37 protein-coding genes, 1 rRNA gene and 1 pseudogene are annotated in these 46,665 nt (G+C 41.0%); 13 read left to right on the forward strand and 26 right to left on the reverse strand.

What is annotated here, in order from left to right:
- A 16S ribosomal RNA gene (locus tag G4P69_RS24195) occupies nt 1–125 on the reverse strand; the annotation flags it as partial.
- A gap of 322 nt (nt 126–447) precedes the next feature.
- Here G4P69_RS24195 and nadC point away from each other — a divergent pair.
- The 4 genes from nadC (at nt 448) to G4P69_RS24215 (ending at nt 5,004) form a co-directional block, all read left to right on the forward strand.
- The gene (gene nadC, locus G4P69_RS24200; RefSeq protein ID WP_208351760.1) at nt 448–1,314 is read left to right on the forward strand and encodes a carboxylating nicotinate-nucleotide diphosphorylase; all 867 of its coding nucleotides are present in this window, start codon (nt 448–450) and stop codon (nt 1,312–1,314) included.
- Nucleotides 1,311–1,808, forward strand: a complete 498-nt coding sequence (locus G4P69_RS24205; protein WP_310833743.1) for an NUDIX domain-containing protein — start codon at nt 1,311–1,313, stop codon at nt 1,806–1,808. Before nadC ends, G4P69_RS24205 begins: the two co-directional genes overlap by 4 nt.
- A gap of 413 nt (nt 1,809–2,221) precedes the next feature.
- Entirely contained in the window at nt 2,222–3,985 is a 1,764-nt protein-coding gene (gene argS / locus G4P69_RS24210; RefSeq protein WP_208351763.1) for an arginine--tRNA ligase, read from the forward strand.
- A gap of 212 nt (nt 3,986–4,197) precedes the next feature.
- Complete coding sequence (locus G4P69_RS24215) at nt 4,198–5,004, forward strand: TerC family protein (protein WP_208345643.1); 807 nt, start codon at nt 4,198–4,200, stop codon at nt 5,002–5,004.
- Nucleotides 5,005–5,052: 48 nt separating this feature from the next.
- On the opposite strand, the gene ndk is transcribed toward G4P69_RS24215, so the two are convergent.
- A complete protein-coding gene (gene ndk / locus G4P69_RS24220; RefSeq protein ID WP_208345644.1) occupies nt 5,053–5,502 on the reverse strand; it encodes a nucleoside-diphosphate kinase in 450 nt (149 codons plus the stop codon).
- A 166-nt stretch (nt 5,503–5,668) separates the two neighbouring features.
- Between ndk and speA the strand changes: the two genes are divergently transcribed.
- Entirely contained in the window at nt 5,669–7,684 is a 2,016-nt protein-coding gene (gene speA / locus G4P69_RS24225; RefSeq protein ID WP_208351768.1) for a biosynthetic arginine decarboxylase, read from the forward strand.
- Nucleotides 7,685–7,746: 62 nt separating this feature from the next.
- On the opposite strand, the gene G4P69_RS24230 is transcribed toward speA, so the two are convergent.
- From G4P69_RS24230 to G4P69_RS24245, 4 genes are all read right to left on the reverse strand, one after another.
- Entirely contained in the window at nt 7,747–8,913 is a 1,167-nt protein-coding gene (locus G4P69_RS24230; protein ID WP_208351771.1) for a sugar phosphate nucleotidyltransferase, read from the reverse strand.
- 445 nt (nt 8,914–9,358) lie between these two features.
- Nucleotides 9,359–10,177, reverse strand: coding sequence for a segregation/condensation protein A (locus tag G4P69_RS24235; protein ID WP_208351774.1), 819 nt, complete (start codon nt 10,175–10,177; stop codon nt 9,359–9,361).
- Between the two features lie 609 nt (nt 10,178–10,786).
- A complete protein-coding gene (locus G4P69_RS24240) occupies nt 10,787–11,134 on the reverse strand; it encodes a LapA family protein (protein ID WP_208351776.1) in 348 nt (115 codons plus the stop codon).
- Nucleotides 11,135–11,331: 197 nt separating this feature from the next.
- On the reverse strand, nt 11,332–12,390 hold the full coding sequence (locus tag G4P69_RS24245; RefSeq protein WP_208351786.1) for an AI-2E family transporter: 1,059 nt from the start codon (nt 12,388–12,390) through the stop codon (nt 11,332–11,334).
- Between the two features lie 125 nt (nt 12,391–12,515).
- Between G4P69_RS24245 and pdxH the strand changes: the two genes are divergently transcribed.
- Both pdxH and G4P69_RS24255 read left to right on the forward strand, forming a co-directional pair.
- Complete coding sequence (gene pdxH / locus G4P69_RS24250) at nt 12,516–13,160, forward strand: pyridoxamine 5'-phosphate oxidase (RefSeq protein WP_208351788.1); 645 nt, start codon at nt 12,516–12,518, stop codon at nt 13,158–13,160.
- Between the two features lie 269 nt (nt 13,161–13,429).
- Nucleotides 13,430–14,551, forward strand: a complete 1,122-nt coding sequence (locus G4P69_RS24255) for a fatty acid desaturase family protein (protein ID WP_208351790.1) — start codon at nt 13,430–13,432, stop codon at nt 14,549–14,551.
- 73 nt (nt 14,552–14,624) lie between these two features.
- On the opposite strand, the gene G4P69_RS24260 is transcribed toward G4P69_RS24255, so the two are convergent.
- The 5 genes from G4P69_RS24260 to lepB form a co-directional block, all read right to left on the reverse strand.
- Nucleotides 14,625–15,464, reverse strand: coding sequence for a DUF3153 domain-containing protein (locus G4P69_RS24260; protein WP_208351792.1), 840 nt, complete (start codon nt 15,462–15,464; stop codon nt 14,625–14,627).
- 24 nt (nt 15,465–15,488) lie between these two features.
- Nucleotides 15,489–16,010, reverse strand: a complete 522-nt coding sequence (locus G4P69_RS24265) for an outer membrane protein assembly factor BamD (RefSeq protein WP_208351794.1) — start codon at nt 16,008–16,010, stop codon at nt 15,489–15,491.
- Nucleotides 16,011–16,166: 156 nt separating this feature from the next.
- Nucleotides 16,167–17,900 (reverse strand): R3H domain-containing nucleic acid-binding protein, encoded by a 1,734-nt coding sequence (locus G4P69_RS24270; protein ID WP_208351870.1) that lies wholly within the window; start codon nt 17,898–17,900, stop codon nt 16,167–16,169.
- 109 nt (nt 17,901–18,009) lie between these two features.
- The gene (ldpA, locus tag G4P69_RS24275; protein ID WP_208351796.1) at nt 18,010–19,167 is read right to left on the reverse strand and encodes a circadian clock protein LdpA; all 1,158 of its coding nucleotides are present in this window, start codon (nt 19,165–19,167) and stop codon (nt 18,010–18,012) included.
- A 459-nt stretch (nt 19,168–19,626) separates the two neighbouring features.
- Nucleotides 19,627–20,271, reverse strand: coding sequence for a signal peptidase I (gene lepB / locus G4P69_RS24280; protein WP_208351799.1), 645 nt, complete (start codon nt 20,269–20,271; stop codon nt 19,627–19,629).
- 345 nt (nt 20,272–20,616) lie between these two features.
- Here lepB and G4P69_RS24285 point away from each other — a divergent pair, with 345 nt between their 5' ends.
- Nucleotides 20,617–21,969 carry a dihydroorotase gene (locus tag G4P69_RS24285; protein WP_208351811.1) on the forward strand — a complete coding sequence of 451 codons (1,353 nt, stop codon included), beginning with the start codon at nt 20,617–20,619 and terminating at the stop codon, nt 21,967–21,969.
- Nucleotides 21,970–23,277: 1,308 nt separating this feature from the next.
- Here G4P69_RS24285 and tsaE read toward each other — a convergent pair.
- Together tsaE and G4P69_RS24295 are read right to left on the reverse strand one after the other, a co-directional pair.
- Nucleotides 23,278–23,784, reverse strand: a complete 507-nt coding sequence (gene tsaE, locus G4P69_RS24290) for a tRNA (adenosine(37)-N6)-threonylcarbamoyltransferase complex ATPase subunit type 1 TsaE (RefSeq protein WP_208351828.1) — start codon at nt 23,782–23,784, stop codon at nt 23,278–23,280.
- A 62-nt stretch (nt 23,785–23,846) separates the two neighbouring features.
- On the reverse strand, nt 23,847–25,214 hold the full coding sequence (locus G4P69_RS24295; RefSeq protein ID WP_208344345.1) for a gluconeogenesis factor YvcK family protein: 1,368 nt from the start codon (nt 25,212–25,214) through the stop codon (nt 23,847–23,849).
- Between the two features lie 161 nt (nt 25,215–25,375).
- Between G4P69_RS24295 and ruvC the strand changes: the two genes are divergently transcribed.
- From ruvC to G4P69_RS24310, 3 genes are all read left to right on the forward strand, one after another.
- Nucleotides 25,376–25,867 (forward strand): crossover junction endodeoxyribonuclease RuvC, encoded by a 492-nt coding sequence (gene ruvC / locus G4P69_RS24300; RefSeq protein ID WP_208344344.1) that lies wholly within the window; start codon nt 25,376–25,378, stop codon nt 25,865–25,867.
- 78 nt (nt 25,868–25,945) lie between these two features.
- The gene (locus G4P69_RS24305) at nt 25,946–26,173 is read left to right on the forward strand and encodes a hypothetical protein (RefSeq protein WP_208344343.1); all 228 of its coding nucleotides are present in this window, start codon (nt 25,946–25,948) and stop codon (nt 26,171–26,173) included.
- On the forward strand, nt 26,167–26,595 hold the full coding sequence (locus G4P69_RS24310; RefSeq protein ID WP_208344342.1) for a type II toxin-antitoxin system VapC family toxin: 429 nt from the start codon (nt 26,167–26,169) through the stop codon (nt 26,593–26,595). The genes G4P69_RS24305 and G4P69_RS24310 overlap by 7 nt, the downstream gene beginning before the upstream one ends.
- 189 nt (nt 26,596–26,784) lie before the next feature.
- On the opposite strand, the gene folE is transcribed toward G4P69_RS24310, so the two are convergent.
- The 5 genes from folE to G4P69_RS24335 form a co-directional block, all read right to left on the reverse strand.
- The gene (gene folE, locus G4P69_RS24315; RefSeq protein ID WP_208344341.1) at nt 26,785–27,501 is read right to left on the reverse strand and encodes a GTP cyclohydrolase I FolE; all 717 of its coding nucleotides are present in this window, start codon (nt 27,499–27,501) and stop codon (nt 26,785–26,787) included.
- 241 nt (nt 27,502–27,742) lie between these two features.
- Nucleotides 27,743–28,468, reverse strand: a complete 726-nt coding sequence (locus G4P69_RS24320) for an SDR family oxidoreductase (protein ID WP_208344340.1) — start codon at nt 28,466–28,468, stop codon at nt 27,743–27,745.
- 453 nt (nt 28,469–28,921) lie between these two features.
- Nucleotides 28,922–29,899, reverse strand: coding sequence for an acetyl-CoA carboxylase carboxyltransferase subunit alpha (locus G4P69_RS24325; RefSeq protein ID WP_208344339.1), 978 nt, complete (start codon nt 29,897–29,899; stop codon nt 28,922–28,924).
- A 69-nt stretch (nt 29,900–29,968) separates the two neighbouring features.
- Complete coding sequence (locus G4P69_RS24330; protein WP_208344338.1) at nt 29,969–30,988, reverse strand: long-chain acyl-[acyl-carrier-protein] reductase; 1,020 nt, start codon at nt 30,986–30,988, stop codon at nt 29,969–29,971.
- A gap of 121 nt (nt 30,989–31,109) precedes the next feature.
- Nucleotides 31,110–31,805 (reverse strand): aldehyde oxygenase (deformylating), encoded by a 696-nt coding sequence (locus G4P69_RS24335; protein WP_208344337.1) that lies wholly within the window; start codon nt 31,803–31,805, stop codon nt 31,110–31,112.
- 227 nt (nt 31,806–32,032) lie between these two features.
- Between G4P69_RS24335 and G4P69_RS39455 the strand changes: the two are divergent.
- Nucleotides 32,033–32,221, forward strand: a pseudogene (locus G4P69_RS39455) (carbohydrate ABC transporter permease); the annotation flags it as partial.
- Here G4P69_RS39455 and G4P69_RS24340 read toward each other — a convergent pair.
- The 8 genes from G4P69_RS24340 to G4P69_RS24375 form a co-directional block, all read right to left on the reverse strand.
- Nucleotides 32,219–33,652 carry an MFS transporter gene (locus G4P69_RS24340; RefSeq protein ID WP_208344336.1) on the reverse strand — a complete coding sequence of 478 codons (1,434 nt, stop codon included), beginning with the start codon at nt 33,650–33,652 and terminating at the stop codon, nt 32,219–32,221. The pseudogene G4P69_RS39455 and the gene G4P69_RS24340 sit on opposite strands and share 3 nt — an antisense overlap.
- An 858-nt stretch (nt 33,653–34,510) precedes the next feature.
- Nucleotides 34,511–37,450, reverse strand: a complete 2,940-nt coding sequence (locus G4P69_RS24345) for an ABC transporter substrate-binding protein (protein ID WP_208344335.1) — start codon at nt 37,448–37,450, stop codon at nt 34,511–34,513.
- A 73-nt stretch (nt 37,451–37,523) separates the two neighbouring features.
- Entirely contained in the window at nt 37,524–40,481 is a 2,958-nt protein-coding gene (locus tag G4P69_RS24350) for an ABC transporter substrate-binding protein (protein ID WP_208351831.1), read from the reverse strand.
- An 11-nt stretch (nt 40,482–40,492) separates the two neighbouring features.
- Nucleotides 40,493–41,800 (reverse strand): ATP-binding protein, encoded by a 1,308-nt coding sequence (locus tag G4P69_RS24355; protein WP_208345886.1) that lies wholly within the window; start codon nt 41,798–41,800, stop codon nt 40,493–40,495.
- A 395-nt stretch (nt 41,801–42,195) separates the two neighbouring features.
- A complete protein-coding gene (locus G4P69_RS24360; protein ID WP_208351832.1) occupies nt 42,196–43,227 on the reverse strand; it encodes a hypothetical protein in 1,032 nt (343 codons plus the stop codon).
- A 157-nt stretch (nt 43,228–43,384) separates the two neighbouring features.
- Entirely contained in the window at nt 43,385–43,990 is a 606-nt protein-coding gene (locus G4P69_RS24365; protein WP_208351842.1) for a vWA domain-containing protein, read from the reverse strand.
- Nucleotides 43,991–44,251: 261 nt separating this feature from the next.
- Nucleotides 44,252–44,857 (reverse strand): vWA domain-containing protein, encoded by a 606-nt coding sequence (locus G4P69_RS24370; protein WP_208351848.1) that lies wholly within the window; start codon nt 44,855–44,857, stop codon nt 44,252–44,254.
- 273 nt (nt 44,858–45,130) lie between these two features.
- The gene (locus tag G4P69_RS24375; protein WP_208345649.1) at nt 45,131–45,664 is read right to left on the reverse strand and encodes a hypothetical protein; all 534 of its coding nucleotides are present in this window, start codon (nt 45,662–45,664) and stop codon (nt 45,131–45,133) included.
- A 427-nt stretch (nt 45,665–46,091) separates the two neighbouring features.
- Here G4P69_RS24375 and G4P69_RS24380 point away from each other — a divergent pair.
- On the forward strand, nt 46,092–46,665 hold a 574-nt coding region (locus G4P69_RS24380), incomplete at its 3' end, for an esterase/lipase family protein (protein ID WP_208351853.1).

The following is a 46,665-nucleotide window of genomic DNA, read 5'->3' on the forward strand; positions in this document are numbered from 1 at the left end:
ATCTAAAGACAGATTCTCACGCGTTACTCACCCGTCCGCCACTAACCCCGAAGGGTCCGTTCGACTTGCATGTGTTAAGCATACCGCCAGCGTTCATCCTGAGCCAGGATCAAACTCTCCGTTTTGACTCTGGTGTAGAAGTTAATCTTCTACTCTCATTGGCTGACCTTTTAAACCCTCAGCCTAGGTTTTCATTTTCTTGACGAAGGCTATTGATTCTTTAGAGGCTTTCAAACTATAATATTGTCTAGGTTCGGCGTCCCTCCGACGTCGCGTTTTTTCGCGGCTCGTCTTTGGCACTTTTTTATAGTAGCGAGTCTATTCTCATCTGTCAACCTTTTTCTCAAAAATTTTTCGATTTTTTTTAACCGTGTCCCTAAAAGCCTTACTAATCAAAGGTTAGGGCCTATAATTTTTTTTTGAAAGCGAAAAGGAAATTATCAACTTGTGAGCGATTTTGGTGTTTTGCCACCAAATATGGTGTTGGAGCCGATGTTACGTACTTGGCTTCTAGAAGATATAGGTCGAGGCGATCGCACAACCCAAGCCCTGCTAGCCCAAGACAAAACCGAAGGTCAAGCCAAATGGATAGCTAAAGCACCTGGGGTCATTGCTGGATTACCTATAGCAGCAAGGGTTTTTCGACTATTGAATGAAAAAGTAAGCCTTGTACCTATTGTCCCGGAAGGTTCATGGGCAGCACAAAACGAGGTAATAGCGGAAATTTCTGGTTCTCTAGACGCACTGCTAACGGGAGAACGAGTAGCACTTAATATAGCAATGCGTCTTAGCGGGATTGCCACTTTAACTAGAAAGTATGTAGAGCAAATAGGGGATTTACCGGCTAAATTAGTCGATACGCGTAAAACTACACCAGGACTAAGACTATTGGAAAAGTATGCTACTCAAGTAGGAGGCGCAATCAACCACCGCATGGGACTAGATGATGCGGTCATGATTAAAGATAATCATATTGCTGCGTCTGGAGGTATTGGAGAAGCGATCGCGCGAGTTCGTTCACGAATTCCTTATACCCTAACAGTAGAAGTAGAAACCGAAACCTTAGAGCAGGTGCAAGAGGCGCTACATCACCAAGCTGACATTATTATGTTGGATAACATGCCTCTTGAACTTATGCGAGATGCAGTGCAAATAATCCGCCAACACAATAGTCGCGTCAAAATCGAAGCTTCTGGCAACATTAACTTGGAAACAATCCGTACTGTGGCGGAGACAGGAGTGGATTACATTTCAACCAGCGCGCCGATTACTCAGTCAAAATGGTTGGATTTGAGTATGAGAATTAAATCGTGAGCGATGCTAAGCTGAGGAAAAATTTAGAGCATGAGACGGCTACTTCAAACAAACATCAGTTTATTATTGGAGTTTTTGCTGTCATTTTCGACTCTGCGAAAAGAGTATTACTTTGCCATCGGACTGATATTGACCTATGGAATCTACCAAGTGGAGCGCTAGAACAAGGTGAAACTCCTTGGGCAGCTGCAGTGAGAGAAGTTGAAGAAGAAGTTGGTCTTGTTGTAGAAATCGAACGTTTACTTGGTGTGTACTCACGTCCAGATCAGAATGAAGTAGCATTTGGATTTCTCTGTCGTGTTGTAGAGCAAACTTATAAGTATAGTGATGAAGCTGACGATATACAGTACTTTGAGATCGAAAAAATTCCGAGCAATACTAATCACGAACAGGTAGAAGCACTGCAGGACGCCATAAAAGAGGATTTGCAAGCTAGTTTGAAATTACAGGCTGGACCTTCTCCTAGAGAAATATACTTTAGGGACCGATGTTAGGTTACTAGATATAATTGACACTTGTTTAAGTCTGGTGCAAGCGCGTTGCCTGTTAACAGCGTTACACCAATTCTCTGAAATAAAGTTAGCCAGCGATTTAAATCGCTGGCTGATAGCTAAAGTCCTCTCAAGAGGACTGAGCAAGGATTTCAGTCCATTTCAATGGACTTAAGCTATTAGCCCGGAACTTAAGTTCTGGGCGGTATATCGGGCTAATCGAGGATGGTACAAGATCTCAAGTAGGGAAGATGGCGTACATCCCTTACAAGATTCTTGTTCCGTAGCAAGATTTAAGCGAATTGGGATTAAATAGGGACAAAGGGCGACCATCCTTATAGTTTTGCATTGGTTGGAATATCCCCTGCCAACATGCTATACGGTTTTAAAATATTACTGGATTATACCTAAAACTAATGAAAGCTACGCAAGAACAGCTAAAAATTAAATTTGAAAAAGCTTTAGTCGCAGCTTTTGGCAATGACTACGCTGGAGTAGACCCCCTTTTGGTTCTCGCTAGTAACCCTAAATTTGGTGATTATCAGTCAAATGTATCTTTATCTTTAACCAAGAAGTTAGGACAGCAGCCAAGAGCGATCGCGCAACAAATTGTTGATAATCTAGATGTATCGGATCTCTGTAAACCACCAGAAATAGCTGGTCCTGGGTTTATTAATCTAAAGCTAAAAACGGAATATCTAGAAGCACAACTGCAAGCAATCCTTGACGATCCAAGGCTAGGAGTTGCACCAAGTAAGAATCCTAAAGGGGTTATTGTCGATTATCCCAGCCCAAACATAGCAAAAGAAATGCATGTGGGGCATTTGCGTCCAGCAGTGATTGGAGATTGTCTATCCAGAATTTTAGAATTTGCAGGTCACGATGTCTTGCGAATTAGTCACGTAGGAGACTGGGGAACTCCCTTCGGAATGCTGATTGCTTTTCTGGAAGAAGCTTATCCAGAAGCTTTGACAACCACCGAAAATTTAGATTTAGGAGATTTGTCTTCGTTCTACCGTCAAGCTAAAAAACGCTTCGATGCAGATGAAGAGTTTAAAAAAGCAGCTACACAAGCAGTGGTAAAGTTACAGGCAGGAGATGAAAAAACGCTACTTGCTTGGAAAATAGTCTGCCAGCTATCGAGCAGAGCTTATCAAGTTATTTACGACTTGATGGGAATTTCTCCTGATATTATTGAGCGGGGCGAGTCGTTCTATAACGCTTTGCTACCAGAAGTAACACAAGAGTTAGAGAAACTAGGGCTGTTAGTAGAAAATCAAGGGGCGAAGTGCGTCTTTCTAGAAGGCTTTACAAATCGGGAAGGACAACCCCTACCTGTAATTGTTCAAAAATCTGATGGTGGCTACAACTACGCTACAACCGATTTGGCAGCAATTCGTTACCGAGTTCATGTAGATAAAGCCCAAAGGGTGATTTATCCTGTTGATGCAGGACAAAGCAATCATTTTGCCCAAGTTTTCCAAGTGGGAAGAAGGGCTGGTTGGATTACAGATGACGTAGAATTTATTCACGCGCCCTTTGGTTTGGTATTGGGTGAAGATGGTCAAAAATTAAAAACTCGTTCCGGTGAAGCTGTGCGATTGCAGGATTTATTAGATGGTGCGATCGCCTACGCGCGTAAAGATTTAGAAAAGCGATTAGAAGAAGATAATCGCCAAGAAACAGAAGAGTTCATTAACCATGCTGCTCAAGTAGTTGGGATCAGCGCGATAAAATACGCTGACTTAAGCCAAAACAGAACCAGCAACTACATCTTTAGCTACGACAAGATGTTAGCGCTTAAAGGCAACACTGCACCCTATATGCTTTATGCCTACGTTAGGACTCAAGGAATTAGTCGCGAAGGTAACATAGCTTTCGAGAAGCTAGGAGCAAATATCAAAATTGTCCTACAGGAAGAAACAGAATTAACTTTGGCAAAATCTTTGCTGCAGCTAGATGAAGTGATTCATGAGGTAGAGCAAGATTTATTGCCTAATCGTTTGTGTGAGTATTTGTATCAGTTGAGTGATAAATTTAACAAATTCTACGAAAATTGCCCTGTGCTTAAGTCTGAGGAACCTATCCGAACCTCAAGGTTAGCATTGTGTAACTTAACAGCCAAAACTCTGAAGTTAGGACTTTCTTTGCTAGGAATTCAAGTTTTGGAGAGGATGTAAGTAGGATAGCTATCTTTAATCCACATTTTTCACCCTGTGGTATCGCTATTGGTTAATCTGTCATTGTTTATTGTGGGGGATGTCGATATGATTGAACGCACCCCACAGCTACAGAATCCCTCATATCAGGTTAAGATTTATTAAAGGTTATGATTTGTATAGCTGTTTCTCATAAATACCATTATTTAACTTTCTCTGGTTAAGAATACGGAATGATAGACCAAATTTCTGATTATCTTCACTTTCATATTGGTGTTGAAGCGCCTATAGTTTTGCTCGTCCTGATCCTCTTAGAAGCAATACTCTCTGCTGATAATGCGATCGCCCTCGCTGCGATCGCACAAGGGCTAGGAGACAAAAAACTTGAGCGCCAAGCACTTAACATTGGACTAGTCGTGGCTTACGTTTTACGCATTGGGCTACTCCTTACTGCTACCTGGATACAACAGTATTGGCAGTTTGAGCTATTAGGTGCAGCGTATCTACTATGGCTGGTATTCCAACATTTTACTTCAACAGAAAGTGAAGATCATCACCACCATGGCCCTCGTTATGAGTCTCTACTACAAGTTATACCTGTAATTGCTTTAACAGATTTAGCCTTTTCTCTAGATAGCGTCACTACAGCGATCGCAGTTTCTAACGAAACCTGGTTAGTGATCACAGGAACAACCTTTGGTGTTATTACTTTGCGCTTTATGGCTGGTTTGTTTATCCAATGGCTGGATGAATTTTCCCGTTTAGAAGATGCGGGTTATATTACGGTAGCAATAGTGGGTTTACGGTTACTGTTAAAGGTAGTAAATGATACTTTAGTTCCACCACAGTGGATAACCATGAGTGTAATCGCCTTGATCCTAGTGTGGGGATTTTCTAAACGCAATCCAGAATATGATCAGGATGCACAAAAAGCAGAAGTTTCTGGCTCACATCAACTAAAGCAATCTCAAAAAACTGAACTGCAAGATTTAGAACAACACCTACAAAAAACCGAAGTTGTAGAAAAAAGTAGAGATTAGCAGTTGTTGGTGGTGATTTACGAAAATCCCCACCAGCAACTTGCTAAATTATTCGTGCAACCAAGGCTTAATCCGTGGTTCCCAACTAATTAATTCTTCATTGGTAAACCACAGAGCAATTTCTCGTTGCGCTGTTTCAATTGCATCGGATCCGTGGATCAGATTGCGACCAATATTGACGCCGAAATCTCCTCGAATCGTCCCCGGTTCTGCGGTTAGCGGATTAGTTGCTCCGATAAGTTTTCTAGCAGATGCGACAACTCCATCACCCTCCCAAACCATTGCGGCTACTGGACCAGAAGTGATAAAATCAACAAGTCCAGCAAAAAAAGGTCTTTCGCGGTGAACATCATAATGTTGTTCGGCTAACTCCCGACTGACCTTAATAAGTTTTAAACCAACAAGGGTAAAACCCTTAGTTTCAAAACGACTGATAATTTGACCAACCAGTGCACGTTGTACGCCGTCAGGCTTAATTGCTATGAATGTGCGTTCCAAAGCTATCTCCTAAAACAAGTGTAAATTTACTCGAAGTCAAAAGTTATTACTTATTCCTTTTGACAATCTGAGATTATCTCAGATTCTCTAACAACAGACCATGTGCATTGAAAAAGTAATGCGCTACATTGTAAATTCGTGGGTGAAACATAGAGGTCACAAATAAATGGGTGTTGAATTAACTGCTACATCAGACGAGATGGTACAACCTCCTGGCAACGTAGATAAAGCTGAGATGAGTCATCGCAAAGCAAAAAAGCTACTGCCACCGAGTACTATATCAAACACACCCCGAACATGGAAAATAGAAGATAGTGAAGAACTCTATCGTATACAAGGATGGGGACAGCCTTATTTTTCCATTAGTGCTGCTGGTCATATCACTGTTTCTCCCAAAGGGGAGCGTGGTGGTTCGTTGGATCTATTTGAACTAGTGAACGCTCTCAAACAGCGTAACTTAGGATTACCTTTGTTGATCAGGTTTTCTGATATTTTAGAAGATCGGATTGAGAGGTTGAATGCGTGTTTCGCCAAGGCGATCGCTCGCTACAACTATCCAGGGGTGTATCGTGGAGTATTTCCCGTAAAATGCAACCAACAGCGTCATTTAGTACAAGATCTTGTGCGGTTTGGTAAACCACTTCAATTTGGTTTAGAAGCCGGTTCCAAGCCAGAACTGATGATCGCTTTAGCGGTACTAGATACTCCTGGAGCATTGTTGATTTGCAATGGCTACAAAGACCGAGAATACATTGAAACGGCGATGTTAGCTCAACGCCTAGGACAAACACCAATTATCGTCTTAGAGCAAATAGAAGAAGTCGATGTGGTGATTGAGGTAAACCGTCAATTAGGCATTAAGCCAATTGTTGGAGTAAGAGCTAAACTCAGCACCCAAGGTATGGGGCGTTGGGGAACATCGAGCGGCGATCGCGCTAAATTCGGGCTCACGATTCCAGAAATTATCCAAGCGGTTGATAAATTACGTGCTGCCAACTTACTCGACTCGTTGCAGTTACTACACTTCCATATTGGTTCACAAATTTCTGCAATTAACGTAATTAAAGACGCCATCCAAGAAGCCAGCCGCATTTACGTGGAATTGGCGACGCTAGGAGCAGATATGAAATATCTGGATGTTGGTGGCGGTTTAGGCGTGGATTACGATGGTTCACAAACAAACTTCTACGCCTCAAAAAACTACAACATGCAAAACTATGCCAACGATATCGTGGCAGAGTTGAAAGACACTTGTGCAGAACGTAATATTCCTGTACCAACGTTAATAAGCGAAAGCGGACGGGCGATCGCGTCTCACCAGTCAGTGCTAATTTTCGACGTTCTGAGTGCTAGCGAGATCCCAACGGAACCGCCACAATCTCCACAAGAGGGAGAATCCCCTATAATCACTTATCTGTGGGAAACTTACCAGTCAATTAACCAAGAAAACTACCAAGAGTTTTACCACGACGCAACACAATTCAAAGAAGAAGCGATCAGCCGTTTCAACTTAGGAATTTTAAGTCTCACAGAACGTGCTAAAGCTGAGAGACTATACTGGGCTTGCTGCCAAAAGATTCTCAATATAACTAGGCAACAAGAATATGTACCGGATGAGTTAGAAGACCTTGAAAAAATCATGGCTTCTATATATTATGCTAATCTTTCGGTGTTCCAATCGGCACCTGATTGTTGGGCAATTGACCAACTGTTTCCTATAATGCCTATACACCGTTTGAGTGAAGAACCAACACAGCGAGCCATCTTAGCAGATCTTACTTGTGATAGCGACGGCAAAATAGACCGCTTTATTGACCTACGGGACGTGAAGTCAGTTTTAGAACTACATACTTTCAACCCTAACGAACCATACTACTTGGGAATGTTCCTCAACGGAGCATACCAAGAAATCATGGGCAACCTACACAACTTGTTTGGTGATACCAACGCAATTCATATTCAATTGACACCAAAAGGATACCAAATTCAACACGTTGTCAAGGGGGATACCATGAGCGAAGTAGTGAGCTATGTACAGTATGACTCAGAAGATATGGTAGAAAATATCCGCCAGCGCTGTGAACAAGCTTTACAAGAAAACCGCATTAGCCTAGCTGAATCTCAACGACTGTTGCAAACCTACGAACAGAGTCTAAGAAGATATACTTATTTATCTTCTTAGAGACATTGGAGGGGAAATAAAAATTAAAAATGATAAATTTTTAATTTTTATTTCCCCACATTTTAACTTGCCTTAGTTCCCAACAATTCAGCGATCGCTTGTCGTTCAACTGGATTATGGGATGGCGGATCATGACGCGCATCAGTAATTAACCAATTCAAAGCAGCAGCTTGTAAATCTATTGTTGCCCCTGTCTTATCTACACAGTAACGCCCAAACACCAGCTTATCAACCAAGCTCACCCCTGGACCAAGTCGCGACCACTCAAAAATTACGCTGTTGTCTACTGTCGCACCACTACATATCCAACAGTTTGGCCCAATCATGGCTGGTCCGACTATTTTAGCTCCATCTTCTATTCTGGTCATGCCGCCAATGTAAACTGGGCCTGTGATATCAACTTTGTCCCAATTAACTGCGACATTTAGACCAGTATAAATCCCTGGCGCGACTTGCTGACCAGGAATACGTACATTTTTGATTTCTCCTGACAGGACGCCACGGATTGCACGCCAGTAGTCTGGAACTTTACCAATATCTACCCACTCGAACTCCATAGAAATGGCGTAGAAAGGCGCACCAATTTCTACTAGTTTGGGGAATAATTGACTACCAATATCATACTCTACTCCCGAAGGGATGTAGTCTAATACCTCGGGTTCAAAAATGTAAATCCCTGTATTGATATTAGTACTCAGAGCGTCTTCAACCTTAGGTTTTTCTTGGAAAGCTTTAATGCGATTATTCTCGTCTGTAACGACTACACCATAACTTGAAACTTCTTCTTTTGGAACAGATTTCGTGACGATAGTAGCAATAGATCCCTTAGATTTATGCCACTTTACTGCTGCTGTTAAATCCAAATCAATTAAGGCGTCGCCACACAATACGACAAAGGTATCGTCAAAAAATGGTAAAAAATCTTGAATTCGGCGCATTCCACCTGCTGAACCAATAGCCTCACCAACGAGGGTACCTTCAACAATACGACCTTCAAAAGAATAAGCGATCTGTACGCCAAATCGTTGACCGTCTCGAAAATAACTTTCAATTTCTTCTGCCAGATGGCTAACGTTGACCATAATCTGGTCAAATCCATGCTGACGTAATAGCTCTAGTAAAAATTCCATCACCGGCTTTTGCAGGATGGGCATCATTGGTTTAGGCATTGTGTAAGTAATGGGACGTACACGAGTACCCTTACCTGCTGCGAGAATCATCGCTTTCATACTTGTTTATTCCTCAACCACCAGCCAGTATAGTTTTCAGTGAGTAATACTTCATCATCGGTTTATTTTTGCTCTGAGGCATCCCTACAACCACGGATCAAAGGAATTTTTTGATTTGATGCAAACATAGGTTTAAGAAGATGACACACAATTGTTCATCCTTTCAATTTACTCGGATTTTGGGATCAGAGCAAACGCAGTTTTGTGATGAAAAATCTTTTTTTCTCAATAAAGCTTAAAATAATGTCATTTTTTAGATGGTTATTAACAAGCTTTTGAGTGGTTTTGTAGGCTTAAGAAATAAGGATTTAAAGAACGAATTTGTTTATTTTCATCACACCAATCTTTACTTTTGTCAAGAATAATTGTGATAATTTTAGTAATTTTAAGAGTATTTGCTGAAATTAAAATCTACCAATCATCTTTCCTGAGATGTTATCGTTGCCTATTTTACAGTTGTGTCCATAGATATCTTAGTATTTACTGAGTCTGTAAGTAAGCGAATTTTAATTTCTTGGTAAAACTCTTCTTGAAAAAGCTCTACCTTGGATTGAGATGAAAGCAGTAGTAGAGCCCAAAAAACACTAACAAGATGGTTTTGTTCCTCCTTATGTCCATTTTCATTGGGTTGTTTAGTTTGAGTCCACAACTCTAATAGTTGTTCCATATTTAACCAATTTTGTTGTAGACAAAGTTCTGTTGCTTTGCAATGTAACACTTGCTCTAGTTCACAAGCTACTTGTGTCAAATTTTCCTGGTGAGCTAATTCCAGAGCCGCCCGTATACTTTGAATACTAGGCTGACGTTTAGGTCGGGCAGGTTTGTTTTCTTTCTGTACGAGTTTCAATTGTTGAGCCATCAGCTGCAATTGCTCAATCAACTCTTGGAGAGTCACACGGCGTTTAGGTGGCGGCATTGCTGCTGGGCGACGGCGCAAGTGCTGCTCCAATGGCAACCGGGCGTGGTGTTGTACACCATCGTCATTCGCTAATGACTCATCATCAAGAGGTTGTTGTTCCTCTACTGGTGAGCCCAATTGCATTAAAGTATTTGCTTTATACAGAACAAGCATTGATGCTGATAGAAAAGCTTGCCCCGATTGAGATAGGTCAGCTTCGTACCCCCCCGTGGTTGTTTCTGGTTCCATGAATTCCAGGTAGCGGTCAATTACGGAAATCACCTGAACATCCCAAGGGTCTATTTCCCCTCGTTCTGCTTGGTGAATGAGCAGTGTAATTGTTTCCAATAGTTCGGAAGCATCCATCAATAGAACTGATTTTAAGTGTTGGAGGTAGCGCTTTGGAGGGTTCTTGTCGTTTGAACGTGAGTGGTTTGTTCAAGGTTTACCATGGCAGCGAGGTTTAACGCACGAGTCACTGGTAAAATCCAGAGAATTTGGTTAGGTTAGCGCCACTTGTGCGGCTGAGCTTAATTAGGAGAAGGAAATACCTTAAAACTCCTGAAAAGCAACAGATTGAACAGAAATATACCAACTAAATTTTAATACAAAAAATTAGAAATTACAAAATTTAACAAAAAGCAGGACTAACCTTTCAGTTATCAACAAAAAGGTTGATATTGCTTAGACGACCTCTTGTGTTTGTCGGGCTCTTTAAAAGGTCAGGGTCTTTAGTCTTTATGGGGGAGTATCCCTCGACAGGAGTTTTCCCAGGCAAGGGACATAGGATAATTAGCGTAACCTAGGGGGATAATCAATCTCAAGCCATAAAACATAGAGTTATTAGGCACGCTGCCTGATAGACACAGCGTGCCGGATAACAGCAGACCTAAAAGAGCGTAAAATACTGATTAGAGTGTAGGAAGTGTAGGGAATATCCCCACATTTCTACAAACTCACTCTTTTGGTTCACCTTTACTGAGCTACTGGTTGTGCATTATCGTTTGACGGGGGTAGTGCTAGCTGTAATGATTGAATTTCTGCTTGATAGTGTGAAACCTTGGACTCTAAATCTTTAATTTGAGCATTTTGTCGGCGAGTCTTTTGAGTATACACTAGCAGTCGTTGCAATCTTGTCCAGATACTAAATAACCAAGCAAAAACTGCACCTATTCCGAAGGTCAAAAGCAACAGAACTGCCATCGGTGCTTCAACCTGTAACCCTGGAACTAGGTAAATCGTGACTAATTTTGTGTTTTCAATTGTAAATAAACCGAAACCTAGACACAATATGAAGATTATAACAAAATTAAATTGTCTCATCTGACACCTAAGACTAATAAGGGATTGATTACGGCTAATGCTTCCCTGCAATTCGGAATTGATAGCATTTTGAAATGCAACTATTGCGCATATCCATATTATATGGTATAAGAGTATTGCTTATAATGCAAGTAAGTTGTAAATTTTACAGAAAAATAAACTTGTAAATCCTGGCTTAGAAAGTGGCTGGTTTTCAATCAGATATCTGCTCTTAGATTCTCTGGCATACCGTTTTTGATAGCATCGAAAGTACCTTTAATAGTTCCAGCAATAGGAACAGCAACCACTGTTCCTAGCAACCCTGCGATCTCAAATCCTACCAAAATCGAGACAAAGACCCAAATAGGATTAAGCCCGATAAAATCACCAAGCAGTTTGGGAGCTAGGAGATTATCTTTTATTTGCTGCATGATAATTGCTGCAAATGCAACTTGAATTGACAACCACCAACTCTGTAGTAAGACCAAAATAGTCACTATACCAATACCTAAAGTGGCTCCAATAAAGGGAATTAGTTCAGATAAGCCAATAAGTATGGCGAACAATAGCGCGAACGGCACCTTGAGAACAAAAAATATAGGAGTAAGGCTTACGGTCATGAACAACCCTAACAAGAGTTGGCTCAGAAAGAAGTTTTGGAAGTTTATTCGCAAGTAGGTGGTAAAGGGAACTCGAATATCGGGTGGTAATTGGTGAACTAAGCCAGACCAGACGCGATCGCCATATATAAGCATGTAAAATGCCAGTACAACAACTAGCACAAGGTTAAGTAGTCCCGATAACAGTGTTCCTGCAAACCCCACAGCACTAGAAGCTATTTGCTGCACCACACTTTGGATGTTAGCATTAATTTGAGCACTGACAATCTTGAGATCTATGAACAAATGTCGTTGCTTCGCTAGCTGTTCAAAACGCTCTAGGTTAGCTTGACTGGCAGTTAACCAATCAGGAATTTTATTTAAAAGTTGAATTGTTTGATCAATGACCAAAGGTACTAAAGTGACACCTAGAATAACTACCAAGGTTAAGGTTATTAGCAGAACAATAATCACTGCCTGACCACGAGTCATAGGCGCACGTTCAAAGAACTTAACCGGGTAGCTTAGTAAAAAAGATAGAATAGCCCCAATACCTAATATAGTAATTGGATGCTGAAAATAGCTAAAGAGTACAGACAGTAGCCAAATATTGAGAGCGATAATTGGACCGCTCAGACCGTAGATTAATAAACGTTGAAGGGAGGCTGAACGGCGCATTTGAGGAAATGTTTCCTAGAAACTCCTTGAAAGAATTAAAGATAATCGTCTAGCTCTGATAATTATCATAAATCCCTCTTATAGGGGTATACATTAAATTACGTAATAAATGTAACTAGACAATAATGGACAAAACTATAGCAGATCTTCGTCGAGATTACACCTTGCATGGGTTAAGTGAAATTGAAGTTGACCCTAATCCTTATATACAATTCCAGCGATGGTTTGACCAAGCACTAGCAGCTCAGCTTGTCGAACCTAATGCCATGACCTTAGCAACCACTAGCTCTAAGGGTAAACCAAGTGCAAGAATGGTGCTACTCAAAGATTTCGATGAACGAGGTTTTGTCTTTTACACCAACTATAACAGTCAAAAAGGACAACAACTGGCAGAAAATCCTCAAGCATCGCTCGTTTTTTGGTGGGCGGAATTAGAACGCCAAGTTCGTATTTATGGATCTGTGGAGAAGGTTTCAGAAAATCAGTCAGATGAGTATTTTTATAGCCGTCCCATCACTAGTCGTCTAGGAACTTGGGTTTCTAATCAAAGCGAGGTGATAGAAAGCCGAGAAATCCTCGAGAAGAAGTTGCTAGAACTCGAAACAGTATATCAAGATCAGGATATTAAGCGGCCATCACACTGGGGAGGTTTCCGAGTGATCCCTACAGAAATAGAATTTTGGCAAGGACGCCCTAGCCGCCTCCATGATCGATTGCTCTATACGCTAGCCGATGATGGTAGTTGGAAAATTAAGCGCTTATCTCCTTGAGGAGGAGGTAACAGGGGGGCAGGGGGAGTAGAGTAAAGAGGATGAACTTGGTTACCTAGACAAATTTATAGCTAGGTACGTAATGTAGGAGCTATGCAAAATGGCTTTTGTCGGCTACGCTCATAAAGTTGGGTAAAGCGATCGCTATTGCGAGCCAAAGCGATAATCGCTTGTTCTAAGCTGTATCTATATTGACGCAGCGTCAGGCACTACATGCGGGTATGCGCTTTTCCAGATCAATTTATACCTTGTTTAAGTGAGAATTTTTCATGATCCAGACCGAGACGAAAGTCACTTTTGCCAAAAACGTTGGTTTTAGGAAGGAGTTAAATAAACGAGTAGATGCTTATTTCGAGTCTCAGAATATTGCTAAACGCGATAATCTAGCGATGTATATCAAAACTCTAATTATTTTTGGATGGGTGATTTCCGCTTCGCTCTTTACTCTCTTCGGTTCACCACTAATGTGGACAAAAGTAATTGGCTGTATTCTTATTGGATTCGGAATTGCTGGTATTGGCTTCAGTGTAGGTCATGATGCCAATCATGGTGGTTATTCTAGTAGGAAATGGGTCAATTCCGTTTTGGGTTTAACATACGATATAATTGGCGTTTCAAGTTATCTGTGGAGATTTCGTCATAATTACTTACATCATACGTATACCAATATATTAGGACATGATGTTGAAATTGACGGTGACGGGTTAGTACGCATGTCTCCATTTAAAGAATATCGATGGTATCATCGATTTCAACATATATTCATTTGGCTTGTTTATACCGTCATTCCTTTTTATTGGTCTGTTTCTGATATCCATCTCATACTTGTCAAGCGCAAATACCATGAACATGCTATCCCTACACCTAAACCACTAGGAATGCTAATCTTGCTAGGAAGTAAATTCATCTGGCTTGGACTATTTCTTGGAATACCGATTTCTGTGGGATATACACCGCTACAGTCCCTAATCGGATTTAGCATTATTTACATGTCGTATGGATTACTCATTTGTACAATTTTTATGCTCGCTCACGTTATGGATACGGCAGAGTTTATTCAACCGAATCCTGTGTCAAACCAAATTGACGATGAATGGGCAATTTTTCAAATCAGAACAACAGTAGACTTTGCACCAAAAAATGCTTTTTTAAACTGGTATTTAGGTGGTCTTAACTATCAAGTTGTGCATCATCTTTTTCCACAAGTGTGTCATATTCATTACTCGAAAATAGCTCCGATACTATCGGAGGTTTGTGAAGAATTCGGCGTTAAATATAACGTATATGAAACTTTCACCGAAGCACTTGTTGCAAACTTCCGTTGGTTAAAAATTATGGGGAATAAACGTGATGTCAACTTGAGTGAAGCCACTGGCTTATCTTCTAACTAATGAATTGATTCTTCATCATTAATTAGTTGATGTAGATTGGGAAAAGGTTTGTATTGAGCCTTTTCCCTAAAAATTACAACTTATGAGCAAACTGAATTCTAGGATCTGGCATGAAACTATATCGTAGATAAAGTCCTGCAGACACAAACAAAATAATTAACAAAGTACCAATACCTAAAGGACTTGGAAGCCAGAAAACAACTTCTATATGATTGAGTTCACCAGGTTTAATTTGCCAAACTAGCTGATGATTTTGATTAGTTTGTGGTTGAATAGCATTTTCAGTGTTTTGAATGCTTTTTGCTCCCCAAGAAGTCTTCAAGCTAAATTTGAAGTCTAAAATTGACCTTGGATTGATTAGAATATTGCCTTTACTTGAGATTAATGCAAGGGAGCGCAAATCCAAATCGTAAATTAAGCGATTCCGCACTAATAGTAAGAAATTATTCTGATACAAGTGTAAGTTTGATTCGATTTTTGGTAAATCTGAATCACTTTCGGTAGCAACAGGTGTAGATTTTTGATTACTTTCTGGATGGAAGAAGCGATTGAACTTCGTTTCCAATTCTCGACTGTTACTAAAGGGAATTGTAACAATAATCTCTTCTCTAGACACGCGGCGCGTTTTGCCTTCTAATTTACGAACACGGCTCTCTACGCTATCTAACCATTGATATACAGAATCACCACTGAAACTAGTTAGCCGTTCTCCTAATTTAATATGCTGTACCAATTCGCCGCGATTTGCGTTGTCAAAGTTTACACCTACATCATAGTTTACGCAACCTGACAATATTAACGACGCTAATACAACAAGCCAGATAATAGGATTTTGCAACCCAAATCGACGCCGAACAACTTTTATATTTGCGTGTTTTACCGCTAAAACAATGTTTGATTTTTGATTAACCATATCTCGGGTATCCTCTCTAGTCCGCTAAAAACTATACCAAACCAAGCCAGCTACAGTTAAGCCAATCACAATTAAAGCCAACCAAATAAAGCGATTATCTCTGGTATTGATAGATTTGAGATCAATTATTTCTGGCTCAGGAGAGTCTTTTTGGCGAGAAGATTTGGTAACATCAGCAGCGAGACGAATTTTGCTCTCATTATCAGGTATTGCCTTTAAATCAGGAATTTCAGTCAACCATTCCTTTGGGCGTTGTAATCTGGGAGCTTTAAGAATGTAGTGCAAGCGCTTTGCTTCCTTGCTTGTTTCTAGGTGAGGATGGCGTTTAAGTTGCTCACATAAAGCGATCGCATCTTCTGAACGCCCAGCCGCTTCATAAGCTGTAACAAGCCAAATTTGCACCTCACCACCAAGACGAGAATTACGAGCTATCAGAGCAGTTGCCTTTTCGAGTTGTTCAATTGCTTCGCGATATAGCCCGCTTTCAAAGGCAACTCTTCCAGCTTGATATCGGGTTTTAGCAATTTCTAAACTTTCTGAATTCACGGAAAACTAGGGAGTAGGGAGTAGGGAGCAGGGAGCAGGGAGCAGGGGAGCAGGGGAGCAGGGGGAGCAGGGAGCAGGGGAGCAGGGGGAGCAGGGGAAGAATTGAATAAAGTCAAGTCCCCAATACCCCATGCCCCATGCCCCATGCCCCATGCCCTACGCAGGATAGATCCGCAAACGCCGATTTGGTTCTTCTCCAAAACTGTGAGATTTGAGACGGTAGTGTTCTACTAACTCGTGTTGCATTTTGCGCACAGAGGCAGAACGGGGTAATAATTCGACTGGTTGTCCTTTGGGAATTACAATTTGCTCTACAGCAAGTCTTGCTTCTTCTAAGGCATCAATTTCATCGTCGCTACCGTTGTGGAGAAATAATTGGAGTTCGCGATCATCAGCAGTCTCTGGATCTTCGATGTTTAGCAACCGTCGTAAGCCTCGGGTAATTTGAGGAATGGTGCTAGATTTAATCATGTGAATTGGCACTTGACGGGCTTTCGCCATTTGTCGAAGTTTGGCATGGTTTTTGACGTGCGATCGCAGTGCTAAAATTGCGTCAGCACTATCGAGGTCTTTTGTTAATTCCACTGGTAAATTAAGCACCTCGATAACCTGCTCTAATTGACCACGGCTAACGCCGTATGGATAGATATGCAGTGGTAAATCTTCACCGTTTGGTCCAGCCTGTCTAATTGCAGTAAAATCAAAACCTTCAGAAAGATTTAACGATTCATCGAGCAGGCGGTCAAATTCACTTTGGCCAGAAACTCTTTCCCTGTCTGAAGATAATGGTGGGAGTGGTACCATTTGCCCAGATGAACGCCAGCCGTTGGATTGCCGTGCTGGCATTAAAGATTCCTCGCTACTAGGAGCCTGAGCGCGACCGTTGACTACAGTTAATTGGCGTGTAATTGCCAGCTTGCCGTTTTCATCAACGGTTCTTACTTGTGGGCTTGGCTGACGTCCCCGTAAAAGAGTGTCTACTGTATCGGCAACGCTTTCGTGAACAACCCAGCGCTGTCGCTCTAACATTTCTACGGCAATTTCAAAAGTAGGAGGAGCTTTGCGTTCTAAAACAGTCTTTTGACTACCCCTACGCCTAGCTTCGTCATCCCCCAGTGTCACAGCCTGGATACCACCAACTAAATCGGAGAGGGTGGGGTTTTTGATGAGGTTTTCAATTTGGTTTCCGTGAGCAGTACCTACTAACTGAACACCACGTTCAGCAATTGTACGGGCTGCCATTGCTTCCAGTTCTGTGCCAATTTCATCAATCACAATGACTTCTGGCATGTGATTTTCTACCGCCTCGATCATCACTTGATGCTGAAGTTCGGGATGAGCCACTTGCATCCGTCGCGCACGACCTATGGCAGGGTGAGCAACATCACCATCTCCTGCAATTTCATTGGAGGTATCAATAATCACTACTCGTTTTTGCAGATCATCCGCCAAAACACGAGCGATTTCTCGTAAGGCGGTAGTTTTACCTACACCTGGGCGTCCCAGCATGAGAATCGATTTTCCAGTTTCCACCAAGTCGCGGATCATTCCGATTGTTCCGAATATCGCTCGACCTACACGGCAAGTTAAGCCTATAATCTTGCCTGTGCGGTTACGGATGGCGCTGATCCTATGTAAGGTTTGCTCAATTCCTGCGCGATTATCTCCGCCAAAAATTCCTACTTGCTGGATACAATCATCAATTTGCTCCTGAGTAACAGGTGTTTCACTGAGATACTCAGCGCGATGGGGAAAACGAGCTTCTGGGCGACGACCCAGATCCAAGACCACTTCTACTAAACTATCTCGTTGAGGATGCTGCTCTAGTATCTGCCGCAGGTCTTGGGGCAAAATATCTAATAACTTTTGGAGATCGTCTGTAATCGTCATGCTTTCTTTGGTGACGTTTTGAGAGATAGTGACCGCACTTCCGTACTCTTGTAAGAGTCTTGAGAAAGTGTCCACAACATGATGATAGGGAGAGAACATGCTCTTGCACCTACTGCTGCTGTGTCTTTAGCTGGGAAACGAGAGAATGAGCAAGCTTGACAGCTTGCCAAAGTAATTCGGGTTTGTCTTCTAGGCGGGTAGTCGCCTTGTCACTAGTGTTATTCACCTCCCTTGCTTCTAACTGATCGATAATTGGAGACAGTAGTACACGGGCATAACTACCGTACGCTACACCAGAGATAAATGAAGAGGAGGAAGTATAGGGAGATAGAGTGCTTGAGGAATTAGCTCCCCGTGCCTCACCTGCTTCCCCTGCTCCTTTGAGGAGTCCCATTGCCTTTAACTTAGCAACGGTATACCTATTAGTACCTCCTGCTAACTGTACATATCCCGGTAATCTGGCATCCAAAACTTTTTGCCCTAATTTGACGGCGGCTAAAGTGGTTCCATCACCAATATCACCACTCATAGGACGCCCATCTGTTTGCCAAATTAAGGCATTATTCAGTGGGGCGATCGCATCATAAAGGGAATGAAGGTAATCTATTAATCCTTCATCATCAGGACAACTGATTGCTACTAATTTAAGGGATTTTACCCATGGCAAGATTGCTTGCCACAGGCGGTTAAATTCTGCCAAACGCCCAACCTTAGTATGAATTTCTACAGCATCCACCCCTCTTGATAGTACCAATGGTGCAATCGCTCCCGGCGTTGATACATATGATTTTGTATAAATTCTCTCATAAGGGCAGACTGGTAAACAACGACCACAGCCATAACATTTTTGTGATATGACTCCTGAAAAATTATCTGCTGGGTGGTTGAAAACAATAGCCTGCGCAGGACAGATCCTCTCGCATGGTCTAGAACAGTCAGTAGGGCATTGAGTAGAATTAAATTCCGCTTTGCGAAAATGAGGATCTTCACCATCATTAAGGCTAACCATTAACAGTGGAGGTTTTCCTGCCGTGCCAAAGCCCCGGAGATTGGCATCCCTTGCTAAATCGGTGGCAACCTGTAGCGCTTCTTGTGCGGCTGCAATCACAGATGGATCCGCAGCTACATCTATACAGTCAGCACCAGCCAGTGTATAGGCTAGAGTTAAACTTCTGACCGTAGGCAAGTGTTGGAAACTGGCCCCGCAGATGAGCTTGAACCAGTGACCTTCATTGAGGGATCGTAAAGGGTCTAACAGATCAGTCACATTTCTATTATGCTATGCGACTGAAAATAGTAGTCAGTAATTCACAAAAAGTCCTGCTTTCAAAATTAAGAATCAGTCGAGCATAATGAGTATAAAAATCAACATGAATAAGTAGATTCTCTTGCGGGCAAGCCTTGTCGTGGACCTATATAGTCAGGGAAAATACTCTAAATCTATTTACGGTAATTCACTTGAACTTGAATAATAAATTATACTTTGATTAACTAGAATAGTTAGGTGAACGGATTTTCTAGAGCGAGACTAGTAGCGCAAGGCGGAATTCAAAATTCAAAATTCAAAATTCATACAGCGTAGGCTTTTCACATATTCTGAATGGTAGGCTTATTTACGCCGCGTTGTACTAGACATTAATCTATGCGTCGCCGCTTCCAACTTAAAGCAAAGTGATATAAAGCGGCTGACCAGAAAATCTTTACCGCTTATGAAGCAACAAATTATTTATGACCCTGGATACAAGGGTGTTTTATCAATTTCTCCAATATGATTCAGCGGCCAAAATCTGAATATGGCACGACCGATAATATTATTGTTAGGAACAATACCCCAGCACCGGCTATCGTAGCTACTATTGCGGTTATCCCCTAAAACTAAGTAGGAGTTAGCTGGTATAGTTTGAGGACGAGACAGGAAAGGTGGTTGCTGCCCTGAGGTACAAACATCAGTTACTGTACGTTGATTAGAAGCAAGATACTTTTCGCGAAGAGGTTTGTTGTCAATATAAACTTTGCCCTCTCTAAGTTCCACCTTTTCTCCCGGTAAGCCAATCACACGCTTAATAAAGGCATCTTGATATTGCTCTTTTTGTAGTTCTTCTGTAGGAAGAAACACGACAATATCCCCCCGATGTGGGGAAGAAAATCTATAACTTAACTTATCAACAATAATCTTATCTGCTTCCCACTGGTTTGGGGTGCCATGTAAAGTTGGTTCCATCGAACCGGAAGGAATCCAACGGGCTTCAGCGACAAAGGTACGAATTCCTAGAGCTAGTACAATGCTCAATACAATGGTTCTACCTAATTCTGTGATCCAAGAGTTATCAGGTTTTTGGCTAGAATTGTTATCAGACACTTGGTTTTGCATGAAATTATGTAAGTAAAGACCTTAGATACAGGTAATTAACTCGCCGGAACAGGGATACTGTATTTGTTCATCTTAACTAGACAAATGAGTTCTGGTAGTTATGTTTTCCTGTAGATTAGGGCTCCTATAGGTCGGTATACATTTATTTTACTTCTGTGTTGTCAGGGTTCTCTGGATTTAGCAAGCTAAGCTTTTATTTCCTAAAAACAGATTATTCATCGTTAGAGAACCATATAGTTTTTGCATAAAGTAACACACACATTTATCCCTACATACTCAACAAAGTTTATGCTAAAGGGATAGTCTGCTCTCACGCTTTGTTCTAGGTTTAAGGTTTGATATCTCATGTCATCATCCATAAGTTTATTAATTCGCCACGCTCAAATTATTCTACCCAATGGGGAATTAATCATTGGGGATGTGCTAACACGGGATAACATCATAGCCGAAGTAAAACCAGAAATTTCTGATGCTACTCCAACCAGAGAAATTGACGCACAAGGGTTAACTTTGTTGCCAGGGGTGATTGATCCACAAGTACACTTCCGAGAACCAGGGCTCGAACATAAGGAAGACTTGTTCACCGCAAGTTGTGCTTGTGCTAAAGGAGGCGTCACTTCATTTCTAGAAATGCCTAATACAAAACCCCCAACGATTACCCAAGAAGCACTTGATGATAAACTTCAACGTGCCTCTCAAAAATCGCTTGTCAATTATGGCTTCTTTGTGGGCGGAACAGCAGCACATTTGCCAGATTTACTCTCAGCGAACCCAACACCAGGGATTAAAGTGTTTATGGGGTCGATGCATGGTCAGCTACTTGTGGATCAGGAAGCAGCACTCGAAGAAATCTTTGCCCAAGGCTTTGATGAAACTTCTACTGACACAGGCCGCTTAATTGCTGTTCACGCTGAAGATCAAGCAAGAATTAACCAACGACGAAAAGAATTTGCTGGAATTCATGATCCAAAAGTTCACTCTCAGATTCAGGATAATCAAGCCGCTTTGCTGGCAACTCAGTTAGCATTAAAACTTTCTAAAAAATATCACCGTCGTTTACATATTCTGCATATGTCAACGGCAGAAGAAGCTGATTTGCTGCGTCACGATAAGCCAGCATGGGCAACAGCAGAAGTAACGCCACAGCATTTGTTCTTAAATACTAGTGCGTACGAAAAGCTGGGTACATTAGCGCAAATGAACCCACCTTTGCGATCGCCGCACGATAACCAAGTTCTCTGGCAAGCTTTACGGGACGGTGTGATTGACTTTATTGCTACAGATCACGCACCTCACACGTTAGAAGAAAAAGCCCAAGAGTACCCGAACAGTCCTTCAGGAATGCCTGGTGTAGAAACTTCCCTCCCTTTGATGTTAACTGCTGCAATGCAAAAGCAGTGTACTCTTGCACAAGTTGTTCAGTGGATGTCACGAGGCGTGGCTCAGGGCTATGGAATTCCTAATAAAGGAGCGATCTCGCCTGGTTATGATGCTGATTTAGTTTTGGTTGATTTGAACGCATACCGCCCTGTTTTACGTGAAGAACTGTTGAGCAAGTGCGGTTGGAGTCCTTTTGAGGGATGGAATTTGACTGGATGGCCTGTAGTCGTGATTGTCAACGGTCAAATTGTCTATGATAAAGGTAAATTATATACCAGTATTCGAGGCCAACCTCTAAAGTTTAATCCTTATAAATGAGTAATAAAATATAAAATTTCTTATTTGGCATATTTTTTAGGATTAAAATATCTGTAATTTCACTATATATAGTTAGTTTAAAAATACAAAATCTAAGAACCGATTGATCTTGTATACGTTATCTTAAGGCTGCGCATTGATTGTCGAGAAATTGAAAATTTACATCTTTTATATACTATTAAGAGTTGCCTATTCAGTGTTTAAGCGAATAATTTTCCGCATCAATTAAGAGTCTATGTAATTATATTGAGTATTTTTTTCTCAGAAGATTTGTCATTAAATAAACAAGATTACAACACAAATTCGGTAAAATCAACATGTTATTTTTATATCCAATCCAGCTACAAAAGAGCTTATACAGGTTCTAAATTTTCGCTTTATTAAGCGTTAAAAAAATTTAATACTTATGATAGAACCTGTTTGAATAAATCACCAAATTTTCTCAACAAATGCTGCGAGCAGTGGCACGTAACTTTAGTTATGCGCTCAAAATTCATTTTATGGTGATTGCTAGAAACTTTGAAAATCAAGCTTTCTAGTACTTAGTCGCAAAATTCAGCAACAGAATTCGTTTATCAAAATCTAAAATCAACTTTTTTCTTGCTCATGACTTTTTATTTCTTAAAAGCGTGTTGTCCTGTTTTTTCAAACATCATAAGAATATAGTCTTTATTGATAAAGATGTAGCATGATAACCGACTTCTAATATTTGAGTCAATTGCAAGTAGAGAAGAAGTTGTAAATTAATTCTCGACTTTGTTATTGGTAAGCAGAGGTGTTGGGGAAAAGAATGCTATTTTGAGAGATGCAGGGTAGTTGGTTGAGCAACCGATCTGCCAGTGCTGGATAGTTGATAGATCACTTGCTAAATTCACAACAATTCTGCTCTGTCGTAGTTTAGCTGTCTGCGTAAATTTCAGTTCATAACAGTTTGTAGCGGTTCTTAGAGGAGCACAATCTGGCTGGAATACAGCTTTCAAAAATTTTTGCACTTGGCTGTATATCTCTTGATAAAAGAACAACTCTACTGAGACGTTCTTGAATCTAATACAAATCTCGATGGACACTTACGCGATTACACTCATATAATCGCTTACATGAGACTAAAATCCAGCACATAAGCGTGTTGGAAGAATAAGCTGTCAAACAATTCTGCAATACATTTTTGGTAAATAAGATGACAATGTTAGTTTTATCGTGTGATGAACGGGGTAGTGGCAGATTTAACCAAAATTAGGGGCTTACTTCTAACGATCTCGGTTTGCTATGGCTCACACCAAGGTGCCAACTCCTGCAAAAGTGAACTCCCTAAATTGACTCATTGGGTTTGCCCGTCTCTCCCAATCTCGCCGCATCTCTATCTCTCCTCATCCTCAATTCGGGGATGGTGCAATTGAATGGTGTAAATTCAGCTTGACGAGTGTTTTCATTTTCATACCTTAAACGCACGTTGAGATAAGTGTCAGGCTTGTATGGCATTCGTTGCGCCCATTCAATTGCCACAATTCCTGGCGTAACCTCAACGCCTTCCCAATAGGTTTCTAAGTTCAAAGAGACTATATCTTTCGGTTCTAAACGGTATAGATCTAGGTGGTAAAGGGGAAGGCGTCCTTCAGTATATTCATTGATTAAGGTGAAAGTAGGACTAACAATTGGAAATGGGATCCCTAAACCTTGAGCGATCCCTTGTACTAAGGTAGTTTTACCAGCACCTAAATCACCCTCTAGTAAAATGACGGTGCCAGGAGTTAATATTTGACCTAGAGCGATCCCAAGAGATCTAGTTGCTTCTGCATCTGGGAGGAAAATTATCATAACTCTTTATAAGATTTTACGCATTGCTAGAACAGCCAAGCATTAACCACTAACAATCAGCTTTATCTGCCGTGATGAGTAGCACTATACCAGCGTAGTAACACACGTGCGAGTTTTTGGGAATCATGACGTATACAACCTGTTTCATCTTCGTACATGATATTGGCTGGGACTATTCGGCGTCCTAGTTGTGCAACGGCTTCGCGATCAAGGAAGACGGGATGAGAATTTTGCCCAGCATAACGGACTAGTGCACGGGGACTCGGAGATTTTTTGTGTACAAGTACGGCATTAAATAAGCGTTTGCCACAAGTAGCATCAATGGCTCTAATGTGGTCAGCAACAGTGTATCCTTGAGTCTCGCCGGGTTGAGTCATGATGTTGCAGACATAGATCCGGGGCGCAACGGATGCGGCGATCGCGTCAGCGATTTCTGTGACTAGTAAATTAGGAATCACACTAGTGTAAAGACTACCAGGGCCCATAATGATATAGTCTGCTTCTTTGATGGCTTTAATAGCTGCTGGTAGTGCTGGCGGATTAGACGGTTCACAACCGATTTTAACAATATTACCTCCAGCGGCGGTAATATTAGATTCACCTTCAATAAGACGACCATCAGCTAATTCTGCCCAGAGGCGAACATCACTAAGAGTAGCTGGCAAAACTTGCCCTCTAATAGCTAAGACTTTAGAACTGGCGGTGATCGCGCGTTCTAGATCACCAGTAATATCACTGAGCGCTGTCAAAAATAAATTGCCAAAACTGTGACCTGTTAAACCATCGCCAGCACGGAAGCGGTACTGAAATAATTCTGTTAATAGCTTTTCTTCATCTGCAAGTGCAGCCAAACAATTACGAATGTCTCCTGGCGGCAAAACCCCAATTTCTCGACGTAACCTTCCTGAAGAACCTCCATCGTCCGCTACAGTAACAATCGCAGTAATATTAGCGCTGTAACTTTTTAATCCCCTAAGTAATGTAGAAAGTCCCGTACCGCCACCTACTACTACAATTTTCGGTCCTCGGTACAAGCGGCGATGTGCTAGTAAAACATCAATGAGTTCTTCATCGCCTTCTTGCCTTAGCACCTGAGTAATTGAGCCTACTGTGCGGGTTTGTCCTAGGAGAATCAACAGCAAGCCACCCAACAAAACAAGTGGGCCACTAATATAGTAAGGTACAATGTCGGTGATTAGTCCCAAAAAGTTCTTCAGGAACTCAATCATCCAAAAAATAGGGGTCAGCTTAACCGAAATAGCTAACCCCAGACTGGCTAGAAGTACACCCCCCACAGTAATGAGTAGCCAGCGTTTTACTGCTAAACCTGGCGATAGCCATTTAAACCATTGATTGACTCGGTGGGAAGTTCGTCCGCGTGACTGCTTTTGCAGGGTGCTTAGGGCTTGTCTAAGAAAACCGATTGACATACCTTATATAGAGCAGTGGTATCAACAATGCTTAACTCAAAATGTACACTAGCTAACTGAAAAACCAAGCATGTAATTATTACATTTTGACTGAAAGGGCTTAGCCCAAGTTGCCAACATTCGTTGTAAAACGATACCCAGACTTGGTTAAAGTAAAGTAAATGGAAAAGAAAATTTTAGGATTAGATCCGGGTCTGGCTATTTTAGGCTTTGGGGCAATTATTTGCCAACAAAATCAAACCAAGGTTCAAGATGACAGTGTAACCCTACTAGATTTTGGTGTCATTAGCACCCCAGCTAATACTGAAATGGGACAGAGGCTATGTACTTTATATGATGATTTGCACATCCTGATTGCTGAAATAAAGCCTGATTTGGTAGCAATAGAGAAACTATTCTTCTATCGTATGTCAAGTACTATCTTAGTTGCTCAAGCACGGGGAGTGTTAATGTTGGTATTAGGGCAGTGTCAGGTTCCAATTATAGAGTTTACACCTGCCCAAATCAAACAAGCTTTAACGGGATATGGTAATGCTGACAAATACGAAGTCCAGCAAGCGGTGGCACGAGAGTTAAGTTTAGATCAAATTCCTAAGCCTGATGATGCAGCAGATGCCCTGGCTGTGGCATTAACAGCTTGGTTTCAGGTGTAGTTGTGAACAAGATGAATAAATTCTAAATTCAAAACAGCAATTCACAAAAAAATCACCCGTTCCCTATTCCCCAAATCTATGAAATGCACAATCAACCTACCCGATATCTTAGCCCAAGAACTAAACCAATACTTAAAAGATAATCCCAATCAAACCCTTGATAGTCTCATACAAGAAGCACTAGAAGAAAAACTGACTAGCAAAAACTTATCTAAACTTCTTAACTTAGCCGGAATTGTCAGCGAATCTCCCACAAATGCCAGCAATAACCCTGAAGACTTGACAGATATCATTAATCCATGCTAAGGCCCCTTTATCAACTGGTGATTGATGCTGGTCCCTTAATCGCCCTGTTATACTCTAAAGATCCCCAACACGCAGAATGCAGAAGCGGCTTTAAACAACTTGCTCAAGCAAAAGTCAGAGTTTATATTCCCATTCCTATTTTGTTTGAAGTATATAAATGGTTGCTACACACAACCAACCCCACGATAGCCCAAGACAGTCTTAGCATCATGGTAGAAAGCTTACACCTCACCCCCATTAACGAAGTAGACTTGCTCGAAATCTGCTCTTTACTAACCACAATTCCCAATTGGCAAGGAAGCTTAGAAGATGCAACCGTGATTTGGGCTGCGCATAAACGTAAATGTCCTGTATGGACAATTAATTATCGAGACTTTGGCAGCTTTAGCGACCTAGAGTTTTGGAATCCCAACCCTATTTAACTTGAGAAGATAAATGTTTCTACTTCTACCATCCGTGCCCTACAAGAATTACTGACAACAGGCAAAGCGCCCACTACAGACATTAACCCCTGAAAACAGATTAGATTCTGGGAGTATTGTTTGAGGCTCTAGAGCTTAAAACTAATGGGATTTCCGAAAACTCAGCCAGCCCTCGGTATCCCATTAGTTTTAAAAGAATGCTGGTTGGTGGCGAATTAAATTAAAGAATTCTTCGCGAGTTTTCTGTTCGTCTTGGAATACTCCTAGCATTGCACTAGTAACAGTCCAAGATCCAGGTTTTTGAACACCACGCATTACCATACACATATGAGCTGCTTCAAGGACAACGGCAACTCCGTGAGGTTCTAAAATCATCTGAACAGCTTCAGCTATTTGGCGAGTTAATCTTTCTTGAACTTGTAAACGTCGCGAGTACATTTCAACAATTCGAGCAAGCTTACTTAAACCCACAACTTTTTGCTTTGGGATATATGCAACGTGAGCTCTGCCCATAAACGGCAACATATGATGTTCGCACAAGCTAAAGAAATTGATATCTCGAACTAGTACCATCTCATTATGACCTTCATCAAAGATGGCATTGTTAACGATTTCTTCTAAAGATTGGTTATAGCCACTGGTAAGAAACTTCATTGCTTCAGCTACACGGTAGGGTGTTTTAAGAAGTCCTTCCCTTTCAGGATCTTCTCCAACACCTACTAGTATGTTTTTCACAGCATCCATCATCAGATCCATGTGGTCTTCTGTTGGTGGATGTAGTTCAGGTTGTCGACCATTATGAGTATTACGATCTGGTCTGGTATTGATAGCTTCTGCTAAATCGGAAATTAAAGGAAGTTGAGAACAATTGGAACCGTTGGAACCGTTGGAACGAGCAATAGTCATGATCAGAGCCGTCTTTGGAATGTGAAGTATATAAATGATTTCGGGGCAACGCTTGGCTATGTTTACTCAGCTTATAAGCTGAGACGCCTGATCTGGCGTAAGCACATGCGTTGAACACTACTAGGAGAGTTAGCAGAACCAAGTTTTGGTGGTTGGGTTTACCCACGTCTTTCTTAACTCAAGGGTTACACCCACCACGAACCAGAGGATTACAACTAACAATCCAAAATCTCAAAATTAATTAAAGAGCACCCGCTGTAGGCATCAGCGTTAATTCCTCAATTACTGCCTGTTGTGGTAACAATGCTGTATGTACAATTGACTGAGCAACAATCTCTGGGGTTAACATTTTTGACCTGTCAAAATTGGCTTTAACAGTTTGTGTATCCCATAGCTCAGTATTCACCGCACCAGGGCAGATGGCAGTAACACGTATCCCATGAGCGCGTTCTTCTTGGGAAAGGGTTTGAGAAAGAGCAATCAAGCCTGCTTTGCTGACGTTGTACGCTCCCCAGTTTGGAAATGCCTTTTTGGCAGCAACGGAGCTGACGTTAATAATGGTTCCTGTACCGCGATCGCGCATTGTTGGTAAAACTGCCGTAATGCACTGAAACACGCTGGTTAAGTTTAAATCTATGACCTGTTGCCAGTCAGACAAAGGAGTTTCACATAAATTTCCGGTATACCCGATACCAGCATTATTTACCAGAATATCTACTTCGCCAAAGTCAAGCAAAATTGCTTGTATTTTTTCTTTGACTTGAGAGACACAAGCTAGATCCACAGAATATGCTTTTGTTTCTACCCCAGTAGACTGTACGGCTTCACAAACTGCTGTTAGCTTATCGTGATCGCGGCTTACTAGGGCAACATTTATTCCTGCTTTTGCAAAAGCTAAAGCTGTTGCTTTGCCAATCCCACTGCTTGCCCCAGTAATCAGGGCACGTCGTTTTTGCTCAACACTCATGCTAACTCCAGTTTTTCAGGCTCTGCCTTAATTAGAAAGAATACAGGAGTCAGAATGGCTTCTAAATTCTGGCTTCTGAATTCTGACTCCTTCTTTAATCGCATCGCCACCTTATTATTTAAGTTTCTTGGGTTGGATAGATTAAAAAATCTTAAACATCAGATGATTTTCGCTATAACAACTGCTATAGTGTATTGGCGTTGTGTGTGTTTCACAGGTTTTTTATTTTCCTCTCTAACATTAAAGTAATTCTTCTGTTTGCCCGCTTTCTAACCCCTGATATTTGATGAACTCGTTGCAGTCTCATAAAGACCCTTCTCATAAGGGTTTAACTCTTATGAGCAATAACGAAAAAATGCAAACACCTACGGCTCTTCAAGATTGTTAAGAATCTTTACCTTGCCATAGGCATTATAGCACTGATGCTTTGCTAATCAATCATCTCAAGACTTGTTAGTGGGTAACTTCAGTGAAAACACCAATCTTGCGAAATTTTTCGTAGCGCATCAGTCGAAGCTCTTGAGCACTTAAGCTTTTAAGCTCCTCTAAGTTATCCAACAGAAATTGCTTGAGGGTAGTAGCTGCTCCCAAAGGGTCAACATGAGCACCACCAACAGGCTCAGGTAATATCTGGTCGATAATTCCTAATGTTTTGAGATCGTGTGAAACAATTTTCAGAGCAACAGCTGCTTGGGGAGCTTTAGCTGAGTCTTTCCATAGGATGGCGGCGCAGGCTTCAGGCGTAGCAACGGTATAGACGGCGTGTTCAAACATTAACAAACGATCTCCTACACCAATACCTAGTGCGCCGCCAGAACCACCTTCACCAATCACTGTGCAAATAATAGGCACATCTAAGGAAAACATCTCCCGCAAATTATAGGCGATCGCTTCTCCTGCACCTTTATCCGCCTCCAGCGTAGCCAAAGCTCCTGGTGTATCAATAAAAGTTAAAATTGGCATCCCAAACTTGTTTGCGTGTTTCATCAACCGCAAAGCCTTGCGATACCCATTAGGTGAAGCCATTCCAAAGTTACGAGCAATGTTGTCTTTAGTGTCACGCCCTTTTTGATGACCCAACATTACTACAGGTTGCCCGCCCAAACGACCAACGCCACCAATTAAAGCCCTATCGTCAAAGCCATAGCGATCGCCATGTAACTCCATCCATTCTTCACTGATTGCTTGAATGTAATCAAGAGTACTAGGTCGGCGAGGATGACGAGCAACTTGCAGCCTTTGAGAAGGCGATAGACTACTAAAAATTTCCTCACGCAGTTGCATAGCGCGTGCTTCTAATTTACGAATTTCATTAGAAACATCGACGCCATTTTCTTCTGCTAGGTGCCTAATTTGCTCAATTCGATTTGTCAGTTCTGCCAGGGGCTTTTCAAAGTCCAACAATAGCGGTTTACGCTCAGAAGTAGCCATTTTACCGAGTTAGATGTGTTGAGTATTGAGCCTTCAAGGAATTAAAAATTAAAAATTGATTTTTAATTTTTAAACTAGCAAGGGTCGAAATCCATGTTTTACCGATACTTGACCAATCTGCTCCATTTTTTCTACAGTAATCTGATTGCGCCCCCAAGAAAAGTTAGTATGTAACTTCTCAAACTCCAACAGCATTGACTCTGCAAAACAAGCAAATAACTGACGTGCAGGAACATCCATGTTGACAATGCTCATAATTTTCCAGTCAATATCCAAGGAATGTTCCACAATGCCTCCATTGAGTACAGACAAACCAGGACGCTGTATTTTGGTCGCTAGATTTTTCGGATAACCCCCATCAATTAACAGACACTCTGGCTTTAAGACGTTCGGATCAATTTCGACTCCTTTGGGCATACTGGCAACCCACACTACAATATCAGCTTCGGGCAGAGCTTCATCCAAAGCCATAATTTTTCCACGTCCTAGTTGGCTTTGCAAATCGTGGAGGCGTTCTTGATTACGAGCTATTAACAAAAGTTCTTTAACATCTGTTCTAGCATCCAGCCAACGACAGATAGCACTACCAATATCCCCGGTAGCGCCACACACAGCTACAGTCGCTTTTGATAGTTCAATGCCTACTTGCTTCGACGCTTGCTCTACCTGGCGACAAATAATGTAAGCAGTATGAGTGTTACCTGTGGTGAAGCGTTCAAACTCTAGTTTTATATTGCGGACTTGCCTAAACTGCTCTAAGTTAAAGTTTTCAAAAATAATCGAGGAAAACCCTCCTAGAGCTGTAATATTGATTCCATGCTTCTGAGCATGAGCCATAGCATTGAGGATCTTGCGAGTTGCTGCCTTGATGCGACGGGTTGCCAGCATTTCTGGCAAGAAGCAAGATTCTACATACCGCCCCTCGATTTTCTGCCCAGTAACACTGGTGACAGTAATGTTATCGACTATTTGAGGCGGTGCACTACACCAAAAATCTAACCCTTGATCAGCATATTCTGGGTAGCCTAATTCTCTGGCTACGGCTTGGGCGTGTTCTAAACTTGTAAGATGTCCAATTAGACCAAACATGAACTATTTATTTAGGCTTGTCCTTGCTTTGTTTTGATAACTAACTATTAAATTGGTATTGGGCATTGGAAATAGAAAATCATTTTTTTAATGCCCCACACCCGATTGCTCACCGATTCTGCTATGCCGCAGTGAGTCCGTATGCTGACATACGCATAATGTCACGGGTTGTAAAACCTATGTTACTGAGAGCTTCACCGTATTGAATCATAAAATCTTCCACCAGAGCGTCTTTTTCCATGACCAATGTACGCGCATCTTCTTCAACTTGGTTGAGCATTTTCCAAACTAGGGGTAAGTTTTGGCGGTTAGCTGCTTCTAGCTCTGCTTGCGATTCTGTAAAATGTTCTTTCAACCAAACTTCGCCAAAGTTCAGGTGGGAATATTCATCTTTTACTACGTTCTCAGTAATTTTACGAGCATATTCATCCGCAACTGGAATGTAAATATGGTAAGCAGCGATCGCGAAACATTCGATAATTAAAGATTGGATCAACAAGCAAGTAACAACTTTTCCCTCAGACGCTGCCTTTTGAAAATTATCGTGCAATTGAGCAAAAAATTCCTTTGCAAATTGCATATCAGGTGCAACTTCTAGGTTACGCCCACAAGATTCAAATCCTTTTTTGTGGCGATTTTCCATTTTGGACAGCTTAATGAGTTCTTCCTGATGTCCTGGCAACAGTTCGGCAAGCCGAATATAATTCTCGTATGCTTGTTGTTCTCCTTCTATCACAATTGCATTAATCCGGCTATAGGCATCTTTGTAGGTTTCACTTTTGTAATCGATTTCAGATTTTGTAGGTAGCTGCTGCATTGTTGGTCACTCCAGTAATGTGAATCATTTGATACAACATTAGGATCACCCTATAACGTTAGGGTAATCGTAACTATGGTTTAATTTAACTTAACAAGTCACTATGTTATAGATTAACTTTTGCTGAGGGAATTAGCGCAAGCTAATCAGCAAAAGAATAAGAAAATCAGCAGAAGTTAGAGCAGATGTGATAAGTTCATGCCACATCCTTCGATTCTAGGCACCTTTTGAGAACAGGAGTACTACTGATATTGGCAGTTATTATCCTCCTACCTCTAATTGTTGTCTTCCTCACATCGTTTGCTCCTTCTGGGACAACTACTGGACTTTTGGTTAAAAATGGCTGGTCTTTAGATAATTACCGCGATGCTTGGCGGCAAAGTAAATTTTTACTAGCTTTTGCTAATTCTAGCTTATGCCCTATGCCCCATGCCCCATGCCCATTGTTTGAAAGGTATTATAATATTGGCTATGACTTGAGTAAAAGGCTGACTACGTGGTTCTTGGACGAAGATTAAAGGTAATAGAGCCACTAATCGTAAAACTGCGGAAAGTGTAAATAATCCATGTAAACGTCTGCTCGCATCTAGTTCAGCTAAAAAACCCCCAACTGCTGAACCTAAACCACTACTGACGCCAATAGTAGCAGCAGCGATCGCAAAATATTGAGAAGGCCGATAAACTGGTGCTACCGCCATTTGAATATTACTATTGCACAAGTCATGTGCAGCGCCCGAACCACCCAACATTAAGTGTATGATGGGTAGCCATATCCACATAGAAACTGGATCTGTTCCAGTTCCTAACCAAAGTATAGGCACGACGGACGCAACAAGATTGACCAACAATAATAGCGGACGATTTCCAACTTTATCGGCTAATTTTCCCCATACCATCAGCATCACCAAATTGGCTCCAAATAATAAACTTGTGTAGACTGTAACTGTGCTGATGTCTAAACCTAAATTCTTTAGCATGTATAAATTAAAAAATGGCCCGCTCATATTCATGGCAAATGGCCAAATGCTGAAGTATACCAAAAGCTTTAAAAAGTTTGTATCTTTAAGAATTCTGGGTTTTTCGGTAGAGCTAGGGGCATTTTCCTCGTTTTGGTTTGTAGCACAGGGGACGGGGGTCATTTGGGGATTTACATCAGCCATCTTGGACTGACATGCTACACTTAATATTCCAATGACAACTGCTACAAACAACAAAACACTATAACCATGGAGTGTGCCACCAGGAAAAGAAGAAACAATAAATCCAAGAATCGGAACACTTAAAAGATTAGTCAAGCTGGTAGCACTATTACGAAGACCAAAATATCGCCCACGCAACCGAGGTGGAACCAAAGCTGCCATCCAACTAAACCAAGCGGACGTCCCTAAGGCTGTAAAAATACTGCTTAGACAAATTATTGCTAGAGTCCAGGCTATCAGAGAATGTGGCTCTCTACCAGACCAGCTCAACCACCCAATACCTGCAACTAAAATGAGCCATACTAATTTAGCAGGACCGAACATTGTCAGGATATACCAGCGGCGGCTCGTTGTGCGATCAGCTAGATAAGCTCCTAATGGCTGGAGTAAATTAACCAGCATAGGAATAGAAGACAGTAAGCCAACTTCTATCGAAGTCGCACCTAAATAAAGTAGAAAGTTAATCAACAATACGCCGCTAGTGATGTTGGTAAATATAGCGGAAAGAATGCCATCAATGGTAGATGCTTTCAAGCTAGTCCGAATGACTTGCTTGGGTATTTTGGGTAAGGGTTCGCTGTTAAGTACCAATGCTGATGCCCTAAGAGGGTCTGGTACTTCTACAGTAGGGTGAGATGAATTATCCACTAGAATAATCAGGTGTAAAGTGAGAGAAGCACTAAAAGCTTTTGTTGTTATAACCTAATACTGCTATTGTGCTTGGGGTGATGGTAGCGGTCAGGAGAGTGATAAATTTCACAATCAATAAAATAAAAAATCTCTCTTTGGATAGACGTTATTTTTCTTTTCACTAAGTTAGGTTTAATCAGGCTTTTCTAACAAAGAAAACACCACATCAACCTGTACCTAAAAAACTTCAACAATCTTTTTGTTTGGTACAAGTTAGCATACAGAAATCCGATAGGTAGAAATACTTTTTTAAGTAGAGCAAGCCTCTCTCCTAGTTTTTGTTGTTAGTGAATATTTCTAGAAGCTAAAAACTTAAGCATCTAAAAATCCTACTCGCCACAACCACGGCAATTCTAGGTGCTTTTAACTCGCACATACTTAGCTTTTTATTTTTTTGTTAAATAATATTTTCTCGCGAGTCTGATTAATTAGACAAGATCCAAAAAACATATTCTCAGACCATTTCACGAAAATCATGATACAAATACGAAGTAGGGGCAAACGCCGTTTGCCCTTACAGATGTTTAATATGTATCAACATTTAAGTGAATTGGTATCAGATAGAACTTACTCATTGACAGAAATCATTACATATGGGGCAGGAATTAATAACGCCTTAACGAAAGATTTTTCCAGAAATTAGGGTATTCCCGTTCATTGTAAGGGCTTTTGCCATAAGGCCCTACAAGTCCCAAACAACCACTATCCGTCAATACACATGATGTTCTATTTGTATAATGCGTAAGTCCTATCAGACATGAAATCGGAAACCCTACATGAAAAGGGATGAAAAGTTTACGATTACCGTTACACGTACTATTTAAGTAGTACAAATTTACCTTCTTTAACCGTAACAAGGACAGGTTGAATCTGACGTTCCCTCTGTTCAGTAAACTCCAAAATTTCACCTGACGTATTACTTGCCGGAAGCTTTAGATCTTGGAGTTTTTGCAGTATAGTCTTTCTAGAAGGGTTTAAGGAAGAGGAGAAGGCTTTAATAAAAGCCTGTGCTGCATCGTAACTACTAGCTGTACGCCAGCTAATATCTCCTCCCCATTCCTTTGCTGCTCTATTAGCAAAGCTTTTTGATTTTGGCGTATCTCTAAACCAAGGTACTGCGAGAATTAAGCCTTCAACAGCCTTTGAACCTTGAGTTAAAGTTTGTTTGTCATACAGGGTATCGCTACCTAAAAACTTGATGACTCGTTTGTTAGAGTTCGGGAGTCTAGCAATTTTCTGGAGTGCGACAGAAGTTTGTTGTTTATCTGGAAAGAAAACAAGTGCTTGCGATTCGGATTTTGGGAAGTTATTTGTAAATTCTGCCTCAGCTAAATCACTTTTGAAAACAATTCTACCTTTGAGTTTTTCAAAGTTCTTGATAAATTCTTTTGTTAAAGCGTCGCTATAAGTACTCTCGGGAGTGTAGAAAATCGCAACTTTGTTTACTTCAAGTTTTCTAGAAGCGTATTCAGCTAATTTTTTAGCAGTACTAGCACCAGAAGGTACTGTCGTAAACAAGACACTACTATCTGACGAGTTGATAAAGTCAGTAGGAGATATGATAGCTAAATTAGCTTTTTCGTATTCACTTAATGCTACTTGAGTAGCATCATGTCCAATCACTCCTAATATAGAAGAGTCATTGGCTAACTCCTGCGCCACTTGTTTGGCTTTATCTTGTTTGTTACCGTCGTTGGCGATCGCAATCTGTAGCAATCGACCATCCGACCCACCTTTATTGTTAAACTCATTTTGTGCCTGGGCTACACCACGCAATATTTCTCGTGCTGTAGATGCTGAACTTTCCACGGAAACAACTGCTGCTAAAGTTAAGGGAGAACCTTGTTCTCGAGCACGGGCATTGTTGTAGTAGATTAGTAACTCTGGATCGCGACGATCATCTGCTATAGCTTTTTTAAAAATTTCAGCAGCTTCTAAGTATTTACGTTGTTTAAAAGCTTCAATACCTTGGTCACGAGTAATATTTTCTATTTTGGGGAAAAGAGTTCGATCGCCGTAACTAATACTATTACTTATATTGCCTGCACATCTAAACGCCTTCTGTTCTTCTGTTGAACAGGAGTTAGAGATCTGATTAATGCCAACAGCAATTAAAGTAGTAGTGATTCCTATTGTACCTGCTATTGTAGCTAAAAGAAATGATTTACTCTTGTAATACCCAAGACTTCTATTTCTGAAAGCAAAAAGTTCTCCTTTAGAAGGTTTATCTGTGTGCTGCGCTTCAACTTCAGCTTCTAGCAGTTTCAATCGTGCTGTTCGGTTGTCAGGTTCAAATTCCAATACTTCGTTTAAGTATTCTTTGGCTTGTATAAAATCTCCTTGATTGATCAACTCTTGGGCTGAAGCTTGCAGGGCGCGTATTACTCCTTCATCGTTCCGTATTGGGTCAAATTTATAGGCGCGCCTGTAGAGTTCTACAGCTTTATCAAAGTCTTTCGCCTTCAAATATTCATTAGCGAGGGATACTACTGTACTAAAGTGATTTGGATTGATCTCTAGAATTTTGTGATAAAGAGTTTGTATATTTTCTATTTTCCCGTTTTGCTGCACTCGATTTGCTTCTTCCCAAAGGGGATTGACTTGCTCTTGCTCAAGTTCTTCTAATTGGGATATTTCTCGCAGTAATGGGTGACGTAGAACTAACCACCGACGAATAAATTCAACCTTCACTCTACGTCCTGTCTTATCCAGAAAACCTTGTTTAGCTAGTTGATCAGCTGCTTGAATCAAGGAATTTGTTGGAATCACTCCATAATTGTCTTTAAGTAGAGTTAAGGGATCTTCTGGAATTTTCTCTCCTGTCTTAGAATTAGCAATCTGTTGAGCATCAGCTACAGCAGAAAAAACGACTCGTTCTGGAATAGACAACCCTTCCCAGAACCATACCAATCCAGCCTCAGCGTTCTCAATTGCTTTGTCTACAACGCTTTCTACATCTGTACGAGAGATTACCCAGTTTTCTAGTTCCCGTGCTCTCCCGAATAAAGCAAAGCAAATCACTTGTGTAAAATAAGGATGCCCTGAGGATAGGTCAAGAATAGCTTGTATCGCTTCCGGTTTATATTCCAGAATACCTTCAGCAGGTTTAATAATTAACCTCTTAGCACTCAGTTCATCCAGCAATCCGATTTCTTGAAAAGGTGCTCCTTTAAATATACCGAGTAGAGTTGGCAGATCTTCTCGTTTACGCCCTGCAAAAAGAATAATGAATAGCCGATCTTCAATTGTAGCAATATATTTTAAAAATGCAAAAAAATTTGCGACTGCCGAATCTGAGCCTCCATCGCTGAAAGCGTCAAACTCATCCAGTAATAATACTAGTTCTTTATTGTCTAATATTTTATATACCTGGGGTAAGAACTGGCGAGCGAAAATATATGGATCTTTTTCTAAATCTATGACGTTAGGTAGTTTGATGTTATCTGCATCCAAGTCAAGGTGGCTGAGAATTTCAGCAGCAAGAGCATGTAATATGCTGCTTAAGGGTTGTTGACTCTTGTCTTGAAGATCAAAAGGCACAAATAAAAACCGATCCGGTGCAACAAAGTTAGGAATATTCCGGAGTACAGATGACTTGCCTATTCGTCGCTGACCATGTAACAAGATGACTTTTTCATCATGTTTGAGATTATCCTCAATAAAGTGGAACAGACTTTCGCGCCCGAAAAATAATTCTTCCTCGCCAATTGGACGACCAATGACGTGGGGATTTCGGCGAGGAGTGGAATATGTCATAGTTCAATGCTAAATTAAGGAGATACTAATCATTTACTAATAACAACAGCCCCCCGGTCGGATTGCTTCTGCACTATTTTAAGTAGATAAACTTACCTCCCTCAACTCTAACAAGAATGGGCTGATTTTGGCGATTTCGTTTGCTAAATTGTAATACGTCCCCAGAGGTTTCATTTGGTGAAAGGTTTGTGTTTGGAAGATCACGCAAAATTGTTGAGCGGGACGCTTCAGGAAATATCACATCGATGAAAGCTTTTGCGGCATCATAACTAGTAGCTGTACGCCAGCTAATATCTCCTCCCCATTCCTTGGCTGCTTTACCGGCAAAGATTTTTGATTGTGGCGCATCCTTAAACCAGGGTACTGCCAAAATCAAGCCTTCGACAGCTTTTCCACCTTTAATTAAGCTTTCTTGACTGTACAAGCTACTACCACCTAACAGCTTTAGCCCTGGCACATTTGAGTTTGTGATCGCTTGAGCAACTCTGATCGTCTCAGATATGTGTTGTGTATCCGGGAAGAAAACTATTGCTTGTGCTTCCTCTTGAGAGACAGTATTTTTTACTTGATGTTCTATATTTACACTCTGGTCTGTCAACTCAGTCATGACAGGAGGATTACCACCTAATTGTCGAAACTCTGTTGTAAATGCTACTGTTATACTCCTACTATAAGGGCTGTTAGGGTTATATAAAATCACCACCTTGTTTAACCTAAGAAGGTTTCTGGCATATTCAGCTAGTATTTTTCCAGTGGAAGTGTCAGAAGGTACTGTCCGAAAAAAAACTTCACCTGTCAATTCTGTGCTAGTACTAGTAGGTGAAATTATCGCTAAGCTCGAAAGCCTGTATTTCTTTAGTGCTGCCTTTGTAGAATCGCTACTATAGTGTCCAATAACTCCGAGTATTGGTGAGTCGTTGCTTACGTTGATTAATTCTTGTGCTACTTGTTCAGCGGTACTTGGGTCGTCATTATCGTTGGCGATCGCAATTTCTAGTAGTCGATCATTCGATCCCTGTTTCTGATTGTACTCCGATTGTGCCTGCGCAACACCCCGCAACATTTCTTGAGCGATGTCTTGCGTGTTTGCTGGTATAACCACTGCTAGCTTAAAAGGGGAAATCCCTTTTTGTTTTGCTAGCGCATTGTTATAGTAGATTTGAACTTCTGGATCTTTATATTTATCCCCTACCGCCTTCTTAAAATGTTGAATGGCTTTTGGATAATTACCCTGTTGAAAAGCTTCTATACCTTTGTCACGTTCCTGATTTTGATTTTTTGGAAAAAAAGTGCGTTCGCCGTGACTGATTTTCCTTTGATCTAGCGCACAGTAAACACCAAATATCTTCTGGTGACCAGCATAACAAGGGGTTACCAACCGATAAGTACCAAAAGAAACAAGGGCAATAATTCCTGCTGCTACGCCACCAAATAGAATTCGTTTTTGCCTAAACAGGTTTCTAGAATCTGCGGTAACTTTTCCTAAAAGAGTTCGCTCAATTTCTTCTAGCTTCCCTTGTGCTGCTTGGTTATCAGGTTCTATCTCTAAGACTTGACTGAATTGCTCTTTGGCAACTGTCCAAGCTTTTTGTGTTATTAGCTTTTCTCCAAAAGCTTGCAATGCACGTAAATACCCTTCTTGATTGCGTATTCTATCAGCTTGGTAAGCACGTCTATAAAGTTCGACTGATTCCTCGCAATTCTCATTTTGCAAGTGTATTTGAGCCAAATGAGTTATTGAGCTAAAGTGATTGGGATTAATGTCTAAAATCCTCTCATAAAGAATCTTTGCTCTTTCCTGGTTTCCTTGCTGATCCTCTCTACTTGCTGCTTCCCGAAGCTCAGCTATTTCTTCTTGCTGAAGGTTCTCCAGTTGAAGTATTTCTTGGCGTAATGGATGACGTTGAACTAACCACCTACGGACTAATTCAATTTTTACCATACGTTCTGTTTTATCTAAGAAACCTTTATCAGCTAAAAGGTGAGCTGTGTGAACAAGATAATCTGTTGTCTTAACTCCATAGTTTTTGAGGAGCTTTAAGGGTTCTTCTGGTACTGGTTTGTTTTCTAAAATAGCTATCCTTTGAGCCTCAGCTACTGCTGAGAAGACCACTTGCTCTGGAGTTGGTAACCCTTTCCAGAACCAGTCCAAACCACCCTCAGCATTCTCTATCGCTTGGTCTGTAATACTCTCTACATCTGTACGAGTGATTTTGGAGTTATTTCTAGATTTCGCTTCTCTAAAAAGGGCATTACATATTATTTGAGTAAAGTAAGGATGCCCTGCTGAAAGTTTTAGAATTGCTTCTATTGCATTATGCTCATACTCCAACATATCCTGAGATGGTCTAGTGATTAACCGTCGAGCACTTATATCTTCTAGCAAACCAATTTCCAAGTTAGGTGCACCGCTAAATAAACTAAGCAAGTTTGGTAGATCATCCAGATTCCTTCCTATAACGGGAATGATAAATAACTTAGAATGCTGGTTAATTAGCCTCTGTAAGTAAGGAAAAAAATGCTGACCGGCTGAGTAATTAGAAGGAGTATCACTTAAAACATCAAATTCATCAAGCAACAACACCAACTTTTTATTCCCTAATTCCTGATAAACTTGAGATAAAAAGTCACGAGAAAATATATTTGAATCTATTTCTAAACCTACATCTGAAGGTAGTGTTAGCCTGCCATAAGGTATTAGACTAAGGTGGTCAACAAGGTGTTCATAAATTTCTCTAGCAAGTAAATATAGAACCTGGCTTAAAGGATGACTAGCTTTATCCTGAAGATCGAAGTTAACGAAAATAAAATTATTTTCAGGAAGCTGATCAAAGAAATGGGAAATTTGTTTGAGTAGTGATGATTTCCCAATACGCCGTTGACCGTGCAATAAGATAACCTTTACATTTCCTCGTAAGTTGTCTTCAATAAATCTAAACAAGCTTTCTCGCCCAAAAAAATAGTTTCGGTCTTCAACAGGACGACCAATGATGTAAGGATTTCTTCTTGGTTTTTCAGAACTATTAGTCATATTTATTACTCTTACATCCAACTAACTAAGCTTTGGATCATTCCCGAAGGTAACGCTGCAGAAACCCTCCCAAACCACTCTAAAGCTGATGGTACTTCATCCTTATGTTGCCATGCCCACTTAATTGCATCTGTGACTTTCTTAGCTTGTTCATGGCTCATTAAATTTAGAAACCCTTTTTGCCTTTTTTCCAGAGATGCATTATCACTATTCTTAAGCTCTTGAATTACCCACCGCTCTATTATTAATGAGGCGAAGGAGGGTACTCTTTGCCCTGCTTTTTCTGGGGAACGAATAATGATACCCCGTTCTTCTAAATTAACCAACTCTCGCTCTTTTTGATTATAGATAATATTAATACCCTTTAAATCAAAACGTGCTTGAGGTAAGCGCCCTTGCAACCCAGATAGTGCCATTAACATTAATAATGTTTGTTCTACTTCACTACACCTGTCCCAAATAGTTTCCAATATTTGTCTGCTATCACTTTCAAAATTTCTGGTAAATGTTTGTGAGTCTGGTTCTTGCCATTGTGTGGATCGTAACTCTCTATATAAAAGAGAACTTGCCATTTGCAGTAGCGCTGGGTGCCCACCTGCAATTTCTCGAATTGCCTTTTGTAGTTCTGGTGTTATTGATAGAATACTAAGTAATTTTTGAACTTCAACGTCAGTAAATGGCTTGAGAGATTGAAACAGATAATGGTTATACCAGGGAGAACCTGCTGGATTGAGAGGAGGACCAAGTTCATTGAGACGCTTGAGTGAAGTCACAATCATGGAGAGATATCGTCTCTCTTGGCAGTGGTACGCTAAATTACGGCTCTCATTTAAGAATGTTTCCATGTTGGCTCTGGAGTATTGCTCATTTTCTCGCAACGCTGCATCGTAGTCGTCTATTAGCAATACCAGGTATTTTCCTATTTTTCCTAGTTTCCGTAATATCTGGCGCAGACTATCTTTTGTTGTTTGTCCTTGTTCTAACAGTGTTTCAATATCAGTTTGTAAATCTGGTTCACTTTCCAACTTATCCCTCATAATGCTTAGAACCTCCCGCCAAAAAGCGGAAGCAGTAAAGGGGTTGATAGTCTCACAGCTAAATAAAATAATCACCGCATTGGATGGATCTTCTCCACGTGCTTCCCATGCTTCGGGGGAGGCGAGTTTCTCCAAAAAAGAGGATTTCCCCATTCCTGGACCACCCCAAATAGCTAAGTGACTGCGGTTAAAGATTTGATCAAATGCTGCTTCAATTTCAGATTTGCGCCCAACAAAATGTTGGGGTGCAATCGGCTGTCCAACAACGAAGGGATTCGACATCACAAATGTATAACCTTGTATCAAAAAGTGATTTCACTCTGAAAGCAAAAAATTATACACAAAAACTGTCCACATGGAATAAAAAAAACACTATTTCCGTGTATAATTCAACGTTTGCCTTGAAAGTGAAATATTGTTAACCCAGAAGCAAGTTCTAGTACCATTTTTATCTGAAGACGCATAGAAAAGCCCCAGCGCCTTTTTTCCCTCCCCTTTCCAAGGGGAGGTTAGGAGGGGTAAAAATAATATGCAGCTTCACCGAAAATTGGTATAAACCCTTGCTATACAAGGAAAATATACGCAATCTTTGAGAATACCTTCTTAAAGAAAGTCCGTTGATTTTCCTTTTTCAGTGTAGCAAATAGAGGGGATTTTACGGGAAAAACCGCACGTTTTCAATTAGTTTCTTGGATTTGCAAGCGAACAGTACGTTCAGCAGCAGAACCAAGATCCACTTCCATTACTTCACCACCAAATGGTTCTAAACATTCCAGAAGCGATCGCAACTTCGGTGTACTCGCACCTGTATCCACATACAACCGATCCGACAAATTACTAATACGCTTCCAAGTCATGTATAACTTAGCAATTGTCTGTTCTATCTGGGATGCTTGGTTTACTAAATCAGCAGCTATATTCAAACAACCAATTCTTTGAGCTTCTTCCAAAGCGGTTTCTATGTCGATCTCTTGCGCATTCAGCGCTTGAACCTTAGCAGCAGCTTTAAGATATTTGGCAAGGTTACGTGCTTCTGTCGTTACCTGTTTGAGAGTATCCACATCTGGATTAGCAGCAATTTCTTTTTGGAGCACTAGTTGATGAGATTCTGGTAGTTTTTCCATTTCCTTCACCAGTGGTGCAATATAACGAGGAGGAAGAGTGTTATCTGCTGCTTTTTCTTTTACTGGTTCAGGTAACAAATCAGAAGACATTGCTGTCCATTCATCGTTCATTTGTCGCACTTCACGCCGTGTAATGCGATCGCCTTTTTGCGCAGCTTCACTCACCATCTGCTGAACTTCCGGCGCTGCTTTGGAGGTTTCTACAAATGCTCGTTTGCTGAAGTTATTCACAGCTTTTGGATCAAGTACTCCGTCTTCCAAAAGAGTATCAGCACTGTTTGCCAATTGAATCCAGGCGTAAGCTTGGCTTTTGCTAATTTCTCGTTCTTTAAGCCAATTGAGAAAACCGGTACCCCGTCCATCTCCACCCTTTTTTTCCCTATCACGAATGGCTCGTAAAATCCGCCCTCGCCAGATTTCGGTTTGCAAATCAAAGCGATCGCACACCTGCCAAGCTACATCCAACTGCTGTTGAAATTGTGGTTCAGGGATTTCGTCATCTTCTGGATCAGGCAATTCAAATGTCAAATCGGCTGGCTGTTGCAGGGCAGCAGCCAGATCATCGATTGATTCGGTATAGTCCACGATGATTTAAGTCTACTAGGGTATGCGATCAACTGGTTGTCACGGCTATCAGATCACAAAACATTTAGAGTTTTTGTGACGATTAGCAATTAGACATTTTACACCAAAAATGGCAAAATAATCTTCAGCAAAAAAAGATCGCATCGACTGGCAGGAGTTAATCAACAATCGCGTTCAGGAGGACTTCTGATAAACTCATATCTTCCATATCCTCCATAGTTATAGTGTCACAGATATCGAATTTAGCACCTGCACCTTGAAGTTCATCGTCCAATACCTTGAGAAAACGGGTTGCTTGAGGATCTGTCCCGACTTGAATAAATGAAATAGCCAACTCCTCGTCACGCTCCATACGGCGGGATGCTTCAATGATCACTTTCATTACGGCTTTGCGATCGTCCGGTTCTCCATCAGTAACCACTAAAATTGTCTCTCCATTTGGCTGAGTTAGTCCTGCTGCCTTCCGCTCAAAGTAGTTATCAGTTGCGTGTTTCAGCACCCCTGCGAGATCAGTAGTACCAGCAGGATCGTTTTCTTGGAAAATTTGCGCTACTTTGCTTGATGTCACATTTTCGTAGCGTTTGAATCTACCTGAGAATAGATAAACAGTAATTCCATCAGGATCGCTTTCCTCACATTTATTTGCCAAGGCAAAAGTAGATTCCTGTACTGCTATCCATCGAGTTCTACCACCTTTTTGGTCTCGGGTAGACATACTGCCACTTTTATCAATAATTAATGTGTAATCACGATTTTCTACCATTTTTAAACTCTCCATTAAAAGGGAACAGGAAAAAAAATTATAAGAGGTAGGCTGAAAACCCCGTGACTTTAGTCTGGGGAACCTGTACAAGGTAGTGAGTGGCTCCTTCGTTAAGGTGATTTCCAAGAAAGAAAATACCTGGGGAATGCGAGTTTCGGCTCCGCTCAACTCAAGGTTTCGACTTCGCTCAATTCGCGATCTCTCAGTTGGTTGAGCGAAGCCGAAACCAACGGCGGTGGTATATTTATTCCTGTAAATCACCTAATCAACGATCGCATTCAACAGGACTTCTGATAAACTCATATCTTCCATATCTTCCATGGTTATGGTGTCACAGATATCGAATTTAGCGCCTGCGCTTTGGAGATCGTCGTCCAATATTTTGAGAAAACGCGTTGCTTGGGGATCTGTGCCAACTTGAATAAATGAAATAGCCAACTCCTCGTCACGCTCCATACGGCGGGATGCTTCAATGATCACTTTCATTACGGCTTTGCGATCATCCGGTTCTCCATCAGTAACCACTAAAATTGTCTCTCCATTTGGCTGAGTTTGCCCGGCAGCCTTCCGCTGAAAGTAGTTATCAGTTGCGTGTTTCAATACCCCTGCGAGATCAGTAGTACCAGCAGGATCGTTTTCTTGGAAAATTTGCGCTACTTTGCTTGATGTTACATTTTCGTAGCGTTTGAATCTCCCGGAAAATAGATAAACAGTAATCCCATCAGGATCAAGTTGCTCACATTTATTAGCTAAGGCAAAGGTAGATTCCTGTGCTGTCACCCATCGACTTCTACCACCTTTTTGGTCTGGGGTAGCCATACTACCACTTTTATCGATAATTAATGTATAGTCCCGGTTTTCTAGCATTTCTCAATTCTCCCTTAAAAAAGAAGTAGCGACGAGCAATCTATTCAAAGGCGCTACATTGATTTATGATGCTGCATTCAAAGAGCGATCACTGCTACTTAATTCTATGTGTATCCTAAAAAAACCAAATAACCTCCCCTGGAGGATGAGCAATTAGGCTCACAAGGGAGGTTGGTAAAGATTTATAAATCTGTGATGGGTAGCTTGCGAATTACAAATTGCTGTGAAGCTGAGGACTCTGAGCAAGTTTTACTGACTGCTAATTTTCATCCATTAGTTAGGAGTTTTTACCTGACGTGCCATATCAAGAAAAGAATTCATGTTAGCACCTGGACGACGACGCCCGTTAGAGTTGGTGGGTGTCAGATATTTGGGTGCAAATGTTGTTTCTTCTGGTTGTTTGGGGGCTGCACTGGGTGTAGGGGTTTTTTCCTTTTTAGCAGCTTGAGCCTTAACACCTTTGGCTGTTTGCACGAGTTCAACTTCGCTAGGTTTGATGATGGTTGTAGCGGCGTCTTTTTTACCATTGGATGCCGCAGGAACAGTCTCTTTAACTGATTTTACGGCTTTCTTAGTATTCTCTGTTACTGCTTCTACCGCTTGTTGAGTATTTTCTGTTACTGCTTGTACTGCTTGTTGTGTGTTTGTTGCGGCTGTTTCTACTGCTTTTTTCGCCTTTGATGCTAAGTTATTTTCATCACCATCTTCTTGGAGTTCTAGATAGTAGCCGCTATCCTTTTTACCACCGAAAAGCCCAAGAAAGAAATTTACGATTCCGGAAATTAAGTTTTTGATAAAACTGATCATTGCAACTGCTCCTGCCCTTGATATCTGGTATATAACCGCAATCCTGAAAAAAATTACGGGATATTGTTACATTTTATCAAGATATACTTGACTTACCTCTGTGGTTCTGCCGCCTAATTTAAGTGGCAGCTTTCGCGAGTTTGTGTTTCGTCAACAGTGTTGTAAAAGCACAAGACAAATGCTCTAAATTCCTTCCTGCAAGCACTTGTAACTTGTACATAGTCAGAATATAGCTCATTTTCAATTATTAAATTTTACTGTAACTTGGAGCAAGATTTTTAAAGTTTGCTCTATAAAACTTAACAATCACTCTCTCAGTTACGTAACGGTTAAGCCACTAGAGAAAGCGCCATAGGTGTTTTATAAATTGCAGTGATGTTTTGTTAATTCTTATATAGGGTAGATTATTTTTGATACTAGTTAGTGTATGGAGAATTCAAAACAGCGTAATCCTGTGTTGTTGGTACATGGCATCTTTGACACAGGTCGAGTGTTTGATAGCATGATTCCCTATTTAAAAAATAGGGGTTGGACTGTCTATGACCTAGATCTATTGCCTAACAACGGTAATGGGCGTCTTGATCATTTAGCAGAGCAAGTTGCTGATTATGTTAATAGCACATTTTTACCACAACAACCTATAGATATCGTGGGTTTTAGCATGGGTGGTATTGTTAGCCGTTACTATGTTCAAAGATTAGGTGGAATTAACCGTGTGGAGCGCTTTATCACGCTCTCTGCACCAAATAATGGGACTTGGGTTGCCTTCTGCCATCTGGGTGCTGGCTGCATTCAGATGCGTCCTAACAGCACCCTGCTTGAGGATTTGAATCGTGATGCGGCGATGTTAGAGCAAATTAATTTTACCTCTATTTGGACACCTTATGATTTAATGATTGTTCCTGCCAATAGTTCTCGAATGCCTGTAGGAAGGCAAATTACCGTCCCAGTCTGGACTCACGCTGCAATGCTTACAGATAGAAGAAGTTTAGCGGCGGTAG

Origin of the sequence: Aetokthonos hydrillicola CCALA 1050, from assembly GCF_017591665.1 — a bacterium.
GTDB lineage: Bacteria > Cyanobacteriota > Cyanobacteriia > Cyanobacteriales > Nostocaceae > Aetokthonos > Aetokthonos hydrillicola.

Excerpts from the sequence above, each read along its gene's own strand:
- G4P69_RS24230 (WP_208351771.1), bottom strand. The coding sequence starts at position 8,913 with ATGAAAGCGATGATTCTCGCAGCAGGTAAGGGTACTCGTGTACGTCCC.
- lepB (WP_208351799.1), bottom strand. The coding sequence starts at position 20,271 with ATGCAAAACCAAGTGTCTGATAACAATTCTAGCCAAAAACCTGATAAC.
- G4P69_RS24370 (WP_208351848.1), bottom strand. The coding sequence starts at position 44,857 with ATGCTAGAAAACCGGGACTATACATTAATTATCGATAAAAGTGGTAGT.
- G4P69_RS24350 (WP_208351831.1), bottom strand. The coding sequence starts at position 40,481 with ATGACTAATAGTTCTGAAAAACCAAGAAGAAATCCTTACATCATTGGT.
- G4P69_RS24235 (WP_208351774.1), bottom strand. The coding sequence starts at position 10,177 with ATGGATGCTTCCGAACTATTGGAAACAATTACACTGCTCATTCACCAA.
- G4P69_RS24270 (WP_208351870.1), bottom strand. The coding sequence starts at position 17,900 with ATGACGATTACAGACGATCTCCAAAAGTTATTAGATATTTTGCCCCAA.
- G4P69_RS24335 (WP_208344337.1), bottom strand. The coding sequence starts at position 31,805 with ATGCAGCAGCTACCTACAAAATCTGAAATCGATTACAAAAGTGAAACC.
- G4P69_RS24295 (WP_208344345.1), bottom strand. The coding sequence starts at position 25,214 with ATGTCAATCGGTTTTCTTAGACAAGCCCTAAGCACCCTGCAAAAGCAG.
- G4P69_RS24260 (WP_208351792.1), bottom strand. The coding sequence starts at position 15,464 with ATGGTTAATCAAAAATCAAACATTGTTTTAGCGGTAAAACACGCAAAT.
- G4P69_RS24330 (WP_208344338.1), bottom strand. The coding sequence starts at position 30,988 with ATGTTTGGTCTAATTGGACATCTTACAAGTTTAGAACACGCCCAAGCC.
- argS (WP_208351763.1), top strand. The coding sequence starts at position 2,222 with ATGAAAGCTACGCAAGAACAGCTAAAAATTAAATTTGAAAAAGCTTTA.
- G4P69_RS24355 (WP_208345886.1), bottom strand. The coding sequence starts at position 41,800 with ATGTCGAATCCCTTCGTTGTTGGACAGCCGATTGCACCCCAACATTTT.
- speA (WP_208351768.1), top strand. The coding sequence starts at position 5,669 with ATGGGTGTTGAATTAACTGCTACATCAGACGAGATGGTACAACCTCCT.
- G4P69_RS24285 (WP_208351811.1), top strand. The coding sequence starts at position 20,617 with ATGTCATCATCCATAAGTTTATTAATTCGCCACGCTCAAATTATTCTA.
- G4P69_RS24365 (WP_208351842.1), bottom strand. The coding sequence starts at position 43,990 with ATGGTAGAAAATCGTGATTACACATTAATTATTGATAAAAGTGGCAGT.
- tsaE (WP_208351828.1), bottom strand. The coding sequence starts at position 23,784 with ATGATAATTTTCCTCCCAGATGCAGAAGCAACTAGATCTCTTGGGATC.
- G4P69_RS24215 (WP_208345643.1), top strand. The coding sequence starts at position 4,198 with ATGATAGACCAAATTTCTGATTATCTTCACTTTCATATTGGTGTTGAA.
- G4P69_RS24345 (WP_208344335.1), bottom strand. The coding sequence starts at position 37,450 with ATGACATATTCCACTCCTCGCCGAAATCCCCACGTCATTGGTCGTCCA.
- G4P69_RS24310 (WP_208344342.1), top strand. The coding sequence starts at position 26,167 with ATGCTAAGGCCCCTTTATCAACTGGTGATTGATGCTGGTCCCTTAATC.
- G4P69_RS24305 (WP_208344343.1), top strand. The coding sequence starts at position 25,946 with ATGAAATGCACAATCAACCTACCCGATATCTTAGCCCAAGAACTAAAC.
- folE (WP_208344341.1), bottom strand. The coding sequence starts at position 27,501 with ATGACTATTGCTCGTTCCAACGGTTCCAACGGTTCCAATTGTTCTCAA.
- G4P69_RS24255 (WP_208351790.1), top strand. The coding sequence starts at position 13,430 with ATGATCCAGACCGAGACGAAAGTCACTTTTGCCAAAAACGTTGGTTTT.
- pdxH (WP_208351788.1), top strand. The coding sequence starts at position 12,516 with ATGGACAAAACTATAGCAGATCTTCGTCGAGATTACACCTTGCATGGG.
- G4P69_RS24325 (WP_208344339.1), bottom strand. The coding sequence starts at position 29,899 with ATGGCTACTTCTGAGCGTAAACCGCTATTGTTGGACTTTGAAAAGCCC.
- G4P69_RS24320 (WP_208344340.1), bottom strand. The coding sequence starts at position 28,468 with ATGAGTGTTGAGCAAAAACGACGTGCCCTGATTACTGGGGCAAGCAGT.
- G4P69_RS24240 (WP_208351776.1), bottom strand. The coding sequence starts at position 11,134 with ATGAGACAATTTAATTTTGTTATAATCTTCATATTGTGTCTAGGTTTC.
- G4P69_RS24375 (WP_208345649.1), bottom strand. The coding sequence starts at position 45,664 with ATGATCAGTTTTATCAAAAACTTAATTTCCGGAATCGTAAATTTCTTT.
- ruvC (WP_208344344.1), top strand. The coding sequence starts at position 25,376 with ATGGAAAAGAAAATTTTAGGATTAGATCCGGGTCTGGCTATTTTAGGC.
- G4P69_RS24245 (WP_208351786.1), bottom strand. The coding sequence starts at position 12,390 with ATGCGCCGTTCAGCCTCCCTTCAACGTTTATTAATCTACGGTCTGAGC.